Raw genomic sequence first — 57671 nt, 5'->3', positions numbered from 1 at the left:
ACATGCCCAATCACGCCCCCATCTGGACTGAGCTGGGAGTAGAAGCCCTGGGGCTGCCGGCAATGCGCATTGAAATCCGCGTGACAGCGATTATTGCCTGACGCCGAACCGCTCGATCACCCAGTCGATAAACACCTTCAGCCGGGCGTTCTGATGGCGATTGGGTGGATAGATGACGTGCAACGGCGTGGCGGGCCGGGTCCAGTCTTCGAGTACCGGGACTAACTGGCCTGCCTCGACGTAGTAGTCAACGATGGTCTTGAAATGCTGCCCGACGCCCAGGCCGGCGAGCAGCATTTCCTTGAGGCCGTTGCCTTCGTTGGTGGAAAACGCGCAGTTGCCTACCTCATACCGAGTCGCGCCCTTCTCGAAAATCAACGGCTCCGGCTTACCCGACCCGGCAAAGAAATACCCCGCCTTGAGGTGGTTCTTCTCGAGGTCTTCGGGAGACACGGGCGTACCCATGCGCTCCAGGTAGCCGGGGGCCGCACAAGTGACGTACTCGAGGTCGACAACCTTGCGGGCGATCATTGCCATGTCATCGAGCTTGCCAGCGCGCAGCACGCAATCCACACCCTCCCCCACGATATTCACGGCGCGGTCGCTGATGCCCAGGGCGATGGTGATCTCAGGGTACTCACGATGAAAATCCACCAGCGCCGGGATCAGCAGGCAATTGGCAAAGGACGCCGGCGCATCCACTTTCAGGTGGCCGCCGGGCTTGAGCTTCTGCCCGCGCAGGGCATTGTCCAGTTCATCGAGTTCCGCCACCAGGCACAGCGCGTGGCTGTAGTACTCCAACCCCTCCGGCGTCGCCGCCAGCGCACGGGTGGTGCGATGCATCAACTTGACGCCAAGGTGCTTCTCCAGGTCCGTGATGAGTTTACTGACGGTGGAACGCGGCAGTGCCAGTTGGTCGGATGCGCGACTGAAGGAGCCGGTTTCGACGACACGGACGAAGGCACGCATGGCGAGGAGTTGGTTCACGTTGATGTCCGATAGGGCGAGAATAGCGAGTATTGTCCATTAAGCTGCACAATGACGACAGGCATTCAGCGAACAGAAAACCCGGCGCATGGCCGGGCTTTGACGGAGCGGATGACTCAGTGGGCAAAGTTCTCGATCTTTACCTGGCCATCAGGAAACGTAGCGACAATCTCCAGTTCTCCTCCCATGGCGCGGATATAGTTACGCAGCGTGCTGATATACATGTCGGTACGCCGCTCCATTTTGGACACTGCCGCCTGATTGATATTCAGCGCCTTGGCCAGCGTATCCTGGCTCATCTGTTGCGCCTTGCGCAGTTCATGCAGGGGCATTTCTTTCAGGTGTTGCTGGAAGATGCGCTCTGCATCGGCCCGGGCTTGCGGTGTCATGCGAGCCTGCAGCTCACTGAATTTTTTAGCCATGGTGACGGCCCTCTTTAAGCAGTGTTTCCAAATGTTCGTCATACAACTTCTCAGCCAGCGGGACGTATTCGTCATACCAACGGCCTCGACCGGTTTTATCCCCGCCAATCAGCAACAAGGCACACCGGCGCGGATCAAATGCATACAGGACGCGGTAAGGCCGCCCGGCATGCTGCACCCGCAACTCTCGCAGGCAGCCATGCCTGGAGCCCTTGATATCGCTGCTGCGGGGGGAAGCCAAGGCCTGGCCCCAGAAGGCTCAGTAAATCCACACTGACCGATACTGAGGATTGCTCCTTTGCATCCAGACCGCCCCACCAGATTCCAAACTCGTCCGTGTATTCAATGTCCCAACTCATGCAAATATTCCATCCATGGAATATAAACTCAAGGGCATAATTGTAGGAGTTCCTGGCGTGTACAGGCTTCCGTCTGTCCCGGAAAAGTGTTTGTAGATTATTCCCGCACAATGCTCAGACCATAAAAAACCACCCTTTCGCGCGGCTGAAGACACGACCATAGCGCCGGCACCACGGATGATCCCGACCGCCACGTGCATAAAACTCATTGAAATAAATGGTATTAATAGTTTGGAGAGTGCCGCGAAAGAACCGGACGACATCCAATGAACCCGGAGGCGAAGGCCTTGGGACCTGCAAAGCAAGCTCGCTCCTACAGTAAAACCTGTTGATTCAGCAAAACGATCCCGGAGTCCCCAATGCCCCATGAAGGCAACCTGTTACAAGCGGCCGTTGTATTCCTGCTCGCTGCCGTCCTGACCGTGCCCCTGGCCAAGCGCCTGCAACTGGGTGCCGTGCTGGGTTACTTGCTGGCCGGAGTGATCATCGGCCCATCGGTGCTGGGCCTGGTGGGCAACCCGCAAAGCGTCAGCCAGTTTTCCGAACTTGGGGTGGTATTGCTGCTGTTCATCATTGGCCTGGAGTTGTCACCGAAGCGTCTGTGGGTGATGCGCAAGGCAGTGTTCGGTGTAGGCCTGGCACAGGTGTTACTGACGGGCACCGTGATCGGCGTGGTCGCGCTGTTCGTGTTTGGCCAATCATGGAACAGCGCGATTGTGCTGGGCCTTGGCCTGGCGCTCTCCTCCACCGCGTTTGGCCTGCAAAGCCTCGCCGAGCGCAAGGAACTCAACCAGCCCCACGGGCGACTGGCCTTTGCGATTCTGTTGTTCCAGGACATCGCCGCCATCCCGTTGATCGCCATGGTGCCGCTGCTCGCGGGCAGCGATCATCCCGCCACCACCTCCCAGGGCCTGCGACACGGCCTGGAAGTACTGGGCAGCATCGCCGTGGTGATCATCGGCGGGCGCTATCTGTTGCGGCCGGTGTTTCGCATCGTCGCCAAGACCGGCCTGCGGGAGGTCTCCACCGCCACCGCGTTGCTGGTGGTGATCGGCACCGCATGGCTGATGGAGCTGGTGGGCGTGTCCATGGCCCTCGGCGCCTTCCTCGCCGGGTTGCTGCTGGCAGACTCCGAATACCGGCATGAGCTGGAATCGCAGATCGAACCGTTCAAGGGCCTGCTGCTGGGTCTGTTTTTTATCAGCGTGGGCATGGGCGCCAATATCAGCCTGCTGTTCAGCGCGCCGGTGATCGTGCTGGGGCTGACCCTGCTGCTGATCGCCATCAAGTTGCCGCTGCTGTTTTGCGTGGGTCGCCTGGCAGGCGGCCTGAACCCTGAAAGCGCGCTGCGCCTGGGCGTGGTGCTGGCAGCCGGTGGTGAGTTCGCATTCGTGGTGTTCAAGATCGGCCGCGACCAGGGCCTGTTCGAGCCGCACCTCTACGACATCCTGGTGCTGACCATCACCCTGTCCATGGCCGTGACGCCATTGCTGCTGTTGCTCTGCCCGAAGCTGTTCAAGCCCAAGGCCAAGCCGGTGGAAGTGCCCGAGGAATACCGTGCCATCGAAAGCGATGCGCCACGGGTGGTGATCGCCGGGATGGGCCGCATGGGGCAGATCGTGGCGCGGATCCTGCGGGCACAGAACATCTCGTTCATTGCCCTCGACACCTCGGTGGAAACCATCGAACTGACCCGCAGTTTCGGCGGCATGCCGGTGTTCTACGGCGACCCGCAGCGCCCGGAAATCCTTCACGCAGCGAAAGTCGACCAGGCCGAGTTTTTCGTGATCGCCATGGACGACCCCGAGATCAACATCAAGACCGCCGCGCTGGTGCGCAGCCTCTACCCGCACATGAAGATCATCGCCCGCGCCCGTAACCGCCAGCATGTGCACCGCCTGGTGGACCTCGACGCGTCACCGGTGCGCGAGACGTTTTACTCCAGCCTGGAAATGAGCCGCCGCACCCTGGTGGGCCTTGGCTTGACCCAGGCCCAGGCCGACGCGCGCATCAGCCGCTTCAAAAACCATGACCTGCAATTGCTGGCGGCCCAACACGCCGTGTATGACGACGCGGCCAAGGTGATGCAGTCTGCCCAGGAAGCCCGGACGGAACTGGCACGGCTGTTTGAGATGGACCGGATCGAGGAAGAGTCCGACAAGGTGTAGGGATGGAGATGAACGATCTTGCGAATTTTCTGACAGAATACGGCGCAATTTCGTTCATCCCTGGAGAGCTTCATGGCCACCCTCAGCAAGACCGCAGCCCTCTTGGCCCTCGCGCTGGCCGCCGGGTTCGGCGCCAGCCAAGTCCTCGCCGCCAGCAAGCCAGCGGCGCAGAAGACCGCCACCCAGACCATCTCCACCCTGGATGGCAAGTTCAGCTTCAACCTGCCCAAGTCCTACCTGGCCGACCCACTGCCGGCCGGTGATGCCGAGCACGGCACCGCAGGCGCCAGCGGCACGATGTACAGTGACCAGGCCACCAAAAGCGTGATCTTCGTCGTCGAAAAACCGAGTGTCGCCGGCCTGATCAAGGACAACGACCCGCAGTTCCTCGACGGTGCCGTGGCGGATTTCGTCAAGGAACAAAGCGCCGCCCTGCCGGACTTCAAGAAAGGCGCCGAGAAGAAACTCACCGTGAAAGGCCTGGCCCTGCGCCAGGTCGACAGCACCGCGACCATGGGCGGTGGCAAGACACTGAGTTCCACCTTCCTGACGGGCTCCGGCAGCCACCAATTGGTGGTGCAGGCCATTTCCCGGGCGGATGACGAGAAAGGCCATGCACTGTTGGTGAAACAGATTATTGGCGGTAAATAACCGGTTTTAATCTGGCAATGAAAATCCAATGTGGGAGCGGGCTTGCTCGCGAAAGCGGTGTTTCAGTCAACACAGGTATTAACTGACCCACCGCTTTCGCGAGCAAGCCCGCTCCCACATTTTTGATCGCGCTCACATCGCAGGATTCAACGCAGGCTCTTTTCCAGCCACTGCTTCAAGTCCAGCAACTCCGCCTCACCGACGGTATGAATCATCCCCGGGTAGCCGTGGAATTCCGGCGTGAGGCCAATCCCCTGCAATACCTCGTTGGCCCGCGTTGCCGAGTAGTACGGCAGCGCCTGGTCCAGCGTCCCGTGACCGATGAAAATCGCCAGCTTGCCCAGTGGCGCATCCGGCTTGAGTTCGGCCTTGAGTACCGGCAGCAGGCTGCCGCTCAACGCCGCAATCCCGCGCAGGGTTTCGGGATGTCTTAACCCGACTTCATACGACATGATCGCACCCTGGCTGAAACCCACCAGAAACACCCACTCAGGTTGGGTGTGGTACTTGGTGGTGGCCTGGGCGACGAAGGCTTCGATCAGCTTGGCGCTGCTCTGCAGGTCGGCGGTCTCGCCATCAAAATCGCCATCGCCCGGCTTCTTGCGAAACCAGCGATAACCACCGCCCTCCACCGGCATCGGTGCCCGTGCAGACAGGTAGGTCCAGGTCGACGGCAAGCGGTCCTTGAGCCCGAACAGGTCGGCCTCGTCACTGCCATAACCGTGCAGGAAGATCACCAGCGGCTCGTTGCGCGCATCGCTTTGGGTCTGTTCCATGTAAGGCAGCGGCAGGTCGGTGTGCAATACGTCTTCGGCCTGTGCGGCGCCGGTAAACAGCGCCACCGTCAGGGCAATCAGTTTGAGCATGAGCATCAACCTCTAGGGTTTGCGCAACAAATAGGTATCCATGATCCAGCCATTGGCCTGGCGCGCCGCCTTGCGCACACGTTCAATCTCTTCGGCAACCTCGGCCACTTTGCCGCTGATCAGGATTTCATCCGGTGTGCCCAGGTAGGCGCCCCAGTAGATATCCAGGTCCTGATCGGCCACGGTGTGGTAGGAATCTTCGGCATCGAGCATGACAACCAGGGTGTCGGCATCACTCGCCTGCCCCGCCGCCAACCGGCGCCCGGTGGTGATTTCGATGGAGCGACCGATGCGGTTCAGCGGCACTTTGTGCTGCGCCGCCAACGCCTGGACGCTGGTGATCCCGGGGATCACTTCAAATTCGAATTCGCAGCTGCCGCTGGCGAGGATCGCCTGCAGGATACGAATGGTGCTGTCGTACAGTGCAGGGTCGCCCCAGGCCAGGAATGCGCCCACTTCACCGTCGGCCATTTCTTCATTGATCATCCGTTCGAAGGTCTGCTGCTTGTCGCGGTTCAGGTCCTTCACGGCGGTGGTGTAGTCGATATCACCGCGCACCCGCTCGGGGCAATCGGCCTCGACAAAGCGGTAGGCGTGATCGGTGATGTAGGTCTCGCAGATTTCCCGGCGCAGGTCGATCAGCTTGTCCTTGCTCTGGCCCTTGTCCATCAGGAAAAACACGTCGGTGCGGTTGAGCGCCTTGACCGCCTGCATCGTGATGTAGTCAGGGTTGCCGGCGCCAATGCCGATGATCAGGATGCGTTTCATGGGAAAGTCTTCATGGGGGGTCTCGGTGCGGGGAACGGATTTTGCCATGTTCGGGACGTCAGGCGTGAGTTTCCAGGCGCAGGCGCCAACGCCCATTGAAGCGCAACTCGGTGGATGACAGCGGCTCCACGTCGATCAGGTTGAACATCGCGGGTGGGCATTGCATGACATGCAGCAGCGCTGCGCGGATCACAAATGGATGCGTCACCGCCACGACATGCCCCGGGGATTGCTCGAGGGACTGCAACCACTGCCCTATCCGCTCACACAGTTGCACTACCGACTCGCCGCCGTGGGGCGCCGAGGTGCTGTCGGTCAACCAGGCCTGAAGCGCTTCGGGTTCGGCCTGCTGAACCTCCTCGATCGCCAACCCTTGCCAGCGGCCAAAATCACAATCGCGCAGGGCTGTTTCAACCAAAGCATCGTCGGCAAACAGCGCCGCCGTCTGCCGGGTCCGCGCCTCCGGGCCGCACAGCACACGGGGTGCACGCTTGAAGCGTTGCCCCTGGGAAAGCGCCGCCTGCTGCCAGTCCATCTCCACCGACTCATCCAGCGCAAAGCGTGCCTGTTTCTGGGCACGGGTGCTGGCGTGGGCAACAAGGGTCAAACGGGTGGCCTGCATGACAAATCGCTCTGGTTTTAAGGTGCAGTCAGCGTAGACTTGCGAAGTTGTTTCAACATGTTTCAACTATTCTGCAACAGGAAGCCGGTTCAATGCCGGCGCGGTCGCGCCACTGTATTCGGCCTTTTAGCCGTAAGCCAGACCCTGTTTCAGCCAACTCGCTATCCATTTCGGGACGCGTCATCCCTGGAGGTTCTCATGGCTTATACCGCTGCAACTGGCTCCGACGTTTCAATACCGTCCATTCCCCTGGGCGAAATCCTGCCCTGGGCGATCTTCGGCGGCCTGCTGCTGTTGCTCGCGATTTACTTCGTCGGCGCCGAGCAAGGCGCGACGGCCGTGTTCAAAGGCATGTACGTGCATGAGTTTGTGCATGACGGTCGCCACCTGCTGGGTTTCCCCTGCCATTGATTGGAGCGTGACGACATGACAGGGCATTTACTCGTTCGCGGGATGCTGGTGGGCCTGCTCGCCGGCATCTTGGCCTTCGGCTTCGCCAAGACTTTTGGTGAGCCGCAGATCGACAAGGCCATCGCCTTCGAAGATCAGATGGCACAGATGCACGGCGACGCGCCGGAAGAAGAACTGGTGAGCCGCGAAGTACAAAGTACCTTCGGCCTGTTCACCGGCGTGGTGGTGTACAGCGTCTCCCTGGGTGGCATTTTCGCCTTGGTGTTCGCCTACTCCCTGGGCCGCATCGGCAAGGTCGGCCCCCGTGGCTTGGCAGCGCTGCTGGCATTGGCGGCGTTTGTGACGATCATCGTGGTGCCGGGGCTGAAGTATCCGGCCAACCCGCCATCGGTGGGCGACCCGGCCACCATCGCGCAACGCACCAAGCTGTTCTTCCTGATGCTGCTGGTGTCGGTGGCGGCTGCGGTGATTGCGATCAACGCGGCGCGCAAGCTGATTGCCAGCCGTGGCCTATGGGCAGGCGCGATTCTCGGTGTGGCGCTGTACATCGTGATCGTGTCGGTGGCCGGCAGCTTGTTCCCGACCATCAACGAAGTGCCGGAACAGTTCTCGGCAGTGTTGCTGTGGAAATTCCGCGTGGCTTCCCTGGGGATTCAACTGGTGCTGTGGACCACCCTGGGCCTGGTGTTCGGCGCCGTGGCCGAGCGCAAGCTGAGCCAGCCTCAGGCGCGTCTCAATTCCTGACGGTACAGGTAGCCGCCGACGCATCGGCGGCTACCGGCATTCACACCCCGGGCCGCGCCAGGTAGAACACCTCGTAGCCATTGCCCGGATGGTTCACATCCAGCACCTTGGCCGACAAGGTAATTCGCACCAGCTTCCACGCCTGCACATCCAGCGCCAGAAACACCGCGAAGTTATCGCTGTTGTCCGCGAGCTGCTGGTTGCGGGCCTTTTCTGCGGCGAGGATTTGCTCGCGGTCCGCCCCCGGCGCCAGCGCCCACTCCTCCCGATACAGGCTCAAGGCGTCTTGCGCCGGACCTCGCTGCACGTCCAGCGGTAACCAGGACTCAATGTGCGGCTGGCCAAAACTGTCGAGGACCTTCTGGAAGCGCTCGCCGAGCAAGAAATCCGCAGCCTGCAAAGGATCCGACCACAGATAAACCGACGAATACAGGTTACCCACCCCCGGCCCCTGCCCTCGCTCCTGGGCGATAAACGCCTTGAACAGCAAACCCTCGGCATGATCCCACAACGGCCCCAGGCGAGCGGCCCGCTCACGGATGACACCCATGTCGTAATCGGCTGGCAAGCGGTGTGAATACTGTTTGGCAAACATCATGGCGCTCCTGTTCAGATGAGTGCCCAGCTTGCGCAGTGCCCATGATTTCAGCAAGATATCACCGGATATAGGTGTGATAAGGAATTGAAATGACCGACGCGCTCAAGCCGCTGGATATCGACACCGTGCACGCCTTTGTCCTGGTCGCCGATTTCGCCAGCTTCACCCGCGCGGCCCAGGCACTGGACACCTCGCAGGCAGCCATCAGCCTCAAGCTCAAGCGCCTGGAAGAACGCCTCGGTTATCGCCTGCTGGTGCGCACACCGCGGCATGTACGTCTGTCGCCCCAGGGCGAGCAGTTCATCGTCGCCGCCCGCGCATTGCTCAATGCCCACGAACGGGCGTTGGGTGACATGGGCAATGGCGCCCCCCGACGGTTGGTGATCGGCATCAGCGACCACGTGGCCGGGCCGGACCTGCCACTGTGGCTCAGCCGCCTGGCCGCCTATGACCCGCTGGTGATCCTGGAGGTGCGGATTGCTTCCTCCCGCGACCTGGTGGCGGCGTTCGACCGCAACGAACTGGACGCGGTGATCGTGCGCAACGAAGGCGATCGCCAGGACGGTGAGGTATTGGTGGTGGAGCGCTTTGGCTGGTTCGCCGCGCCTATCTGGCAGCACACGCCCGGCACGCCCCTGCGCATGGCAACCATGGCCTCGCCCTGCGGCGTGCGACACCTGGCGGTGCGCGCGCTGGATGAGGCGCGGATTGACTGGACCGAAGTGTTTGTAGGCGGCGGCGTAATGGCGGTGGGTGCAGCAGTCAGCGCCGGCCTGGGTGTAGCGGCGCTGGCCCGGCGAGTGGCGCCGGCGGGCGCCGTGGACGTCAGCGAACAGTACGGATTACCGGCGTTGCCCGTCAGTGAAATCGTGCTGCACAGCCGCATCAGCGACGGCCGCTCCCGCGAGACATTGCGGGCGTTGAGCGCAACCTTCAGAGGGGTTCTGGAGCGTTAGATTGCATCTGGGTATACCGCCCGCGCACGAACCGCTCCAGTTCATCGCCCGGCAGCGCCTTGCTGAAATACCAGCCCTGGATGATCAGCTCCGAGCCCGACTGCAAAAACGCCAGTTGCTCGGCGGTTTCCACGCCCTCCACCACCACCCCGAGGTTCAACGCCTCACAGAACCGCAGCATCCCGGTCAACACCTGGGCGCCCTTTGGATCATGCTGGGCGACCACGAAACTGCGATCGATCTTGATGAAATCCACGGGGAACTGGTGCAGGTAACTCAGCGCTGAAAATCCGGTGCCGAAGTCGTCGATATACACCTTGGCACCAATCGCCTGGAGCTTCTCGATCATCTGCCGCGTGCCCTGGATATCGCCCACCAGCGCATCCTCGGTGATCTCCACCGAAACCTGCCCGTGGGCCTGGGCCAGTATCTCCACCAGCCGATCACCATACGCCGGGGTAGTCAGCGTGGCGCTGGAGATATTGATCGTCATCGGCAACGTAAACCCGACCTTCTGCCACTTCTGGTACTGGCGCACAGCCTGGGATGCCACCCACACATCCACGTCGGGCATCAACCTGGCATGGGCCAGCCATTGCAGGAACTCCCAGGGTGAATGCACCGTACCTTCGGCGTCCCGGGCCCGCATCAACGCTTCGCAACCGGTGCATAGCCCGGTCCGGGTGGAAATCTGCGGCTGGAATTCGAGGTAGAACTCGTAGTCGCTGATCTGCTGGATATGGCTCAACTCGCTGACCTGTCGCGCCTGGGCCTTGTGGGACGCCATCACCGGGTCCAACTCCAGCAAGCGGCCTTTTTCTTCCAGGCCGCGAAAGGTCATGTCCAGCGACTTCAAATACACCGTGCCGCCCTCCGTGGCCTGGCGGTTGATCGCGCGCACATAGGGCGCATAGATCAGCGTGCCAACCCCCAGCAACACCACCTGCAGCAACACTGCCGCGAGATCGCCGTGGGTGCTCAGGTAGGCGTTGAGCAACACCGGCGCGGTAAATGGCACGCTCACCACCGCAGGCGACACCCAGCCAATCTGCACCACCATCAACGCCAGTATCACGTTGAACGCCGGGACCACCAGAAAGGGAATGAACAGCCGCGGGTTAAGAATGATCGGCAAGCCAAACAACAGCACTTCACTGACATTGAACAATGACAACGGCAGGCTCGCCATCGCCACCAATCGCATGGACCGGCTTTTGGAAAACAGCAGGATCGCCAGCAGCAGGCACAGGGCACCACCCGAACCGCCGATAAACGCGAAACTGCCCAGCAAGCCGCCATTCAGTAGATATTTGACCGGCTCGCCCGCGGCCACCGCCGCATTATTGAGCCCGACCGCCTGGTCCAGCACATCAAAAAACGGCTGCATGGCGTAGACCCCATGGATCCCGAAAAACCACAGCAGCGAATTCATCAGGGTCACAAACAGGCCGCTGCCATAGGGCGTCTCCAGTGCATCGAGCACCTGCGGCCCCTGAAGCTGTGCCACCTGCGGAATCTGCAACAGCAACGATAGCACGAGCACCAGCCCGAGCGCCGTGATTGCCCCCGGCACCACCATATTGAGGGTGCCCTTGAGGTTGTGCCCCACCAGGTCTTCGTTGATCAACCGCGTCCAGCGACGCCGATGCAGCCAGGCGATGGCGGGCACATTGATCAGCGGTGAGGCGATGGCGATGAACAACACGAAGGTCGCCGAGGCTCGGGGAAAATCCCGCAGCACAAACGTGGCGATCACTACATGGGCCAGGCACAGGAACGCTACCGGGAGTTGCGGCAGGCGGTGCTGGATCGCGAGCATGTAACCGATGGAGGCTGCCACCAGCAGCGGGATTACCGAGCTGATCTGGTTGTGCAACCCCGCCAGGAAGGCCACCACCTGAGGGTCGAAACCCAGCACTCGGGCGCATTCGGACAGGATCAGGAAACCGGCCGATACCAGCAGGCACGGCAGGATCCACAACAGCCCCTCGCGTATGGCCCGCAACGACTCGGTACTGGCGAGGGCCGCCAGCCGCTGGGTGAAGAAAAGCTTGAACAGCGTTTGCGCCATCACCTGTCCCTCGGTCCCTGATGCCAGGGTCGCAAAATAACACCTGGCTGTCGCCTTATCACCGGGTAACGCTACACGCCCTGACACCGCAAGCGAAAGGCTTTTGCCGCCCCTGGCGCATTTATTCAGAATCACCGCAGGGGCTTGCTGCTTGTCGATTGGCTCGGGTTGGCCCATCCTTTGGCGCACTGGTTGTCGTAAAAAACGACGCCCCCCTCGAACGGACTCGACTGATGCTGCGATTCACTCCCCTCATGGCCTGTGCGCTGCTTGGGCTGACCAGCCCGTTGGCCGGCGCCGCCACCCCGACCTTCGCCGATGTCCAGGCCAGCGACCCGGCCAGGCTGCAATGGATGGTCGGCGCACCGCCGCCGGCCGACCGCACCGTACGCTTTGAAGACGGCAGCTATTTCCGCTTCCCGGCGATGCGCTGGAGTGTCGCCAACTTTCGCCAATTGATGCCCACGGTGAATGTCTCCCGCGGGCTTGGCACGCCGCTGGCATTGCCACGCAAACTCGATCCGGCACTCGATGCAATCCCCCTGCAGCCAGTGGATGCGACCCAGCCGCTGACCTGGCGCCAGGCCCTGGACGCCACCTACACCGATGGCATCGTGGTGATGCATCGCGGCACGGTGGTTTATGAGCGTTATTTCGGGGTGCTCAAGGAGGATGGGCAACACGCGGCCATGTCGGTCACCAAATCGGTGATCGGTACCCTGGGCGCGATGCTGGTGGCCGATGGCACCCTGGACCCACAGAAAAAGATCGTCGACTACGTGCCCGAACTCGGCCGTTCGGCCTTTGGCAGCGCCACCTTGCGCCAGGTGCTGGACATGACCACCGCCCTGGACTACAGCGAAGACTATGCCGACCCCAACGCCGAAGTCTGGGCCCACGCCCAGGCCGGCAACCCGCTGCCCAAACCCAAGGACTACACCGGGCCGCGCAGCTACTACGAGTTCCTGCAAACGGTTAAGCAGCGTGGCGAACACGGGCGTGCCTTCGGCTACAAGACCGTCAATACCGACGTACTCGGCTGGGTGATTGCCCGCGCGACCGGACGCAATGTCGCGCAACTGCTCAGCGAACGCATCTGGAGTCGGCTTGGCGCCGAACAGGACGCCTACTTCACCGTCGACTCCATCGGCACACCCTTCGCCGGTGGCGGCCTGAACACCGGGCTGCGGGACCTGGCCCGGTTTGCCGAGATGCTGCGCAACGGCGGGCGCTTCAATGGCCAGCAGATCGTGCCCGAAAGCGTGGTGACGGATATTCGCCAGGGCGGCGACAAGCAGGCGTTCGCCCAGGCCGGCTACGCTCAATTGAAGGGCTGGAGCTATCGCAACATGTGGTGGGTAACCCACAATCCCGACGGGGCGTTCATGGCGCGTGGGGTGCATGGCCAGAGCATCTACATCGACCCCAAGGCTGAAATGGTGATTGTTCGCTATGCCTCCCACCCGGTGGCCGGCAACGCCGCCAATGATGGGGTGACCTTGCCCGCCTATGCAGCCATGGCGGCTTTTTTAATGTCCAAGCCAGACTGACCGTCTCTCTTACCGTGGAGTAAACCTTTGTCCCAACCCGGCGAAAACCACCAGCTAGCCCTGGACCGATTCTTGAGTGAACACCCGGCCCTGGCCGCGGAACTGAATACGTTGAACCCCCTGGCGGCCCAGGCCAAAGGGGAAACCATGGAGCAGTACCGCGCCGAGCGCCTGCATGAAGCCTTCGAGGCAGAAGCCGAGCAACAGGGCTTGTTCGCCTGGGAACTGACGCTGAAATTGACGGCGCATTCCCCGGCGGAGTTCGAGGCGCAACGCCTTGAGGTGCACAAGGAGGTGGCGCAAATGGCAGGCCTGAGTTGGTTCGAGTATTGCCAGTTGCACGACTTGCCCGTCTAGAACCAGCGGCCCAGGCCCTTCCTGCGATCAGCGAGCACCGCGCGTAATTCATCAAGAGTAACGGCCCTGCGTTCAGGGTCAGCCGTCAACGCCATACGCAATACAGGCCAGCAATGGCGAGGCAGTTGCCTGGGCCGGGCCGGCCTGTCACTGGCGTGGCGCCGGCCTTGTGCCAATTCGTACAACACACAGGCCACTGCATACAGGTCGGCGCTGGCCGACAGTGCTCCGCCAGCCAGCAACTCCGGCGCGGCGTACGCGGGCGTCCAGGCATTGAAGCGGCTGCGACTCAAGCCTGGAGAACCCGCCGGGGCCTGTCCGCAAGCCTCGCCCAGGCCGAAATCGAACAAGCGCAAGCCGCCGTCTCCCACCATGACATTGGCGGGTTTCACATCCCCGTGCAACACACCCTGCTGATGGCTATGGCGCAACGCGTCGAGCAATTGCAAGGCGATGCCTTGCAGCGCTTGCCAGGGTAAACCGCCGGGGCACTCCAGCAGCAACCGGTCCAGGGTCATGCCCTGGAGCAGTTCCATGGTAAAGAATGCGATCTGGCCGGGAGCATCCACTTCAAATGAATACACACGCACCACCTGCTCATGCCGCAGGCTGCGGGTCAGGGCAAACTCGTTGTACAGCAACACGTGGGCATCCGCAGATTCGCGAATGGCTTCGCCCAACACCTTGATCGCGACACTGGAACAGGGCTCGCCAAACTGTTCGTGCAGCAGGTCCCGCGCACGATAGACCACGCCCATGCCGCCTGCGCCCAACACGCGCTCGATCAGGTACCGCCCGGCCAGCAACTCGGGGGCTCCGTCGCGCGGTGGGTTTATCGGGGCCTTGGCAAAGGCAAAGTGGGTCAGGTCGCGCATGACTGCACCACCACAGCGGTCAGGTTGTCGCCGGCCGTGCCGCGCAAGACACCTGCAAACAGCTGGTCCAGGACACGTTGCGGATTTCCCTGGCTCAAGGCCTGGCCCAACTCAGAGTGGCTAAGCGCCTGGTACAGGCCGTCGCTGCACAACAGAAACACATCCCCTGCCAAGGTACCGAGTTCCAGGACCTGCGGGCTCAGTGGTGCCCGCGAGCCGATGGCCCGGGTCAAGGCCCGTGCGTCTGGATGGGCCCTGGCCTGTTCCGGGCTCACCTGCTGGTCAATCAATTGCTCACACAGCGAATGGTCTCGCGACAGCTGGTACAGCGTCTGCCCGCGCCACAGATAGCAACGACTGTCACCGGCCCAGACACACGCAGCGCGATCGCCCTGAAGCAACAACGCCACGACCGTGCTTCCCATGATGGCCTCGGCGCCATGGGAGGCCAGCGTCAATTCATCGCCCAGCCGCCGGTTGAGCCATTGCAGGCAACGACGGGTCGCCTCGACGCGTTCATCCAGGCTGCCCTGGCCGGGCAATGACGCCAGGCCATCGACCACCAACTGGCTGGCGATATCCCCCGCCTGATGCCCGCCCATCCCGTCCGCCACGGCCCAGCAGCCCGTCCCGGGGCAATCGAGAAAGGCATCCTCGTTGCGTAAACGGACCTTTCCACGGTCTGTGCGACCGGCGCTGTGCCAGCGGTCGCGAGGTTGGCTCACAACTGCTCCGGCAGGCGAAAAGTTCGCCACTGCGCCATCTGGAATGGATTGGGGGTGCGTCGGCTGGTCAGCAGGTAGTTGGCGCGCAAGCCTGCCAGGTCAGCCTTGAGGATCAGCTCATCCTGCCCGCTGGAGGGTTCGCTCTGCATCAAGTCGAACAAGCGAAACAGGGACCAGGCCCCGGTATTTTTTTCGAGCCCCAGCGCCCGCTCGCTGCCACGCTCCAGTACCAGGCTGCTGCGACCATTCTCAGCCTCGGCTGGCCATTGCATCGCCATGGGGACAATCGGCCCGTGCCGGTACTCCATCTGCTGGCCACCCAAACGCAAGACCGCGCGACTCACCGACGGGTCCAGGCTATAGGGTGCGAGCGTGAAACGAACCTGCAAGTCCCCCGGCTCATCCGCAAAAAAACCGCGCCTGATCACCTGCACCTTCGCCTGCTGGTCGAGCAACGCCCGAGACATCGGCAAGCTGCGCCCATCCAGGCTACGCAGCCTGTAGCGCCCGGAATCACCGCTGACGAAAGGCTTCAGATAGCTGTCAAAGAATCGCGCCATGATCCCCTCAGGCTTGAAAAACTCCTGGAAGTCGTTGAGGGAAACGTCGCTGCTGGCGTGGGCATTGAACGGGAAACGCAGCTTGATCGCCCTGCTGTAGAAACCATATACCTCGCTCTGATAACGCTGGTTCACATGCCGATAGGCTTGGTCGAGCAGGCGGCGCCAATGCTCGTCGGCCAGGCTTTCGAACCAGCCCGCCAGCGGCAGCGGCAAACGAGCGGCCACGTTGCGCAGGTTACTCAGCGCATCCTGTTGCCCCTGGATCCGCCGCTTGACCATCTCGAACGCGACCGGCTCCGGCGCGCCTTCGCGATTCAAGCTCGCCAACTGCAGGTGCAAGTCGTTGAGCGCCTGTAACACGCCGGTCAACTCGGCCCCCGGGTTCTCATGGTTGTCCAGCAACTGGTGCAAGGGCTCGAAGCGGCGCTGCATGGCTCGCCGTGCGCTGTCGGGCAAGGCATTGACCAGCCCGGCGGCGGTCGGCAACCGCTCTGCCGCAGGTCCAGGCAGCTTGGCAGCCAGCTCGTCGAGGCGCTCACTGGCCGACGGCAGGCGCGTGTGGTCACGAACCTGCTGCAACAACTGCAACAACGGCGACTGGGCCGACGTCAAGCTGGCGAGCTGTTCGGCGCCTTGCCTGGAGTTTTCAGTTTCACGCAGGCCAACCTGCCCAAGCGCCTCGCTCCAGGCATCGGCATACTCGCTGAAGTAGCGTTGTTCAAGCTCCACCATCAACCGTTGCAAATCCATGGCGCTCAGGTCGGCGCCCTCTCCCAGCACCCAGTTGTCCTGGACGATGGTGTTCACCAGCCGCGCGCCCTGCGCTTCAAAATGCCGCTGGTACGTGCGGGTATAAAACCCCGGAATGGAACGCTCGCCCCCCTCAAACACCCGCCCGTGTGCAAGGCGCAACGGTTCAAGGCCGCGAGCTTGTTCGCGCAGCACCCGGTACACCACGTCAACCAGCGATTCGCCGCGCAACACGTGGCGCGCGCGGGCCACCAGCTCGTCATCGAGCGGCTGCACGAACGGCTGCTCAAGCAAGCGCGCGAAATGTTCATTCAACCGGTTTTGCACGGAGGGCTCACCGGCAAACCGTACAGACCAATGCCCCGCCACCCGCTCACGCAGCCAGCCGACATCCCGCCGCTCCCGCAGGTTGAGCATCAGGTACGCCCGGAGGTTATCCAGCAGCCGCTCACGATCTTCCAGGCTGCCGCGAACTTGTTCCTGCAGCATCTCGCTGACCTGGGACAGCAACAGCCGCCCCAAGGCACGCTCGTAGGCCTGCTCCAGCACCGGACGGCTGATACTGCCCTGATACAACCCCATCCGCTCAACCAGCCGGGCTTCACCCGGCAAGGGGAAAATCCGCGTGGCCGCCAGGCGGCTGTCCAGCAGCGGCAGGAGTGCCTGGGTAGCGTCTGACCCAGGCTGCACGGGTGCGGGCTGTCGTGCCAGCGCCTGCAGTTGCTCCAGACGTTGATGATTGGAGGAGTAACTGTGGGTCCACAGCAAGCCCGCCGCCACGACGACCACTAGCGCGCCCAGGGCCAGCCCCCCCTGGTGCCGGCGGATTCGACGGCGCTCCTGGCTATCGAGGTCCGCCAGGTCGGCTTGCGCCAGAATCACCCGGCTGAACAAGCCCTGGATAAAGTACGCACGTGGTTCAAGTGCCTGTGGGCCACCGTCGGCGCTGGTCAAGTAGAAACCACGAAAGCCGTTGGTGTGCTGATAACGCGGGCCGCAAAAAGCAACGTCGATATAGAGGCTCAGGCGCTCGCCAATCCGGGCCGCCTGATGGGGGAAGTCGAGCATCCGTCCGCGCAGATCACTGTTGCGTTCCTGGTGCAGGCGCTGCACAAGCTCACCGCTCAAGCGCTGCAGCAGTGCTTCAAACGCCTGTCGTACCTGGGCAATGCCAATACCCGCTTTGCCTGGGACGATAGATTCGCCCAACACCGCATCACTGCCTTCGCCCAACGGCCGCTCGAAGAACTCCGCAAACCCCGGCAGGTGGTCGGCCTGGGTCACCACCAGGTAGACCGGCACCTCCACATGCAACGTCCGGCGGATCTCCAGCAACCGACTCTGGACTGCCCGCGCCTCATTCTCCAACTGACGCTCGCTGCCATGGAGCAATGTGTCCGTGGACAGCGCCACCACCACACCGTTGAGCGGGCGTGTCCGGCGCCGCACCTTGAGCATCTCCAGCAGCGTCGACCAACCCGCGCCATCCACCTGGCTGTCAGGCTGGGTAAGGTAGCGGCCGGCGACGTCGAGCAACACGCCGTCCTCGGCGAAATGCCAGTCACAGTCCCGCGTGGCACCGCCCTGCGTCGCTACCGACGCGCCCTGATCCTGGAGCAACTGCAAGCCACTGGCGGCCAACATCCGGGACTTGCCACTGCCTTCCTTGCCGATCAGCAAATACCAGGGCAATGCATTACGCCAACGCGGGCTGCGTTCACCATAAATCCGGGAGTGTTTCAGGGTGTACAAAGCGTCCTTGAAGCGACCGCGCAGGTGCCGCTGCTCGTTTTCAATCTGGCTTTTGCGCGGGCGTGGCTCGCCGTCACCGACGGTTGATTGCCGGGCCATACTGCGCCAATTGGCATACACCATCGCCAGGCCCCACAACAAAAACAGCCCGCTGATTGTCAGCAAGCGCGATGCCGCCGCTTGCCAGAATCGATAGTCGTCGACAGCCAGCAGTGGCCCGAAGAACCACACGGTCATTGCGACCGCGAGCACCAGCAGCAGGCTCCAGACCCAAACCCTGCCCAGCATGGCGCCCGCGCTCCTGAAGAATGCGTTCATGCGTTGCTCCCTGCGTTAGAGCGGCGCCCGGAACATATCCGGCGCCACGAGTTGATACGGTTGCAACATCGCTTCACGCTGCTGGCCCAGCACCCAGGCAAATCCTGCATACAGGCTCAACAGGCTGGCGGCGACAAACACTGCAATCCAGGTGAGCGACACGACCCTCAGCCGTTTCCGGCGCGGCTGTTCCGGCCTGGGCGACGGCGCGCACGCCGCAGGCGTATCACCCCGCACATGCCGGATCTGCCGATACAGCGCGTCCCGAACCTGTTCAAGCTGCAACAACCCACGCTCCATGACCCGGTACTTGCCCTCAAACCCGAGGGACAGGCACAGGTACATCAACTCCAACATCGCCAGGTGCTTGAAGGGGTCCCTCGACATGCGCTCAAGCAACTGGAAAAACTTCTCGCCGCCGAAGGTTTCGTTGTGAAAACTGCTCAGCAGGCTCATCTTCGACCAATCGCTCTGGCTGCCCCATGAGGTGGTGACCACTGCCTCGTCGATCACGCTGCACAGCACATACCGCGCCGCCATGACCTCGCTGGCCTGGGCCCCATCATGCCGGGCCCGCGTCTCGAACAGCGTGACTGCAGCCGAGAGTCGTTCATTCAGGGCGCGCAGGCTTTCCTCGGCGGTACTGCGCTTGAGGCGGACCACCTCGGACAACAGCTCCCAGGCAGGCGCCACCAAACTGTTCAGGCCAATGTCGAAATGCTCCGCGCCCTGCAAGCGGGCCGCGTAGATCATCCGGTCTTCCAGTTGTTCGAAACGCGGCGGCGATGCGAAGTTGGTCATCGGTCCCTGCGCCGGTCCGCGTCCCTGTCGATCAAGCAGGACGGTTTTCTCGTCCTGCGGGTATTCCCTGTCCATGGTCTCAGTTCCTGATGGCCCAGAATTTCAGTTCCAGTTCGGCAAATTCACCGCTGACGTGGAAGGCAAATCCTCCCGACTGCTTCAACTGCTCAATGTCCCGGGCACCGAGTTCAAGCATGAAATAGGTGTTGGCGGCATGAAACGGTATCTGCCGGGGAGCCACCGGCAGCGGCTTGACCTTGATGCCCGCCAACTGCAGGTTGACCAACTCGCGAATCCGCTCCACAGGGCCGACCTTGAGGTGCGCCGGCAGCCGGTGACGAAGCTCCTCGGCGTCACAATGGGCGCTGGCGGCCAGAATGAAGGTCGCCGAACCCAGCAGGTTGAGATCGCTCACCGGGCACACCAGCACCCCGTACTGGCGAAGCTGCAGCGCCAGCTCAATGGCATGCTGCTCAAGCACCATCGACAGCAGGCTGCGAATCGGCTCCATCAATCCACGAAAGCTGGCGCCCTGGTCGCTGTGCCGGTAATGCCCCTCGAAGTGCGCACGCTTGCTGTCGCTGGCAAACGTCGCGAGTTCACCCAGGATCGACAGCAATGTTCGATACAGCGTTTCAGGGCTGACCTGGCTCAGGCCCAGGTAGTGACGCAAGACCAGTTCGGTGCGATTGATCAATTGCAACATCAGGAAGTCGCCTACCTCCGCGCCGGCGGCGGTACCGTTGGCGCGAATCCGCTCGGCGATGGCATCCCCCCGGTAAGCGAGCAGGCTGATCACTTCCTTGAGGCAAGACAGCAGGTAGCCGGAGCCATGCAGGTGAATGAAGCTCGGGATAAAATCGGGGTCCAGGCTGACGCCCTCCTCGGTGCAACTGAGCACCTGGGCAACCTTGAGCTTCACGTAATGCGGGTCGCTGTGTTGCTCCCCCAGCAACAGGCGAAAATCCAGCTGCCCGCAATTGACCTGACGACGAGCTTCTTCCCCGGCGTTGGAGTCGCTGACGTCTACCGCAAGAGTCTTGTAGCGCGCCAACACATCAATCTGCTCGGGTCGACGGGCTTCAACACAGTTACCTGTGGCCAGCGGCAAGGCCAGGTAGATCGACTGCTTCCCGGTATTTACCGGAACGTCCAGCACCAGCGACTCCATCGCGCCGCCCAGTTCGAACAGGCTGCCATCCGGCAATATGCCGCTGGCCTGGCTGATAACGACCTTGCCCATATTGAGGTATTGCACATCGATTTCCAGGGCCAGGAAGCCCCAGGCGTGACGGCACAACAGTTGGGTGCGGCGCGTGAGTTGCTGATCGTGGTACCGATCGTTTTGCTGGAAATGCTGAGGGCGCAACAACATGCCTTCCTGCCAGATGACTTTTTGGCTGTACATGTCAGTCGCCCACCTTCGCGGGTTGCGGGTTGACCAACCGAATGCCGGCCTGATCAAGGATCAGTTCAGCGCCGGTCAATCGCTGCGCGGTCACCGGCAACACATAGCGCCATTGCGAGTGAGGCAAATCACGGTACGCCGCCAGCACGCCGACATAACGACTGCCGGGCTCAAGACTGAGTTTGAGCGTGGAGTGATCGCCGGGGCGCAACTCCAGCTCTTCGAGGTTCACCAGGTCCTTGGGCAACGTGTGCTCGGCATGAGCATAAAGGCTGAAAAAGTCCGCATTTTCAAAAGCCACGGGGTGTCGAAGCTCCATCAGGTGCACCACGATCGGCGACGGGCGACCATGGAGATCAGGGTTGACCCGTTCGCTGGCGGTCAGTGTCAGGTCCAGCTTGGTCAACTTCGAAAAGGGCGACAGGGAGCAACCACCCAGCAAACCCATTACAGCGCACAACAATGCAACGGTGACTCGGGACATGAAGATCATCCTGGATAACGGTGAAGGGTTGAGATCAGACGAATCTGTTCCTCGTACGCCTTGGCGAAGTCGCTGCCCAGCAGGCGCTCGCTCAAGTGCTCGTCCTCGATCAGTGCCTCGTAATGGCGCTGATACGCGCGCCAGCGGGCGCCACACCGGGGAATCAGCGGCGGCCTTGCCTGGCGTTCGAAGCACAGCAGCAAATGGCCGGGCGCAAAGGCTGCCAGAGCGCCGCGTACTGCCGCGCGGCAGGCCGCCAGCAAGGCCACCTCGTGAGCCTGCATGTCGCGGTACGCCCGCATGACAAGCATCTCGGCGGAAACCTGCCCCAGCTGCCCGACACCCAGCAGCGACCCCAAGGCCGCACTGGCGTCTGCGCTGTCTCTAAGTGGGTTGGGGCTTTGGAGCGGTGTCTGGGTGAGTGCCAGTTTCAGCTCTTGCCTGAGCTCGTTACGGGTGCCCAGGCTCTGTTGCAACCCTTCAGTCATTTGCCGGAGCAAGCTCGCGGCCTTGATCGCCAGGACTTCTCTTGCCGACTCATCGAGGTCGCCCAGATCAACACCGAGTGCCTGCGCAAACCCCAACCAGAATGGCCCTGAGCCGTGACCTGGAACGGGCGATTGCGGACTTGGGGCAACCTGGCGCGCAGGCTTCACAAGTTCGGGAACCGTCAGGTGATCCCGGTCCGCCGCCGCGTGGTCCGTCCAGCGCAATGTCTCGTAGGTGGTCATGTTCAGGGCCGCCAGCTCTTGCGACCCGTCCTCGCGCTGCAGTTCGCTGGCCAGTGCCCGCAGTGGGTCCAGCTCAAGGAATGCATCATCGGGAATCAGCCTGTGTAATCCGTCCTGGCCCTGTCCCAGCGGTGGGCTGACCAGTCGTGCGCGAATACTCAGCGGCCCCAGCTGAAATACCGCGCCGTCATCTATCGGTTGCTGCTGCCCCTCATGCAGACGCTCACTGCGGCCTGCCAGGCGGGTTCCATTGCTGCTGATATCCGTCAGGAAATACCGGCCGTCACGATAACTGATCACCGCGTGACGACCGGAAACCTGGCGACTGGTGTCAGGCAGGGTCCAGTCGCAACCGCCCCCCCGGCCGATGACGCCCCCCACACCGTCAAAGACTTTGCGCAGCGCCGGCGCGGACTCTGCTGGCCCCGCAGGGCACACCTCAAACACTAGCTGCATGGCAGGACTCCTCCGCGCTCACAGGCCACGACCGGTGGACCGCGGATCACCCAGCGGACGGTAGTCATCGTCGTCAAAGACATGATTGGTGTTACAGCCACTCAGCAAAAACAACACAAGCACCAGGGCTTGCCACTGACTAACAGGCATCAGGTATCTCCCGGAATTGAAAGGGTGTGCCATTCAGCACTCTCCCTGGACTTCGCCAAACGGAATGTCCAGGCGAGCAAGGCGGTACAACAACGTGCGCCGGGCGAGGCCCAGTTCACGGGCGGTGCGGGTTCGATTGCCACGGTTCTTGCGCAGGCAGTCGATCAGCACTACCCGCTCGACTCGCTCCATGCGCTGGCGCAGCGTTGCGTCGACGGCGGGCGCGGACAGGGTTGATGGCAGCGATAAATGCGCAGGCAGGATCACCTCGTCGTCGCACAGCAGCACCGCCCGCTCCACCATGCATTTGAGCTCACGAACGTTGCCGGGAAAGTGGTGGCTGGACAGTTGATCCAGGGCCGCACTCGACCAGCCCACCGTGGCTCGCCCCAACAGTGCACAGGCCTTGTCGGCGAAATGCCGGGCCAGTTGCAGCACGTCCCCGTCCCGCTGGCGCAGCGCCGGCAACTCGATAGGAAACTGCGCCAGCCGGTAATAAAGGTCCTCGCGAAAGCTTCCTTCAGCCACCATGCTGGTGAGGTCCCGGTGGGTCGCCGCGACGATTCGCACGTCGACCTTGTGGGACGTGTTGGCACCCAACGGCCGAATCTCGCCCTCCTGCAGGACCCGCAACAACTTGGCCTGCAGTGACAGCGGCATATCACCGATTTCGTCGAGCAGCAGCGTGCCGCCGTGGGCGGTGTCAAACAGGCCGGCATGGTCTCTTTCGGCCCCGGTGAACGCGCCTTTGCGGTAACCGAACAACTCACTTTCGAGCAAGCCTTCGGGAAACGCTGCGCAGTTTTGCACCACAAATGCCTTGCTGCTGCGCGGGCCGGCAGCATGAATGGCCCGGGCGACCACCTCTTTACCGGTGCCGGTCTCGCCCCGGAGCAGCACGGTGTAGGGGCTATGCACCACCTTGCCGATCAGGCGGCACGTCTCGTCCATGGCCGTGCTGTTTCCGATCAAGCCGTAGGCGCTGGTGCTGCGGGTGCTGCGAACCACCTTCAACGCACCGGGAGCCCGGCGCATTCGCCGCAACAGGGCCAACTGGCTCAAGACAAAACTGCCCAATTGGCCCAGGGACGCACCGTAGCCAGCCAGCTCCGTCGCTCGCAGGCTGGCACACAACACCATCCCGGATACCTGCTTGCTCGGCCCCGGTAACGGCACGCACAGGAGTGATTGCCAGGACGCCGCGACCGCTGGCAGAAACCCCGTGTCATACACACTGCTGCCTGCCTCGGTGAGGTTAAACACCCGGTTCTGTTGCAGCACGTACTGCAACAGTTGCTCGTTCCGCAAATCCGCGCCCGAGCTCACAACCGCCCCTGGCGGCGACAGGCCCGGCAAATACTGGGCAGCCAGTTCGAGGCGGCCGGTGGCCTGGTCGAGCAGGTACAACTGGCCAAGCTCGCAGCCGCTCAGTTGCGCGGCGCCTGCCGCAAAGTCATCGGCCAATGTCGATTCGTCACTATTGATGCCCAACCGGGTAAACCATCCCAGCAAGGCAGCGGCGTAGTCCAGCGGGCTTGGCAACTGGGTAAACGGATTGTCCGCCATCAGTTGAACTCACAGATTACGGTGCCGTTGGCATCCAGCCTGGCATGGACGAACTGCAGGGACTTGCCAGCGGCCATCGCATCCAGCAGGCGATCCACCACCTGCGGCAACAGGTTTTCCTCGATCCATTGGTCGACAAACCGCGCGCCACTCCCACTGTGGCTACAGTGCTCGGCCATGTGTGCGACAAGATCGCCTGCGTGAGTGAATGCGAGCTTGCGCTGAAGCAGACGCTGGCCCAGGCGCTGAAGTTTGTGTTCAATCAGTTGGTGCAGCACCGCGCCTGCCACCGGGTAATACGGCACGACTCGCATACGGGCCAGCAGCGCCGGCTTGAAATGAGCTGTCAGTACCGGCAGGATCGCGGCGTGCAGTACTTCGACAGCCGGTCGTTGACTGTCGGCGCACAGCCCGGTGACAAGATCGCTGCCCAGGTTGGAAGTCATCAGGATCAGGGTATTGCGAAAGTCGATTTCACGTCCTTCTCCATCATTGGCTACCCCTTTGTCGAACACCTGGTAAAACAGGTTCAGGATATCCGGATCGGCCTTTTCCACCTCATCGAGCAGCACCACTGAATAGGGCTTTTGCCGCACCGCCTCAGTCAGCACCCCGCCCTCCCCGTAACCGACATAACCCGGTGGTGCGCCGATCAGCCGGGACAGTGAGTGTTTCTCCTGGTATTCAGACATGTTGATCGTGGTGACAAAGCGCTCGCCGCCATACAACAGGTCGGCCAGGGCGTGGGCTGTTTCAGTTTTGCCGACACCACTGGGGCCCACCAACAGAAATACCCCCACGGGGGCATCAGGCTTGTTCACGCCGGCCGCGACAGCCCGCAGGCAACGGTCCAGGACCTGCACGGCACCTTCCTGGCCGAGGATGCGACCACGCAGATCATCCGCAAAGTTCAGGACCTTCGCGCTGTGTTCGCGGGCAAGCTGTTCCAGGGGAATACCCGTCCAGGCGCTGATAACCTGTGCCACCAACCGTGGGCATACTTCGAAGCTGACCAATCGCTGTTCGTGCTGTATGGCCTGCAACGCCTGATGGTTCTGGGCCAGGAGCGGAGCGAGAGCCTCAGTGCTTTCGCCAAGGTTACCGGCGTCGGCCAGTTGCTGGCGCAGCGAGAGTACCTTCTCGGCCAGTTCGCGCTGGTGGGTCCAGCGTTGTTCAAGCTGTAACTGTGCGACTTCTACTTCTTCCAGTCTCCGGGTGAGGTGCTGCAGCACCTGTTCATCGATGGCCAACCCCGCGTCGGCATCCCTGCGCACGGCACGTTGCTGGCGCGTGCCCTCGGCCAGTTCGGCGCGCAACTGCTGCAGTTCGTCCGGCGCCGTGACCAGGCTGATCCGCACCCGGGCACAAGCGGTGTCCAGCACGTCCACAGCCTTGTCCGGCAACTGGCGGCCGGCCAGGTAGCGGGCACTCAACTGCGCGGCGGCGACCACGGCGTCATCGCGCACGTAGACTCCGTGGCTGGCCTCATACACCGGGACCAACCCACGCAAAATCGTCACGGCATCGTCAACCGTCGGCTCGTGCACCTGCACCGGCTGAAAACGCCGCGCCAACGCCGGGTCTTTCTCGAAGTACTTCTTGTACTCCGACCAGGTCGTCGCGGCGATGGTACGCAACTCACCTCGTGCCAGCGCTGGCTTGAGCAGGTTGGCGGCATCGGAGCTGCCGGCCGAGCCGCCTGCGCCGACCAGGGTATGGGCCTCATCGATGAACAGGATGACCGGTTGCGGCGAGGCGTTGACCTCATCGATCAAGCCTTTGAGGCGGCGCTCGAACTCACCCTTGATACTGGCACCGGCTTGCAGCAGGCCCATGTCCAGGGTCAGCAGGCGCACCTTCCTGAGCACCTCTGGCACTTGCGCGCTGACGATCCGCAGGGCCAGGCCCTCGACTATCGCGGTTTTCCCGACACCCGCCTCGCCCACCAGAATGGGGTTGTTCTTGCGCCGCCGCGCGAGCGTATCGATCATTTGCCGGACTTCGTTATCGCGACAGAGCACGGGGTCGAGTTTCCCGTCCCGGGCCTGGCGAGTCAGGTCATGGGTAAAGCGCTCCAGCAAGGAACTCCCCGCCTCAGCGGGAGCCGCCTGCGCGTTTTCACTCAAGAGAAATCCGAGCACACGCGGTGCATCAAGCGTGCTCATCACCGCCTGGTAACGGCTGCCAGCGTGCTGCATCGGGTTGCGCAACAAGGCAAGCAGCAAGGCGCCATGGTCCACTTCCCGTCGGCTCAGCTCCAGATGGGCAACCAGCAACGCCTGCTGCAGCCATTGCACCAGGGCGGGCGAAAACACCGGATTGCGGGAAGCGCTCTGGTCGACCCGAGGTTGCAGCACGGCCTGCAATTCCCCGGCATCCACGCCCGCATCCTGCAGCGCTCGCATCAGCACACCCTCGGGATGCTCCAGGAGCGTCAGCAGCAAGTCTTCCACCAGCACCTCGCCGCCGCCCCGGGTGACACAACGCTCGGCGCTGCGTTCCAGGTCGCGCCGTGTGGACGCCGTCAATGCCTGGATAAGTTGTTGCAGATCCACATTCATCATATCCATCAATCCCTAATGATTTTTACTGGCCAGGATGACCACGCCGTCTGCCCGCTCATGCCCCAGCCAACTGGTCCAGCCCAGGCGGCAGACGTTGTGCTCGCCAAGGTGCAACGGCCGGACCTCGCCCGCCGCCAACACCAGTCGCACGTCGTATTCCAAGGGGTCCCGGGCGGCAAAACGCACCAGCGCACACAGCGGCTCGTAACCCGCCCCGGTGGGCAAAAACTCGTGAAAACGCTGCCAGTCGAGTGCCAATACATGAACCCTGAACATGCCACTGCGGTCGATAAGGCACTCCCCCAGCACCAGGTCCGAACCCAACGAGCTATAGGCGCGACCAAGATCATTGCGCTGCTCCTGGTCGATCACTACCCTGCGCTCGACCCACTGCTCGATGACCAGCCGGTTGTGCTTGAAGTAATAACGCAGCACGGTCTCGATCAGCGCGGCGGAGTGCACGCGCAGGCTCAGCAGCCCCAGGTAGGGCAACAGGCGTTTCCAGTTCAGTTGAGCCGCGCTGCGAATCGCGCTGCCACCCAGGCCCACCCATGCAAACATCTGCTCGGAAAAGGGATCGCGGGCGCCCGTTTGAAAACTCGCCTGATAACGATATTTTCGCCAGATCGGCACTATCAGCCGGTGCAGGCGATGGTGAAAAAGATCAAGAAATTCCCGCGTCGGATTACCGCCCGCTACCTCGGCAAAGGCTTGCTCGCCATAGAACGCCGGCAGCGGTGACCCTGTACCAAACAGGCCCAGCACATTGAGGCGAAGCCGTGCCCGCAAATGGCCGTGCTCGACAAAAAACTCCACACGATCAATGTCGTTGCCGGGAAAGCCAAAGCCTGGGTTGGCCTGGAACTCCAATTGATCGTAGAGCGCATCCTCGTCCAGCGAGGGATGCGCCTCGCGCAGGCGCTCGATAATCTGCGCAACCGCCTGAAACACCGAGTACTCGCGAATCACTCGGGACAGTGCGGTTAAAGCAGGGGCTGCTGGCCCATCCGGGGTGGCCATAGGTACACGTCTCCTTGTGTGCTGATGACTCGCAGTTCGTGGTACGAGTTGAGGCTGGCGTAAAGCGCGAAGAACTCGTTGAGCACCGAGGCAAAGACGAACACGTCGCCCTCCCCCAGGTAGCCTTCAGGATCGATGGTGAGGTCAACCCGTAAGCCGCGAAATGGCAGGCCTCGGTGCAGCCGGTCTACGGGCTGGTGACTGATCGAACGGAGGGCGCCCAGCCTTCGCCTGCTGACCTTTTCCACCTGGCGGTCGTGATAACGCGGCAGGTCGTAGGTTTCGAGGATCACCCTCAAGGCGTTGATATCGGTCAATGACAGATAGTTGAGCGACATATTGCTGATCAGTCGCCACAGGAAGTCGCTGTCCAGGGGTGGCGCAAAGCTGGGGGTTGCCGCGGTGATGTTGCGAAACGAGAGAAACTCGGGCGTCTGTTCGCACGCCTGATTGATATCGCCCACCTGCAGCAGGCGTGGCAGGTTGTGGTTGGTGCAGGTCAGTTCAATCGACAGGGTTTCCTGTTCATGCACTGGACACCGGTCGAAACTCAGCCAGGTATCCAGGCCGGCATGTTGCAGGGATGGCCGCTGGCGAACGCCATAGCTGGGCGCGGCGCTGCCAAAATCGTGCTCAAACGATTCGAACGGAACATATTCCTGGTACCCGAGGCCTCCCGGCCGCCATCCCGTGACCTTGTCGACGGAAAATACACCGCAGTTCCCCCTGGCGTATTCGCCAGGCAACAACAGGTATTCGTCCTGCTTGCCGTCCAGGCGAATCGGTACGCCGTCGTGCTTGAACAGATTGACGATGGGCGTGCAGTACAGCTTCACGTTGTCCAGGGTAGGCGCCATTCGCTCAATACCGCGACCACGCATGTCGAAGCGTAACGTCACGCCATGTACCTGCTTGAGTACGTCAATAGGCAACCTGCTCAGCGCGCCAAGGCCACTCACATCGACAAACAGGTATTTGTCGGGAAAGGCGAAGTACTCCTGCAAATGGCGATAGCCACGAAAGGTATTCAACGGATAAGGGATCAGTGCCTCATCCTCGGAAAAGCCCACAGGACTGATATCGTTGCTGGACAGACGCAATGAAACAGGCTTGCCGTCGGCGCCGATGACCGGCAGCCCGTCGCGCCCGAAAGGCTGCAACTCGAACCCGTCCAGGTGACGCAAAAGCCCCAGGTAAAGCGCCTGGCTGACGGGCTGCTCCCCCGCGAGATGCAAACGCAGGCAGTTCAGTTCCAGCTCACTGAAGTTGCCCTCGGCCGTCATCTCCAGACGCAGGCAGAGCAAAGCGCCCTCGCCCTGTACCGAGTACTCCATGGCGGCCAGTTGCAGCGGCAAGACCTGCGTCGGGTAACAGGTACGAAAACGGCAGCGTTCACCGTCGATCGCAATGCTTTCCACCGGTGTATCCCGCTCGACCCTGATGGCCGGCCCTGTGCGCTTGAGCGGATCAAACTGTAGCATGCTGAACGACGGCAGCGGCCGCATATAGTTGGGCCACAGCAGATGCATCAACGAGTGACTCAACTCCGGCAATTGATCATCAAGCTTCTGCCGCAGGCGACCGGTGAGGAATGCAAAACCCTCAAGCAACCGTTCTACGTCCGGGTCCTGGCCAGCGTCCCCAAGAAACGGCGCGAGTGCCGGGTTGCGCTCGCAGAAGCGTCGCCCCAACTGTCGCAGTGCGCTCAGCTCGCCCTGGTAGTAGCGGTTAAACGACATCCGGTTTGACCTCGACCCGTGCGCCGTGAGCCAGGCTGGCGCAAAAGGCGACCGCTTGCGTCATGCCATTGACTTCCATGGCCCCCTCGATGGAAAAAGCCAGCACCATCGGGTCACGGTCCTGTGGCAATGCCTTGACACGGACATCCTTCAGACGGGGTTCGTAGGCCTGGATAAAGCGCTCAATCAGGAACCGAGCCTGGCTCAACGCGTCATGCAGGCTGAGGCGCATGTCATTCAGATCAGGTAACCCGTAATCAGGTAGCGTCTGGACACTGCCCGCACGGGTGCTGAGCATTTTCGCCAGATGACCCGCCACGGATTCCACGACGCAACCTTGCGGGCTGCGCCCCACGCCGGACTCCAGGCGCTCGAAAAGGCTGCGGTTTTGGGTAATCACGTGGCGGCGGCTCATTCTTTATCGAGCTTGCCGACAAGCGACAGAGTGAAGTCTGCCCCCATGTACTTGAAGTGCGGGCGAACGCTCAGGTTGACGCGATACCAGCCGGGCTCCCCGTCGACATCACTGACAACAATGCGCGCAGCCCGAAGCGGGCGCCGTCCACGCACTTCGGTGCTGGGGTTGTCCTGGTCGGCTACGTATTGGCGAATCCATTTGTTGAGTTCCAGCTCAAGGTCGGTGCGCTCCTTCCACGACCCCAGCTGTTCACGCTGCAGGACCTTGAGATAGTGGGCCAGGCGATTGACGATCATCATGTACGGCAATTGGGTACCGAGCCGGTAATTCAGCTCGGCAGCCTTGCCTTCGGCACTGATTCCAAAAGACTTGGGTTTTTGCACCGAACTGGCGGAAAAGAACGCTGCATTGTCACTGCCCTTGCGCATGGTCAGGGCAATGAAGCCCTCTTGCGCCAGCTCGTATTCGCGTCGGTCGGATACCAGCACCTCGGTAGGAATCTTGGTTTCGATCTCGCCCATGCTGTGAAAGTGATGCAGCGGCAAGTCCTCCACTGCACCACCACTCTGCGGGCCGATAATGTTCGGGCACCAGCGATACCGGGCGAAACTGTCCGTCAAGCGGGTAGCAAAGGCATAGGCCGTATTACCCCACAGATAGTGTTCGTGGCTGCTGGCCACATGTTCCTGGTAGGCGAACGTCTTGACCGGACAATCAACGGGATCGTACGGCGTACGCAATAGAAAGCGCGGTACGGTGAGGCCGATGTAGCGGGCATCTTCGCTCTGGCGAAAACTCTGCCATTTGGCAAACTGCGGCCCTTCAAAATGGTCCTTCAGGTCCTTGAGGTCAGGCAGGTCGGTAAAGCTCTCCAGGCCGAAGAAGCCAGGGCCGGCCGCCGCAATGAACGGTGCATGGGCCATGCAGGCCACGCTGGAAACATACTGCATCAGCCTGACATCGGGAGCACTGGGGGAAAGGAAATAATTGGCGATGATTGCCCCTACGGGCTGGCCGCCGAACTGACCGTATTCGGCACTGTAGATGTGCTTGTAGAGTCCGGACTGAGTCACCTCCGGTGAGTCCTCGAAGTCATCCAGCAGATCCTGGCGGGAGACGCTGAGCAGTTCGATCTTGATGTTTTCACGAAAATTGGTGCGATCAACCAGCAACTGCAGGCCACGCCAGGAAGACTCCAGTGCCTGGAAGTCGGGATGGTGCAGGATTTCATCCATTTGCTGGCTGAGCCTTGCGTCAATCTCGGCAATCATCCGGTCAACCAGGCGCTTCTTGACCGGCTCGCCCTTGTTTTGCGGCTTGATCAGCTCCTCGATAAATGCCGAGACTCCGCGCTTTGCAATACTGTAGGCCTCGTCGTCGGCACTGAGGCGGGTCTGGGCAATGATGTTGTCGAGAATGCTGTACTCATCCGTGATGGGCGCATGCGACGGGCTTTGGCTGGTAGTCATGGTGTCAGTGTCCTTTTAACTGAGAGAGTCATACGGCGGAGCTGTCCAGCCCCAATTCAGCCAATACCCGCTTGCGCGAATCGTCATCGGCGAGGGCATTTTCAATGGCCTTTCGAAAGCTCGGCGTGTTGCCCAGCGGCCCCTTGAGCGCCACAAGTGCATCGCGCAGGTCCATGAGCGTTTTCAGCTCGGGTATCTGCTCAACCAGCTGTGCAGGATTGAAGTCCTTCATCGAATTGATCCTGACCCGGATCGCCAACTCGTCAGGTTCGGCTGAATCCTGCAGCCGGTTGGGGACGCTCAAGGCCAGGCCCAAGGCCTGCTTGGCCAGCACCTCGTCGAGGCTGTTCTTGTCGATGCCGACGGGCTTGCGGTCTTCGAGCTTGCGCAGGTCTTCACGCTGGGTGAAGTCACCAAGCACCAGCAATTTCAACGGCAGCTCGACCTCTTCCTGCGCAGTGCCGACGGCGGGTTTGAACGTGATATTGATGCGTTCCCTGGGGGCTACCGAACCTTCTTTCGCCATGGTGTTTCTCCTTTTTCGGGGGGCTCGAAAGCCTATTCAAGTACCGCTTCGAGATCGAAGTGGCACAGCCTGCGATGGACATCTTCCTTGCGCTCACGCACGGAATGGCTCTGGGGCAATACGTCACAGCAGCCATGCAAGAGCTGCAGCACTTCAACCGCCAACTCGGGCTCCCAGCGCTGCAGGCCTGAGTGCTGCAGCTCGTGGTCCAGGTGATCGAGCTGGACTTTGGCCAGGTCATGCTTGCCTGCCAGCAAACACAACCTGGCCAGGCCAAGCCGCCAATGAAACCGGGCTCGATCACCTGTTGCGGTTTGCATGCCCTGCTTGAGGGACCGCACAGCCACCTTGAACCCGTCCTTGCGCAGCACGGGCATGACGTCGTGCAACGCTTTGTCCCAAGGCGCAGCCGGGGCATCAGGTGCCGACCTGAGTGGAACCGGGGCTTGCAAATGGCGGGCAACCTGGGTGTTGATCCAGCCACGGGTGACGTCGTCGGCGAAGGGTGTTCCGTCGTGGAAGCGCAGCTGTGCAAGCCCCGGCAAACGCTGGAGCAACAGCGCGAAGTGCACTTCCAGCTCGGTCATGGCCAGGTCGGCCTGGAGTGCCTGCAGGCACTCCCACACCCGGTACAAGCCGTCGAACCAGAAAGGTGCTCCGGCCAGGCTGCCCTCAAGCTCCAGCAGCAGGTCGGTATGCTGCCCTTGGGCAAAGCGCTCCTGGTACCGCTTGAGCTTGTCGGGCGCCGGCCCGCGCAAAGGCGTTACCTGTTCGCTGTCACAGTCCGGAAGACTGGTGATCGTCATCCAGGTCAACGTTCGGTTCAGACGCAGTGCGCGCAGGTCAGTGGCATTCTGGCGCTGCCACCAGGCCGACAAGGGCCGGGCATGTTCCTGCAGCGTGCGCAGCAGCTTGTGGGCGTCCTTTTCGTTTTCCACAGTGGGCTCGGGCGCCATCAACTGAGTCGCGACCTGCCTGATATGGGCGATCACCCCTGTGCTACCGCCTGCTGGAGGTTCGCTTTCGGTGGACTGTTGCAATCGGTCCGACAGCTGCCTGCGAACCGGCAGTAACAGTGGCGCATCTTCGAGAAGGTGTTCGGTCCACAACTCGTCCAGCCGCGCCAGGTGTTCGAGCATGCAGTGGAACAAGGGCCGCTGATCCTTGAGCGAAACAGGTTGTGCAAGCACCTGCTCGAGGCGCGGGACCAGCCAGCCAAAGGCGGCACTGCGGGTACGCAGCTTGCCCGGATAAACGACCGCCCAATGATGCTCACAGAGGTAGCGCAGCAATCCGAGGCCTGCGAGTAGCCCGGGGAAGGACTCGCGCTGATGCAAGGCCCAGGTCAACCAGACAGCGACCCGCAAGTCCTTGGACTGGTGGCGTAACAGCGCCTCGCTTTTTTCCACAACCCATTGCCAGTCAGGCTGACTGTTTCCGTGAATGGAGTGCGCCTTGCCCAGTTCAGTTTCAAGCGCCTCATACTCGGTCGAAAAACGCATATCGGCCCCCGCATAACTCGTTTTCGAGTTGGGTGCCTGCGCAAGTTCGAGGTAATAATCGGAAAGCCTGTCTGAGTAAACCATTATGGGCCGCACTTTACTTTCCTGAACATGTTCAGTGAACTAATGGCCATTCAAGCGCACATCAGGACATTGATTAAAGTTTGCCTTCCCTACGAGAAGAGCACGAACCTTATCCATGCAAAAAGCATTGTTCAAGCCACCAAATAGCAGTTAAGGAGTTTCCTACAAGAATAGAAAAATCGCCGACGCGCAAGAATTTGCGCAGCCAAGGCGCCAGGCATCATCATGAATGACGTGAACTCTGCGAATAACACCGCCCATCAACATGAGCAACTAACTGCACACCCCTGCGCAAACAAATACAACTAAATCGAATTAGAACCTTTAATGCAGCTCAAAATAAAAACCGATAAAACCTTAACCCCCTGCTTTCATTGACGCTCGAACTTTCCGGCACGCTTCTTGATATCGAGCATTACCCGGCTGGCAAGTCCGTCGGCCGGGACGACCTCATTTATCAGGCAAGGAAAACCGTCATGCCAACACCCGCGTATCTATCCATCACCGGCACCAAGCAAGGCTTGATCACGGCAGGCACGTTCACCCAGGACTCGGTCGGCAACATTTACCAGGAAGGCCATGAAGACCAGATCCTGGTGGAGGCATTCCAGCATCAGGTGATCATTCCCCGTGACCCGCAATCCGGCCAGCCCACCGGCCAGCGTGTGCACAAGCCCCTGATGATCAGCAAGGTATTCGATAAATCGTCGCCATTGCTGTTCAGCGCATTGACCTCCGGGGAAATGGTCAAGTGCCGCCTTGAGTGGTACCGAACCTCTTCAGCCGGAACCCAGGAACACTACTTCACCATCGAGTTGGAAGACGCGATCCTGGTGGACATCCAGTCACGGATGCCCAATTGCCAGGACCCGAACAACGCACACTTCACGCACCTGGAGGATGTGTATTTCACTTACCGGAAAATCGTCTGGACCCATGAGGTCTCCGGTACCTCTGGCTCTGATGACTGGCGCAGCCCGGTAGCCGGCTAAGCAGCCACCGAAACAGAAACGGCATCGCCATGGACGGCACCGTTTCTGTCGGCCACTAGACCATCGCCAGCGGATGCTTGCGCTTCGGTGCCCCAAAAACCCGGTCAATCGCGTCCAGGTCGTGTTCATCCAGCACCAGCTTCGCCGCTGCGGCATTGAGCCGGACATGCTCTGGCGTAACAGCCTTGGGAATCGCGATCACCCCGTCCTGGCGCAAGACCCAGGCCAGGGAAACCTGGGCGGGTGTGACCTCGTGGCGACGGGCAATTTGCTTGAGGGTCGGGCTGGCCAACAGCTCGCCACCCTGGGCGATGGGACAGTAGGCCATCAACGGTAAATTGTGTTGCTGCCACCATGGCAGCAGGTCGAACTCGATGCCGCGCTCCTCGATGTTGTAGAGCACCTGATTGGTGGCACAGGCCGGGGAAGCCAGCTCCTGCAGGTCTGCCACATCAAAGTTGGACACACCCCAACGACCGATCTTGCCTGCCTCACGCAAGCGCTCGAAGGCTTCTACCGTTTCTTCAAGGGGGTATTGCCCACGCCAATGCAACAGATACAGATCAATGTAGTCGGTGCCCAGGCGCTGGAGGCTGGCCTCACATGCACGTGGAATGCCCTTGTGGCTGGCATTGTGCGGGTACACCTTGCTGACCAGGAACACCTGGTCGCGCTTGCCGCGAATCGCCTCGCCGACGACTTCTTCGGCACCGCCTTCGCCATACATTTCAGCGGTATCGATCAGGGTCATGCCCTCATCGATACCCAGTTGCAACGCGGCCACTTCGGCGCTGCGCTTGCCGGGATCCTCGCCCATGCGCCAGGTCCCCTGGCCGATGACAGGGACGGGTACGCCGGCCAGATCAATGGTGCGCATGACAACCTCCTGATGAATTTGCGAATTAACAGTGTGGCACCGACTGGACAAAAGGGTTCAATCGAAGGAAGGTGGCCCTTTCCATCCCAGCCATAGAAAGGGCCTGCAATGCTGTTTGTGGTCATGTTGGGGGGTAAGCACCCCCGGGCGAAAATCGAAGTGCATGATGTGGTGTTCGCCGTCGCCGACACCCTGGAAGCCGCCTACCCGCAACTGCGCGAGGGCTGGTTTGGCAGCCAGAAAGGTGTGCATATCGACTCCTGGATGACGGTGGATGGCGTTGACGGCTGGAAAGTCCAGCTCAGCCACCTGGCGCCGAACGCCGGGGCGCCGCGCCTGTACTTCATCAACCTGGGCGGGTATGAATCGAACGTCTTTGGCGAGGCACACCACTACCTGCTGGTGGTTGCGCGCACGGCCAGGGAGGCGGCAGCCCAAGGCAAACAGCAGATGCTCACGCACTGGACGCAATCCCACACCGACGGCGTACTGGATATCGACGACTGCCTGCCCATCGACCTGGTAGACGGGCGCTACATCCACCTGGAACCCGGCGTACACCGCCCGGTCATCACGCGAAACGACTACATCGTACTGCCCTGACCGCCTCCTACCCGAACGGGGTATGGCGCCCCACCCGCCACCTGCCTGAAAGTGCAATCAGCCCCTCGGCCTGACAACAAGCACAACATCAAGGTGGGTTCGCCATGCATAAAGCCGTTATCGCCCTGTTCAGCGCTGTCTTGCTTGCATCAACGTCCGTCAGCCAGGCCGCTGACGACCCGGGCAACACCTTGCGCATCTACAACTGGGCCGATTACATCGGGGAATACACCCTCGCCGACTTCGAGAAAGCCACCGGCATCAAGGTGATCTACGACACCTACGACTCCTACGAAACCGTGCAGGGCAAGCTGCTGTCCGGGCGCTCGGGTTATGACCTGGTGGTGCTCAACGCGTCCCTGGTGCCGCTGCTGATCAAGGCCAAGGCCTTCCAGCCCCTCAACAAAGCGCTGCTGCCGGACTGGAACAACCTCGACCCGCAAGTGCTGAAAAGCCTGGAAACCCATGATCCGGGCGTTACCTATTCCGCGCCTTACACCTGGGGCAGCAATGGCGTGACCTACAACATCGACAAGATCAAGGAACGCATGCCGGATGCGCCCATCGGCTCCCTGGCGATGATCTTCGATCCCAAGATCGTTTCGCGCTTCGCCGACTGTGGCATCACCTTCATGGACTCCCCTACCGACATGATCCCGCTGGCCCTGACCTACCTCGGCCTGGACCCCAACAGCGTGGCGCCCAAAGACCTCAAGGCCGCTCAGGACGTGCTGATGGCCGTGCGCCCGTACATCCGCAAATTCGACTCCAGCGGCTTTATCAACGGCCTGGCCAATGGCGAGCTGTGCATGGCCACCACCTGGTCCGGCGACTACGCCACGTCCCAGGCCCGGGCGGCGGAAGCCGGGGCCAAGGTCAACCTGGGTTACTTCATCCCCAGGGAAGGCTCGCTGATCTGGTTCGATAACTTCTACATCCCGGCCGACGCACCCCATGTGGCGAATGCCCACAAGTTCATCGAGTTCCTCCTGCAACCCGAGGTTATCGCCGGCGTCAGCAACACCATTCACTACGCCAACAGCAACCTGGCCTCCAAGCCCTTCGTAAATGCCGATATACGCGACAACCCGGCCATCTACCCGGACTCGGCGACGATGCAACGCTTGTTCACCCAGAAAAGCCAGTCCCAAGCCGCCGTGCGCCTGATCACCCGTACCTGGAATGCCGTGAAGACCGGCAAGTGAAACCCAGCCATTGAAGGTAAACGCCATGACCCTGCCAAATCCTGACTTTTTCGCCCAGTTCGACCACGACCAACTGGACGCCGCCGACAAGGCCCATTACATGCACGGTTTTCATATGTTCGACGAACACCGTGAACAAGGCTCACTGAATATCGCGGCGGGTGACGGCGCCTACATCTACGACACCGCCGGCAACCGCTACCTGGATGCGGTCGGCGGCATGTGGTGTACGAATATCGGCCTGGGCCGCGAGGAAATGGCAGACGCCATCGCCAACCAGGTTCGCCAGCTGGCGTACTCCAACCCGTTCTGCGACATGGCCAACGTCACCGCCATCGAACTGTGCGCCAAGCTTGCCAGCCTGGCTCCCGGCGATCTTGATCATGTGTTCCTGACCACCGGCGGCTCCACGGCTGTCGATACCGCCTATCGTCTGGTGCAGTTCTATCAGAACAGTCGCGGCAAGCATGAGAAGAAACACATCATCTCGCGCTTCAGTGCGTATCACGGCTCGACGTTCCTCACGATGTCCATCGGCAACAAGGCCGCCGACCGCGCGCCGGAATTCGATTTCATGAGCGACTTGTTCCACCACATTTCGTGCCCCAACTACTACCGGGCGCCGCAGGGCATGAGCGAGGCGCAGTTCCTCGATTTCCTGGTGGATGAGTTCGAAGACAAGATCCTGACCATCGGCGCCGACAAAGTGGCCGCGTTCTTTGCCGAACCGATCATGGGCTCGGGCGGCGTGATCATTCCGCCCAAGGGTTACCACCGGCGCATGTGGGAAGTCTGCCAACGTTATGACCTGCTCTACGTGGCGGATGAAGTGGTGACGTCCTTCGGCCGGCTGGGAAAATTCTTTGCCTCCCAGGAAGTGTTCGACATGCAACCGGACATCATCACCACCGCCAAGGGCCTGACGTCCGGCTACCTGCCGTTGGGCGCGTGTATTTTCTCGGAGCGCATCTGGCAAGTGATCGGCGAGCCGGGCAAGGGCCGCTGCTTTACCCACGGCTTCACCTACAGCGGCCACCCGGTGAGTTGTGTGGCGGCGCTGAAGAACATCGAGATCATCGAGCGGGAAAACCTGCTAGCCCACGTCGAAGACGTCGGCGTGTACCTCGAACAGCGCCTGCAAACCCTGGCCAACCTGCCGCTGGTGGGCGATGTGCGCTGCCAGCGGCTGATGGCCTGCATTGAGTTCGTCGCCGACAAGCACACCAAGGCGCTGCTGCCGGACGCGGTGAACATCGGCGAGAAGATCCACCTGCGGGCCCAGGCCAAAGGCTTGCTGGTACGGCCCATTGGCCACCTGAATGTGATGTCGCCGCCGCTGATCATCACCCATGCCCAGGTGGATCAAGTGGTGGAAATCCTGCGCCAGTGCATCCTCGACACCGCCGAAGAGCTGCGCCAGAGCGGCGAGTATCAAGGCCGATGAGCCTGGGCGCCCCGGTGCTTTTGCCGGGGCCCTGGCCGGCGGGTAGACTGGCCGGCATGAACGAGCATGCCGATCACTGCCCTGCCCCGTCCTTCCAGGTGCTTGACGCCTGGAATGGTGCGTTGGCCCACGCCTTCGCCAGCGTCGACGAAGCGTCATTCCTTGAACACCTGGCCTGCGCCCTCAGTGCGCTGACCCCTATCGAATCGATGATGATCAGCCTGGAGCGCCAGGGTCAGGCGCCACACTTGCTCTACCAGCAAGGCATCCCCCGGCCGCACTACGAAGAGATCATCAACCGTTACTTCTCCCGGGGCTACCTGCTGGACCCGTTCTGCCTCGCGGTAGACAAGGGCCTGGCCGAAGGTTTCTACCACCTGGCGCAGATCGCCCCGGACGATTTCTTCAACAGCGAGTACTACAAAACCTACTACCTGCGCAGCGGCGGCGCCCAGGAGAGCTACTACATCGTCGACCTGTGCCCCAACAGCAAGATTTCGTTGTGCATGTTCCAGGGACTGAGTGCCGGCCAGTTCAGCGACGAACAACTGGCACTGCAACGAACCGCCCAACCCATCGTGCGCGAACTGCTGCGCCGCTTCGGCACCACGGGCGGGCTGTGCAAGGTGATCAGCGACGAGGCCTTCACCCAGACCCAGGTGCATCAGCAGATTGAAGCGGCGTTCATGCATTTTGGCAGCGGCGTATTGACCGTGCGCGAACGGGAAATCGCCCACCTGATATTACGCGGGCACTCGGTGAAATCCACCGCGCAGGTGCTCGGCATTTCCCCGGAAACCGTGCGCATGCACCGCAAGCATTTGTATACCAAGCTTGAAATCAACTCCCAGGCGGAGCTGTTTGCGCTGTTTATCGATTGGCTGACCCACAGCGGCGTAATGGCCCGATCCTGACCGTCCAGGCAACCCAGGGGAACTTTGCCAGGAAATAACCACCTGAATCCGGTACGCTCAGCATTTTTACCCAAGGAGATACCCCTCATGGCCAAAGCCACCGCCCGTCACATCCTCGTTGCCACCGAAGACAAGTGCAACGAACTGAAAGCGCAAATCGAAGGCGGCGCCGACTTCGCCGAAGTTGCCAAAGCCAACTCGTCCTGCCCGTCCAGCCGTCAAGGCGGCGACCTCGGTTCGTTCGGCCCGGGCCAAATGGTCAAGGAATTCGACACCGTCGTATTCAGCGCCCCGGTCAACACCGTGCAAGGCCCAGTGAAAACCCAGTTCGGTTATCACCTGCTGGAAGTAACCAGCCGTCAGGACTGATCAGTCCGCGCTAATGTTTAAACAACGGCCCACCCTTTGGTGGGCCGTTGTGCATCTGTGACAGTGTGATGACTGGCGAGGCGTACGCGCATAGCGTACAAATCCCTTTACCTCTTCACCCGGCGCCCAAGGCTGATAATGCGAGTCGCTTTTTCTACCCTGTTTTGCTCCACCCTGGCCCTGTTGCTGGCCAGCACCGCCGTGATCGCCGCGCCGCAATCGGCATTGACCGTGTACGGCGAGCCGGCCAAATACCAACCCGGCTTCACCCATTTCGACTACGCCAACCCCAATGCCCCCAAGGGCGGCAGCCTGCGGCGTTCGGCGATCGAAATCGGGCGCTACGACCATGTACTGCCTTATGGCGACAAAGGCATCGGGGTCAGCCAGGTCGACGGCTGGCTGTATTCGCCCCTGGCCCTGCGTTCGCTGGACGAACCCTATACGGTCTACGGCCTGGTGGCGGAAAAGATGGAGCGGTCAGACGACGGTCTGTCCCTGCGTTTCTACCTGAACCCCAAGGCGCGTTTCGCCGATGGCCAACCGATCACCGCCGAAGACGTGCGTTACTCCTTTGACCTGCTGATGACCCAGGGCAGCCTGCGCTACCGCACGCTGTTCGCCGACGTCAAACACGTCGAAGTCGAAGGCCCGCGCCAGGTGCGCTTCGATTTCGCAAGCAATGAAAACCGCACCCTGCCCCTGGATGTCGCGACCCTGCCGGTGTTCCCCGAGCATTGGTGGAAGACCCGCAACTTTGCCGACGGCGGCGGCTACGAGATTCCCCTCGGCAGCGGCCCTTACACCATCAGCAAGGTGGATGCCGGCAACACCATCACCTTCAAGCGTGACCCGAACTGGTGGGGCAAGGACCTGCCCATCAGCCGTGGCTTGTACAACTTCGATCACTTGAGCCTGGAATACTTCGGCGACACCGAAGTGGCGCGCCAGGTCCTGCGGGGCGGTGCCTACGACTTCAACCGCGAATTCTCAGCCACCGGCTACTCCATCGGCTACAACGGCCCGGCCCTGGACGATGGTCGCCTGCAGCGCGCGCACCTGGCCAAGGAGGCACCGCAGCCGGCCCAGGGCTACGTGTTCAACGTGCAAAAACCGATGTTCAAGGACCGCCGCGTGCGCCAGGCCCTGGCCATGCTGTGGGACTTCGAGTGGGCCAACCGGCAGATGATGCGCAACATGTACATCCGCCAGCAGAGCTTCTTCTCCAACAGCCCGCTGGCAGCGACCCAACTGCCGGACGCCCAGGAGCTGGCGATCCTGGAACCCCTGCGCGGGCAGATTCCCGACGAAGTCTTCACCCAGGTGTTCAAGGCCCCCACCACCGACGGTACCGGGATGATCCGCGACAAGCAGCTGCAAGCCCTGGCCCTGCTGGAACAGGCCGGCTGGAAGCCCGACGGTGACAAGCTGGTGAATGCCGAGGGCGAGCCGCTGGAGTTCACCTTCCTCAACGCCCAGAACGGCCTTGAGCGCCTGTTGTTGCCGTACAAGCGCAACCTGGCGCAGATCGGCATCACCCTCAACATCCGCCGCATTGACTCCTCGCAATACGTCAACCGCCTGATGGCCCGGGACTACGACATGATCGTCACCGGCTTCCCGGTTACCACTTCGCCGGGGATGGAGCTGTACAACTACTTCGGTTCGGCCGCCGCGTTTGATACCGGCGCCAACAACTACATGGTGCTGAAAGACCCGGCCGTCGACAGCCTGATCAACGGCCTGGTCAAGGCTGATACCCAGTCGCTGATGCTCAGTTACGCCCACGCCCTGGACCGCGTGCTGCAATGGAATTACCTGTGGATCCCCAACTACTACCCGCCGGGCACCTCCGCCGCGTGGTGGAACCGTTTCGGCCGCCCGGCCGTGGAAGCCAAGACCGATGAGGCCCTGGAAACCTGGTGGGAAATCAGCCCCACGCCGCTGACCAATGAACAGATGAAAGCCGAACTGACCAAACGCCCGGGAGCCCGCTGATGTTTGCCTATATCGTGCGGCGCCTGCTGCTGATCATTCCCACCCTGGTGATTATCCTGCTGGTGAATTTCGTTATCGTGCAGGCCGCGCCCGGCGGGCCGGTGGAACAGGCCATCGCCCACCTCCAAGGCATCGGTGGCGGTGGCGTCGGCGGCTCGTCTGCCGAAAGCCTCAGCAGCGGCTCCCGGGCCAGCCGTGGCCTGGACCCGAAACTGATCAAGGACATCGAAAAACAATACGGCTTCGACAAGCCCGCGCCGGAACGCCTGTGGCTGATGCTCAAGAGCTACGCCCAGCTGGACTTCGGCAACAGCTTCTTCCGTGGCAAAAGCGTGACCGACCTGATCCTCGAAAAGATGCCGGTGACCATTTCCCTCGGCCTGTGGGCCACCTTGATCACCTACCTGGTGTCGATCCCGCTGGGCATTCGCAAGGCGGTGCGCCATGGCAGCAGTTTTGATGTGTGGAGCAGCACCGCGATCGTGATTGGCTATGCGATGCCGGCGTTCCTGTTTGCGATGTTCCTGATCGTGGTGTTCGCCGGCGGCACTTCGTTGAACTGGTTCCCGGTGCGCGGGCTGGTCTCGGAAAACTTCGACCAGTTGAGCACCGTCGGCAAGATCGCCGATTACTTCTGGCACCTGGTACTGCCGGTCAGCGCCCTGGTGATCGGCGGCTTCGCCACCTTGACCATCCTCACGAAAAACTCGTTCCTCAATGAAATCACCCGCCAGTACGTGGTCACCGCCCGGGCCAAAGGCTTGAGTGAACGCCGGGTGCTTTACGGGCATGTGTTCCGCAATGCCATGCTGCTGGTGATCTCGGGGATTCCCCAGGCATTTATCGCGGTGTTCTTTGCCGGTTCGCTGCTGATCGAGGTGATCTTCTCCCTCGACGGCCTCGGTCGCATGAGCTACGAAGCTGCGGTTTCACGGGATTATCCGGTGGTGTTCGGTTCGTTGTTTATCTTCACGCTGTTTGGCCTTTTGATAAAACTCATCGGTGACCTCTGCTACACCCTGGTGGACCCGCGTATCGACTTCGCCGCGAGGAACGCCTGATGCTCAAGCTCTCTCCCGTGGCCCGTCGGCGCTTTGAACGCTTCAAGAAAAACCGCCGCGGCTGGTGGTCGCTGTGGCTGTTTATCGGCCTGTTTATCCTGACCCTCGGCGGCGAGTTGATCGCCAATGACAAACCCCTGGTGCTCAGCTACCAGAACGAACTGTATTTCCCGGTGTTCAAGCGCTACACCGAGCAGGAGTTCGGCGGGCAACTGCCGTTCCAGGCGGATTACCGCAGTGAATACGTGCAGAACCTGATCAAGAAGGACGGCGGCTGGATGCTGTTCCCGCCAATCCCGTTCAGCGACGACACCCCCAACTATGAGCTGACCCGCCCTGCCCCCAGCCCGCCATCGAGCGTGAACTGGCTGGGCACCGATGACCAATCCCGCGACGTGCTGGCGCGGGTGATCTTCGGCGCCCGGGTGTCGATCCTATTTGCCCTGGCCCTCACCGCCATCAGCGCCGCCATCGGCATCGCCGCCGGTGCCTTGCAGGGATATTACGGCGGCTGGGTCGACTTGCTCGGGCAACGAATATTGGAAGTGTGGTCCGGGCTGCCGGTGCTGTATCTGTTGATCATCCTGTCAGGCTTTGTCGAACCGAATTTCTGGTGGCTGCTGGGGATCATGGCGCTGTTTTCCTGGCTGGCCCTGGTGGACGTGGTGCGCGCCGAGTTCCTGCGGGGGCGCAACCTGGAGTACGTCAAGGCCGCGCGGGCGTTGGGCCTGGGGGACGGCAAGATCATCCGCCGGCATATCCTGCCGAATGCGATGACCGCCACCCTGAGCTACTTGCCGTTCATTTTGACCGGGGCGATTTCTACCCTGAGCGCCCTGGATTTCCTCGGTTTCGGCATGCCCGCCGGCAGCGCGTCATTGGGTGAGCTGATCGCCCAGGGCAAGCAGAACCTGCAAGCACCATGGCTGGGGCTGACCGCGTTTTTCACCCTGGCGCTGATCCTGTCGTTGCTGGTGTTTATCGGCGAGGCGTTGCGTGACGCCTTCGACCCACGCTCATGAAGGCCGTTGAGATGACTGAAAACCTGATCGAGATTCGCGACCTGAGTGTCGCCTTCAACGGCCAGACCGTGGTGCGCAAGCTGTGCCTGGACGTGCGCCCCGGCGAGTGCCTGGCGCTGGTGGGCGAGTCGGGTTCGGGCAAATCGGTGACCGCCCATTCGATCCTGCAACTGCTGCCCGAAGCCGGCACCGAAACCACCGGCTCGGTGCGCTATCGCGGCCAGGAACTGCTCGGCGCCACGCCCGCCACCCTGCAAAAACTGCGGGGCAACCGGATTGCGATGATCTTCCAGGAGCCGATGACGTCCCTGAATCCGCTGCACAGCATCGAGAAGCAGATCGGCGAAACCCTGCTGTTGCACAAGGGCCTGGGCGGCAAACAGGCCCAGGCGCGGATCCTCGAATTGCTCGAATTGGTGGGCATCCAGAAGCCCCGGGAACGCCTCAAGGCCTACCCCCACCAACTCTCCGGCGGCCAGCGCCAGCGGGTAATGATCGCCATGGCCCTGGCCTGTGAACCGGAACTGCTGATTGCCGATGAGCCGACGACTGCACTGGATGTGACGGTGCAGCGCAAGATCCTGCTGCTGCTCAAGTCCCTGCAACAACGCCTGGGCATGTCGCTGCTGCTGATCAGCCACGACCTCAACCTGGTGCGCAGCATTGCCCAGCGGGTGTGCGTGATGAAGGCCGGGGAGATTGTCGAACAGGCGGATTGCGAAACCCTGTTCTGCGCCCCGCAGCACCCTTACAGCCGCCTGCTGCTGGATGCTGAACCGGCAGGCATCGTCTTGAATCACGAGGCGCGGGAGACGGTGTTGCAGGTGGATAACCTGAGTGTGCAGTTCCCGCTGGGCGGCGGACTGTTCCGGCGCAAGCAGTACCTGCAAGCGGTGGATGGCATCAGCCTGGAGGTACAGCGCGGCAAGACACTGGGGATTGTCGGCGAGTCCGGCTCGGGCAAATCCACCCTGGGCCAGGCGATTCTGCGGCTGCTGGATTCCAGCGGCGCGATTCGCTTCCAGGGCGAGGCCCTCGACGGCCTGACGCAAAAGCAGATGCAACCGTGGCGCAAGCAGATGCAGGTGGTGTTCCAGGACCCGTTCGGCAGCCTCAGCCCGCGGATGTCGGTGGCGCAGATCATCAGCGAAGGCCTGGAAGTGCATGCGCCGTGCAGCCTCAAGGACCGCGAAGCCCAAGTGATTCGCGTGCTGGAAGACGTGGGCCTGGACCCTGCCAGCCGCCATCGCTACCCCCATGAATTCTCCGGCGGCCAGCGCCAGCGCATCGCCATCGCCCGTGCGCTGGTGCTCAAGCCGGCGCTGATCCTGCTGGACGAACCCACTTCTGCACTAGACCGTACCGTGCAGAAACAGGTGGTCGCCCTGCTGCTTGAGCTGCAGGAAAAGTACGGCCTGACGTACCTGTTTATCAGCCATGACCTGGCGGTGGTGCGGGCCCTGGCCCACGACATGATCGTGATCAAGGACGGCAAGGTGGTGGAACGCGGGCCCAGCGATGAAGTGTTTGCCGCGCCTCAACACCCTTACACCCGGGAACTCCTCGCGGCGGCGCACCCATGAGCACCACTGGCAGCCTCAAGGATTACCAATACGTTCGCGGCCTGGCGATCCAGTCGCTGTTCGAGATCATCGAGCAGTCCAGCGAAGGCACGGTGATTGTCGACGGTGACGCGAACATCGTCTGGATGAACGAGCGCTACGCCAAGCGCTTCGGCCTGAAAAGCGCCGACGAAGCCATCGGGCAACCCTGCGAGCAGGTGATTTCCAACAGCCTGTTGCGCCAGGTGGTGCGTAACGACCAGCCGATATTGCTGGATATTCAGGACACGCCCAAAGGCCCGCTGGTGGTGATGCGCCTGCCGATCCATGACGACGCTGGCAAGGTGATCGGCGCCATCGGGTTTGCGTTGTTTGATGAGCTGCGCAACCTGTCGCCGCTGATCGAGCGTTACCTGAGCATGCAGCAGGAACTGGCTTCCACTCGGTCGCTGCTGAGGTCGCGGCAGAGTAAATACAACTTCGCGCACTTTATCGGCACCAGCGCGGCCAGCCTGGAAGTCAAACGTCGGGCGCGGCGCAGTGCGAGCGCGGAGTCGCCAGTGTTGCTGCTGGGGGAAACCGGGACCGGCAAGGAGCTGCTGGCCCAGGCGATTCATGGTGCATCGCCTCGCGCCCATAAAGCTTTCGTCAGCATCAACAGCGCAGCCATCCCGCATGATTTGCTGGAGGCGGAATTCTTCGGCACCGCGCCCGGCGCATTTACCGGTGCCGACCGCAAGGGCCGCCCCGGCAAGTTGCAGATTGCCCAGGGCGGCACGCTGTTTCTGGATGAGATCGGCGACATGCCGCTACCACTGCAAAGCAAATTGCTGCGGGTGTTGCAGGAGAAGGAGTTCGAGCCGGTGGGCTCCAACGAGATGATCCACAGCGATGTGCGGGTGATTGCAGCCACGTCCATGGACCTGGAAGCGGCAATCAAGCGCGGCGAGTTTCGGGCGGACCTGTATTACCGCCTGAACGTGCTGCCGATCCAGGTGCCGCCGTTGCGCGCGCGGCTGGATGATTTGCCGGCGTTGAGCGAGGCGATTCTGGAGGAGTTGCGCAGCCAGCATGAGCTGGACCGCGAGGCCTTGGCGTTATTGGCGCAGCATGCGTGGCCGGGGAATATCCGCGAGCTGCGCAATGTGCTGGAGCGGGCGGCGCTGTTGAGTGATGACCTGGTGCTGGACGCCAGTGAAATTCGCGCGGCAATTGGTACATTCAGCCCGGTTGAGCAGAGTTCGGTAGAGACCGTTGAGGGCGAGAGTTTCAGCGCGGCCCGGGAGCGGTTTGATCGGCAGGTGATTGGGGCGGCGTTGAAGCACTGTGAGGGGAATGTGGTGGAGGCGGCGAAGCGGCTGGGGCTGGGTCGGTCGACCTTGTACAAGAAAATGGTTGCCTTGGGCATCGCCTAGTCTCCAAAAAGAGACACAATTCCAAATACAGAGAAAATCCAATGTGGGAGCGGGCTTGCTCGCGAATGCAGTGTGTCAGTGCCTGAATTACTGCCTGATACACCGCATTCGCGAGCAAGCCCGCTCCCACATTTGATCTCCAACAGTCTCAAATTCGGGACAAAACTTGAGAACACTCTCACAGATCAAGAATTTCTGTATATATTTCAACAGGTTAATAACTTGGCACACATCTCGCTAAAGCCCCTCCCCACCGCCTCACCCCCACAAAAATAACAATCAGATGGAGACACACCATGAGTGTGATCATTGCCCTCGCCGCTCTGGCGCTGCTGATGCTGGCCGCCTACCGTGGCTACAGCGTCATCCTGTTCGCCCCCATCGCCGCCCTCGGCGCCGTGCTGCTCACCGACCCTTCCGCCGTCGCTCCCGCGTTCACCGGGGTGTTCATGGAGAAAATGGTCGGCTTCCTCAAGCTGTATTTTCCGGTGTTCCTGCTCGGCGCGGTGTTCGGCAAGCTGATTGAAATCTCTGGCTTCTCGCGCTCCATCGTCGCCGCCGCGATTCAGTTGCTCGGCACCCGCCAGGCGATGCTGGTGATCGTGCTGGTGTGCGCCCTGCTGACCTACGGCGGCGTGTCGCTGTTCGTGGTGGTGTTCGCGGTGTACCCGTTTGCCGCCGAGATGTTCCGCCAGAGCAATATCCCCAAGCGCCTGCTGCCGGCGACCATCGCCCTCGGCGCGTTCTCGTTCACCATGGACGCCCTGCCCGGCACGCCGCAGATCCAGAACATCATCCCCAGCACCTTCTTCAACACCACCGCCTGGGCCGCGCCGTGGCTGGGGCTGATCGGCACGATCTTCGTGTTCTGCGCCGGCATGCTGTACCTGGCCCGCCAGCGCAACAAGGCCCAGCGCGCCGGTGAAGGCTATGGGACCGAGCTGCGCAACGAGCCGGAAACCGCCGAAGACATCAAGCTGCCCAATCCTTGGATCGCGCTGTCGCCGCTGTTGCTGGTGGGCATCATGAACCTGTTGTTCACCCACTGGATTCCGCTGTGGTACGGCAAGACCCACACCCTCAGCCTGCCGGGCATGAGCGCGCCGGTGCAGACCGAAGTCGCCAAGCTCACGGCAATCTGGGCGGTGCAGGCGGCGTTGCTGGTGGGGATTATCGTGGTGCTGGTGTTCGGCTTCTCGGCGATTCGCAGCAAGCTCGCCGAGGGCAGCAAGAGCGCGGTCAGCGGCGCGCTGCTGGCGGCGATGAACACCGCTTCGGAATACGGTTTTGGTGCGGTGATCGCCTCGCTGCCGGGCTTCCTGGTGCTGGCGGACTGGCTCAAGGGCATTCCCAACCCACTGGTCAACGAAGCGATTACCGTGACCCTGCTGGCCGGCATCACCGGTTCCGCCTCGGGCGGCATGAGCATCGCGCTGGCGGCCATGTCGGAGAGCTTTATTTCAGCGGCCCATGCGGCCAATATCCCCCTTGAAGTACTGCACCGGGTCGCGGCCATGGCCAGCGGCGGCATGGACACCCTGCCCCACAACGGCGCCGTGATCACGCTGCTGGCGGTCACCGGGCTGACCCACCGCGAAGCCTATAAAGATATTTTCGGCATCACGATCATCAAGACCCTCGCGGTGTTCGTGGTGATTGGTACTTTCTACGCCACCGGCATTGTGTGAGGTTGATATGACGACATTGAACGGCAAGACCGCCCTGGTCACCGGTTCCACCAGCGGCATCGGCCTGGGCATTGCCCTGAGCCTGGCCAAGGCCGGCGCCAACCTGATCCTCAACGGCTTCGGCGATGCCAGCGCGGTGATCGCCCAGGTGCAGGCCTTCGGCGGCAAGGTCGGGCATCATCCAGCCGACGTCAGCGACCCGGCGCAGATCGCCGAGATGATCGCCTACGCCGAGCGCGAGTTTGGCGGCATCGACATTCTGGTGAACAACGCCGGGATCCAGCATGTGGCGCCGGTGGACGAATTCCCGGTGGAGCGCTGGGATTCGATCATTGCGATCAACCTGTCGTCGGTGTTCCACAGCACGCGTTTGAGCCTGCCGGGCATGAAAGCCAAGGGTTGGGGGCGGATCGTCAATATCGCCTCGGTGCATGGGCTGGTGGGTTCGGTGGGCAAGGCGGCTTACGTCGCTGCCAAGCACGGGGTGATCGGGCTGACCAAGGTGGTGGGCCTGGAAACAGCCCAGAGTAATGTCACCTGCAATGCCATCTGCCCGGGCTGGGTGCTGACGCCGCTGGTGCAGAAGCAGATTGATGACCGCATTGCCAGCGGGGTTGACCCGCAGCAGGCGCAGCAGGATTTGCTGGCGGAGAAGCAGCCTTCGCTGGAGTTCGTGACACCGCCGCAATTGGGGGAGCTGGTGCTGTTCCTGTGCAGCGAAGCCGGCAGCCAGGTGCGGGGCGCGGCGTGGAATATCGACGGTGGCTGGCTGGCCCAGTAAACGACGATTCCCAAGACACCGCAGCTCAAATGTGGGAGCGGGCTTGCTCGCGAATGCGGTGTATCAGTTAACACATCTGGAACTGACCCACCGCATTCGCGAGCAAGCCCGCTCCCACATTTTGATCGGTGTCGTTAGATAGATCAGATAATAAAAAAGAGATTTCCTGATGTCCGAAATACTCTGGCAACCCTCCCCCGAACGCATCCACAACACCCGGATGGACCAGTTCCGGCGCTTCATCAATGATCGCCATGCCTTGCAGATCAGCGACTACCCGGCCCTGCACCAGTGGAGCATCGACCAGCGCCCGGACTTCTGGCAGTCGATTGTCGAGTTTTTTGAGGTGCAGTTCCGCACGCCGCCCAGCGCGGTGCTGATCGAAGACGCCGAGATGCCCAGCGCCCAGTGGTTTCCCGGCGCTACCCTGAACTTTGCCGAACACCTGCTGCGCCGCCGCGACGATCACCCCGCCGTGGTCGCGATCAGCGAAGACGGCCAGCGCGAGCAACTGACCTACGCCGAACTGGCCCACCATGTCGCCGGCCTGCAACGCAGCCTGCGGGCGGCCGGCGTGGGCGTAGGGGACCGGGTGGCCGCGTGCATGCCCAACACCTGGCAAACCCTGGTGGGCATGCTCGCCACCACCAGCCTCGGCGCCATCTGGTCGTGCTCCTCGCCGGACTTCGGCACCCAGGGCGTGATCGACCGCTTCGGCCAGATCGAACCCAAGGTGCTGATCACCTGCGCCGGTTACCGCTACGCCGGCAAGGTCATCGACCAAAGCAGCAAGCTCAATGAAATCCTCGAACGGCTGCCGTCCCTGCAACAATTGATCATCGTGCCGTATGCCCGCCCGCAAGCCCGGCCCGAGGATTATCAGACCCGGGCCCACGTCGCACTCTGGGACGACTTCTACACCCCCGGCGGCGAGCCCGATTTCGTCGCCGTGCCCTTCGATCAGCCGCTGTACATCCTCTATTCCAGCGGCACCACCGGCGTGCCCAAGTGCATCATCCACGGCACCGGCGGCGTATTGCTCACCCACCTCAAGGAACACGGCCTGCACGCCGACCTGTCGCGGGATGACTGCCTGTTCTACTACACCACCTGCGGCTGGATGATGTGGAACTGGCTGGTGTCGGTACTGGCCATCGGCGCCACGGCGGTGCTGTATGACGGCTCGCCGTTTCACCCCGGGCCGGAACGCCTGATGGACCTGATCGACCAGGAAAAAATCAGCGTGTTCGGCACCAGCCCCAAGTTCCTCGCCACCCTGGAGAAAGCCGGGCTGCAACCGCGGCTGAGCCATGACCTGGGCAGCCTCAAGGGCCTGATTTCTACCGGCTCGCCGCTGTCACCCCAGAGCTACGACTACGTGTACCGCGAGATCAAGCCCGAGCTATGCCTGTCGTCGATGTCGGGTGGCACCGATATCGTGTCCTGCTTCGTGATCGGCAACCCGGTGCTGCCGGTGCGCCGTGGCGAGATGCAGTGCAAGAGCCTGGCAATGGCTATCGAAGTGTGGGACGACCAGGGCCACCCGCTGGTGGGCGAAAAAGGCGAACTGGTGTGCACCCGGCACTTCCCGGCAATGCCCATCGGCCTGTGGAATGACCCGCACCAGGAAAAACTGCGGGCTTCGTATTTCAGCCAGTTCCCCGGCGTGTGGGCCCAGGGCGACTACGCCGAACAGCGACCCAATGGCAGCCTGCTGATCCATGGCCGCTCGGATGCGGTGCTCAACCCCGGAGGGGTGCGCATCGGCACCGCGGAGATCTACCGCCAGGTGGAAAAAGTGCCTCAGGTCCTGGAAAGCCTGGCCATCGGCCAACGCTGGCAGGATGACGTGCGGGTGGTGCTGTTTGTGCGCCTCAACGATGGCATCGAACTGGACGACGGCCTGGAGCAGCAGATCCGCCAGGTGATCCGCGCCAACACCACGCCGCGCCACGTGCCGGCGAAGATCCTCGCGGTGACGGATATCCCGCGCACCATCAGCGGCAAGATCGTCGAGCTGGCGGTGCGCAACGTGGTGCATGGCGAGGCGGTCAAGAACACCGACGCACTGGCCAACCCCGAGGCGCTGGAGCAATTTCGTGATCGCCCGGAGCTGGCAGAAAGATGAAACGTTTTAGCCTTTAAGCACTCATTTGAAGACAAACCCCTCAAGCATGCTATTTTTCGAGGGTGGAAAGCCGGCCCCGGGTCGCGGGATAATCGGCTTTTGTCATTCTTCAAGCGTTACGCGCAGGGCATTTACATGAACGTATCACCCACCGGCAGCGAGGCCGCAGCACTGATTGCGCGGCTGGACTGGGCACGAAGCCCCCTCGGTGACGCCATTGATTGGCCGCAAAGTCTCCGTACCGCCGTCGACATCGTGATCCATTCACCGATGCCGATGCTGTTGCTGTGGGGCGCCGAACTCACCCAGATCTACAACGATGGCTTCGCGATGCTGGCCGGCAACAAGCACCCGGCCGCCTTCGGCCAACCGGCTGACCTGATCTGGCCTGAGCTCAAGCCGTTTACCGACCCGATCTACAGCGCCGTCCTCATGGGCCAGGTGCGCACCTTCACCGAGCAGCGTTTCGTCCTGCAGCGCAACGACCGCGACACCGAGATCTGGCTCGACCTGACCTACAGCCCGATCCGCGACGAGCGTGGCGAGGTCGCCGGGATCCTGATCACCGCCATCGAAACCAACGAGCGCCGGCGCATCGCCCTGGAACTGCAGCAGCGCACCGAGAACAGCCTCAAGGCCCAGCGCAACACCGAGCAACGCCTGCAGCTGGCCCTGGCCGCCACCGATGCCGTGGGCACCTGGGACTGGGATATCGGCGAAGACCGCTTTATCGCCGACGCCCATTTCGCCCAACTGCACGGTGTTGACCCGTGCGACGCCGACCTGCTGCCCATCAGCGACTACCTGCAAGGCGTGCACCCCGAAGACCGTGGCATGGTGGCCCGCAGCATCAAGCACTGCATCACCCACGGCACCGAGTACGCCGAGGAATACCGCCTGCAGCGCGCGGACGGCGAAGTGCGCTGGGTGTTTGCCCGGGGCCGCTGCTACAAGGACCACCATGGCCGACCGGCGCGTTTTCTCGGCGCCGCCCTCGACCTGACCGAACGCAAGCACACCGAACAGGCCCTGCGCCAAAGCCAGACCGAGCTGCAACTGATCATCAACGCCATGCCGGTGTTGATCGGTTATGTCGACCACGAGCAGCGTTTTCGCCTGAACAACAGTGCCTATCTGGAATGGTACGGCATGACCCCGCAGGAGTTGTACGGCAAGAGCATCCGCGAAGTCGTGGGCGACGAAATCTATGCCGGGCGCGTCGACAAGATCGAGGCGGCGCTCAAGGGCAAGGCCTGCAGTTTCGTTACCGTCACCCCGCACCATGACGGGCGGCCACGCCACGCGCTGATGAAGTACCTGCCGCGTTTCAGCGCTGACGGTTCAGTCAACGGTTTCTATATTTTTGTGATCGACGAGACCGAGCGCAAACTGACCGAAGAGGCCCTGCGCCACCTCAACGAAAACCTCGAAGAGCGCGTCAGCCAGCGCACCCAGGCCCTGGCCGAAGCCAACCAGCGCCTGCAAAACGAGATGTTCGAGCGCGAGCGTGCCGAAGACGCCCTGCGCCATGCTCAGAAGATGGAAGCGGTCGGCCAGCTCACCGGCGGCATCGCCCATGACTTCAACAACATGCTCACCGGGATCATCGGCAGCCTGGACCTGATGCAACGCTATATCGCCGCCGGGCGCAGCGACGAGATCGGCCGTTTCACCGACGCCGCCGTATCCTCGGCTCATCGCGCCGCTGCGCTGACCCATCGCCTGCTGGCCTTCTCCCGCCGCCAATCCCTGGACCGCAAGCCGGTCGACCCGAATCAATTGGTGGCGTCCCTGGAAGACCTGTTCCGCCGCACCAAGGGCGCGCACATCGAACTCAAGGTGCAACTGGGCACCGACGTGTGGCCAGTGAACACCGACGCCAGCCAGCTGGAAAACGCCCTGCTCAACCTGGTGATCAACGCCCGCGATGCGATGCCCGACGGTGGGCAATTGTGCATCGAGACCGCCAACAGCTACCTCGACGGCACCGACATCACCACCCTGGAACCGGTCAAGGCCGGCGACTATGTGATGCTCGGCGTGAGCGACAACGGCGCCGGCATGACCGCGAAAATCCTCGCCAAGGCCTTCGACCCGTTCTTCACCACCAAGCCCATCGGCCAGGGTACCGGCCTTGGGCTGTCGATGATCTATGGGTTTGCACAGCAATCCGGCGGCCACGTGACCATCCAAAGCGAACCGGGCCAGGGCACCTGCGTGCGCCTGTACCTGCCGCGCCTGCATGGCACGGCACTGGAGCGGACCACGCCCGCTACCCAGGGCGAAGCCCCGGTAGCGCTGGAAGGCGAAGCCGTGGTGGTGGTCGAGGACGACCCGGCAGTGCGGATGCTGGTGGTGAATGTGCTGGATGAACTGGGCTACACCGCACACCAGGCGGCGGATGCACGGGCGGCGCTGCCGTTGCTGGAGTCCGACTTGCGCGTGGATTTGCTGGTGACTGATGTGGGCTTGCCGGGGATGAACGGCAGGCAACTGGCGGAAATCGCCCGGCAACACCGGCCGGACCTGAAGGTGCTGTTCATGACCGGTTACGCCGAGAAAGCCGCCGAGCGCCAGGGGTTCCTGGAGGAAGGCATGGACATGGTGGCCAAGCCGTTTTCGATTGACCTGCTGGCCAACAAAATCCGCAGCATGATCAGCTCAGAGGCCTGACTTCAGGCATAATCGCGCGCCGTTTCACATCAGGACCGATCAATGAAAGCCCAAGCCCGTCACATTCTGGTGAAAACCAGTGAGGAAGCCGAACAGCTCAAGCAGCGTATTGCCAAGGGCGAAGCGTTTGATGTGTTGGCCAAGAAGTACTCCACCTGCCCTTCCGCCAAGCGCGGCGGTGATTTGGGTGAAGTGCGGCCGGGGCAGATGGTGGGGGTGATTGATGCGGTGATCTTCAAGAAGCCCGTGAAGCTGGTTCATGGGCCGATCAAGAGCAAGTTCGGGTATCACCTGGTGCAAGTGTTTTATCGCGATTGATGGCTGATCGTTCCCACGCTCCGCGTGGGAATGCCTCACCTGACGCTCTGCGTCCGCTCTTGGGACGCAGAGCGTCCCTGGCTGCATTCCCACGCGGAGCGTGGGAACGATCAGCGTTAGTCTCGGGGAATAAGTGCACCCGGCACCTGAATCACCCGGCTCGCCAGCCGATGCCCGGCCAAGGCTGCTTCCTGCGGCGAACCGCCCTTGAGCCGACTGGCCAGGTACGCCGCACTGAACGAATCCCCCGCCGCCGTAGTGTCGACCACCTTCTCCACCACCAGCGCCGGCACCTCGAACCGCTCATCCTCCCAGCGAATCAAACACGCATCCGCCCCGCGCTTGAGCACCACCTCGGCAATCGTCGGGTACGCCGCAAACACCTGCTCGCTGTCTTCATAGCCGAACAACGCCCGCTCGTCATCCTCGGTCAGCAAGGCGATATCCACCTCGGCCAACACCGCGTGATACGCCGCGCGTGCGGCGTCCACGCTGGCCCACAGGCGTGGCCGGTAGTTGTTGTCGAACACCACCTTGCCGCCGCGCTTGCGGGTTTCGACCAGGGTTTCCAGCAGGCGCGCACGGCCCACTTCGCCCAGCACAGCCAGGGTGATGCCGCTGAAATACACCACGTCGTACGTCGGCAACGCTGCCAGGATCGGCTCGGCCGCCGGAGTGGTGAAGCAGTCGCGCACGGCCGCTTCATTGCGCCAGTAGAGGAATTTGCGTTCGCCGTTGGCATCGGTCTGGATGCAGTACAAACCCGGCAGGCGCCCGGGCAGGCGCTGGACCATGCCCAGGCCCAGGCCTTCTTCGGCCCAGTGCTTGCACATGGCATCGCTGAAGCTGTCATCGCCCAGGGCGGTGACGTAGTCGACGGTGCTCGGTTCACCCAGTTCGCGGCGCAGGTAGACGGCGGCGTTCAGGGTGTCGCCGCCGAAGCTTTGTTGCAGGCTGCCGTCGGCGCGGTGTTGCAGTTCGATCATGCATTCGCCGATGAGGGCGATGCGGGGTTTTGTGTTCATGCCTGGGGTCTCTCGATGTACTGGAGGGCCTCTTCGCGAGCAAGCCCGCTCCCACATTTGAATGCATTTCAACTGAAGGAACTCGGTCGAATGTGGGAGCGGGCTTGCTCGCGAAAGGCGCGACTCGGTCTAGAAGCAGGTATGCAGGCTTTCGATCACCTGCAACTGCTCATCCACCAGATTACCCACTTGCCACTTGTCGAAGGTCAGGCACGGGTGGGATGTGCCGAAGGAGATGATGTCGCCAATGCGCAACTCAACCCCCGGTGCGACGACCATGAACGCATGCTGGTCCATCACGGCGGTGACCTTGCACGCGGTCACGTCATCACCCTCGGCTGGCAGCACGCCAGCCTTGTAGCGCTTGAGCGGTACCGGCAGGCCGGCGTCGTAGGCGACGTCGCGCTTGCCCAGGGCGATCACCGCGAAGCCCGGCTCCGGCAGCGATTGCACGTGGGCCCAGACTTCCAGCGCCGGGCGCAGGCCTTCGTTGAGGTCGCTGCGACGGTCCAGTACGCAGCACTGCGCGTCTTTGTAGATGCCGTGGTCGTGAGCCACGTAGCTGCCCGGGCGCAATACGCTGAGGAAGCGGCCAGCGGCGTTCTGGGCTTCGAAGGATTCGGCAATCAGGTCGTACCAGGCCGAACCCGAGGCGGTAATGATGGGCTTGGCCAGGTCGAAGGCGCCGCTGTTTTGCAGGTCGACGGCCAGGCGTACCAGAGAGGCGGCGAATTCGCGGATGCCACTGATGGCGTGCTCGCCATGGATCACCCCTTCGTAGCCTTCGATGCCGGTGAGGGCCAGCGCAGGCTGGGCCTTGATCGCCTTGGCCAGGTCGAGCACCTGTTGTTCGGTGCGGCAACCGCAACGCCCGCCGACCACGCCGTATTCGATCATCACGTTCAAGCGCAGGCCACGGGCGGCGAAGAACAGGCCCAGGTCGGCGACGTTGTCCGGGTGGTCGACCATGCAGTGGAAGTCGAATTCGGGGTCGGCCAGCAGGTCGGCGATCAGCGCCATGTTCGGCGCGCCCACCAGTTGGTTGGCCATCAACACCCGGCGAACCCCACCGGCATACGCGGCGCGGGTCTGCACGGCGTTGGCCAGGGTGATGCCCCAGGCGCCCTGCTCGATCTGCCGCTGGAACAGCGCGGGCATCATGCTGGTCTTGCCGTGAGGCGCCAATTGCGCACCGCTGTTGCTGACGAAATCCTGCATCCAGCGGATGTTGTGTTCCAGGGCGTCGCGGTGCAACACCAGGGCTGGCAGGCTGACGTCACGGACCAGATGTGCACCGATGGCGGCAGCGCCTTTTTCAACGGCATTGAAGGCAGACATAAGGGTTTCCTATTCGTTGATGCGACGGGCCAGGTTGTTCGCACTGTCGATCAGCACCCGGCGGTAGTCGTTGTAGTTTTTGATCGCATCGGCCCGTGGGGCGACGATGCACAGGGTCGCAATGCTGATGCCTTGGGCGTCCCGGACCGGGGCGGCAAAGCAGTGGGTAAAGGTGTCGGCGACACTGTCGAAGGAGAAGAATCCGTCGAGGGTGGCCTGACGGATTTGCCCGAGGAAGGTTTCCAGAGGCAGGCGCTGACCGTCCGGGAGGATGAAGTCGTCGTAGTCGATCAGGTCGATGATTTGCTGGTCGCTCAGGTGGCCCAGCAGCAGGCGGCCGGAGGCGGTCCAGGGGATCGGCGCGTTCTCGCCGATGTCTGAGGAAATGCGGAAATGCCGCTCGCCTTCGCGCATCAGGGCCACGGTGTATTTGCGGCCATTGAGCAGGCACATCTGGGCGGTTTCGTGGGTTTGGCTGACGATTTCCTGCAGGGCGTGGTCGGCTTCGCGGGTCAGGTCGAAATGGCGCAGGTGGGCCTGGCCGAGGAAGTACAGCTGACGGCCGAGGTAGACATGACCGTCCTTGCCGACGGTTTCGAGGATGCGCCGTTCCAGCAGCGAAGCCACCAGTTCGTAGACCGTGGATTTGGGGCTGCCGATGCCGCTGGCGATGTCATTCGGGCGCAGGGGCTGGCCGATTTCCTTGAGGAAATCGAGGATATCGAACGCCCGGTCGAGGCCTTTGGCGCGGCGTTTGATGGTGTCTTCGGTCATGGCAGTCGTCGGTCCCGTTTGAAGATGTAGCTATCAACACAGATCCCCTGTGG

General features: G+C 61.9%; 51 protein-coding genes, 1 pseudogene and 1 riboswitch (1 of these 53 cut by a window edge). Of the genes and pseudogenes, 24 read left to right on the top strand and 28 right to left on the bottom strand.

Annotated features, from left to right (window positions below; all coding sequences use genetic code 11):
- Positions 1-101 carry the final stretch of a RidA family protein gene (locus tag HYE77_RS17210; protein ID WP_003208087.1) on the top strand. 301 nt of this gene lie to the left of the window's left edge, so 101 of the gene's 402 nt are visible here — the last part of the coding sequence; its start codon lies off the left edge, out of view; it ends in the stop codon at positions 99-101.
- On the opposite strand, the gene HYE77_RS17205 is transcribed toward HYE77_RS17210, so the two are convergent.
- From HYE77_RS17205 to HYE77_RS17195, 3 genes and pseudogenes are all read right to left on the bottom strand, one after another.
- Positions 91-987 carry a LysR family transcriptional regulator gene (locus tag HYE77_RS17205; protein ID WP_256579493.1) on the bottom strand — a complete coding sequence of 299 codons (897 nt, stop codon included), beginning with the start codon at positions 985-987 and terminating at the stop codon, positions 91-93. The two genes, HYE77_RS17210 and HYE77_RS17205, sit on opposite strands and share 11 nt — an antisense overlap.
- Positions 988-1103: 116 nt before the next feature.
- Complete coding sequence (locus tag HYE77_RS17200) at positions 1104-1409, bottom strand: XRE family transcriptional regulator (RefSeq protein ID WP_003208085.1); 306 nt, start codon at positions 1407-1409, stop codon at positions 1104-1106.
- Positions 1402-1768: pseudogene (locus HYE77_RS17195) on the bottom strand (type II toxin-antitoxin system RelE/ParE family toxin). The gene HYE77_RS17200 and the pseudogene HYE77_RS17195 overlap by 8 nt, the downstream one beginning before the upstream one ends.
- Positions 1769-2127: 359 nt before the next feature.
- On the opposite strand from HYE77_RS17195, the gene HYE77_RS17190 reads away from it, so the two are divergent.
- Both HYE77_RS17190 and HYE77_RS17185 read left to right on the top strand, forming a co-directional pair.
- Complete coding sequence (locus HYE77_RS17190) at positions 2128-3936, top strand: monovalent cation:proton antiporter-2 (CPA2) family protein (RefSeq protein WP_102604789.1); 1809 nt, start codon at positions 2128-2130, stop codon at positions 3934-3936.
- 72 nt (positions 3937-4008) lie between these two features.
- A complete protein-coding gene (locus HYE77_RS17185; RefSeq protein WP_177069037.1) occupies positions 4009-4587 on the top strand; it encodes a hypothetical protein in 579 nt (192 codons plus the stop codon).
- Positions 4588-4733: 146 nt separating this feature from the next.
- Here the strand turns inward: HYE77_RS17185 and HYE77_RS17180 are convergent, their stop codons facing one another.
- From HYE77_RS17180 to HYE77_RS17170, 3 genes are read right to left on the bottom strand one after another with little or no spacing between them, the layout of a single operon-like run.
- Positions 4734-5453, bottom strand: coding sequence for an alpha/beta hydrolase (locus HYE77_RS17180; RefSeq protein ID WP_177069036.1), 720 nt, complete (start codon positions 5451-5453; stop codon positions 4734-4736).
- A gap of 12 nt (positions 5454-5465) precedes the next feature.
- The gene (cobF, locus tag HYE77_RS17175; RefSeq protein ID WP_177069035.1) at positions 5466-6221 is read right to left on the bottom strand and encodes a precorrin-6A synthase (deacetylating); all 756 of its coding nucleotides are present in this window, start codon (positions 6219-6221) and stop codon (positions 5466-5468) included.
- 58 nt (positions 6222-6279) lie between these two features.
- Positions 6280-6843 carry a histidine phosphatase family protein gene (locus tag HYE77_RS17170; RefSeq protein WP_003208075.1) on the bottom strand — a complete coding sequence of 188 codons (564 nt, stop codon included), beginning with the start codon at positions 6841-6843 and terminating at the stop codon, positions 6280-6282.
- A gap of 27 nt (positions 6844-6870) precedes the next feature.
- Positions 6871-7010: riboswitch (cobalamin riboswitch) on the top strand.
- Between the two features lie 31 nt (positions 7011-7041).
- Here HYE77_RS17170 and HYE77_RS17165 point away from each other — a divergent pair.
- Positions 7042-7254 carry a CbtB domain-containing protein gene (locus HYE77_RS17165; protein ID WP_003208073.1) on the top strand — a complete coding sequence of 71 codons (213 nt, stop codon included), beginning with the start codon at positions 7042-7044 and terminating at the stop codon, positions 7252-7254.
- Between the two features lie 15 nt (positions 7255-7269).
- Positions 7270-7998, top strand: a complete 729-nt coding sequence (locus HYE77_RS17160) for a CbtA family protein (protein ID WP_032899583.1) — start codon at positions 7270-7272, stop codon at positions 7996-7998.
- A gap of 40 nt (positions 7999-8038) precedes the next feature.
- Here the strand turns inward: HYE77_RS17160 and HYE77_RS17155 are convergent, their stop codons facing one another.
- Positions 8039-8593, bottom strand: a complete 555-nt coding sequence (locus HYE77_RS17155; RefSeq protein ID WP_177069057.1) for a DUF4865 family protein — start codon at positions 8591-8593, stop codon at positions 8039-8041.
- 92 nt (positions 8594-8685) lie between these two features.
- On the opposite strand from HYE77_RS17155, the gene HYE77_RS17150 reads away from it, so the two are divergent.
- Positions 8686-9552: a LysR family transcriptional regulator gene (locus tag HYE77_RS17150; protein WP_177069034.1), complete on the top strand. Its 867-nt coding sequence runs from the start codon at positions 8686-8688 to the stop codon at positions 9550-9552.
- On the opposite strand, the gene HYE77_RS17145 is transcribed toward HYE77_RS17150, so the two are convergent.
- On the bottom strand, positions 9530-11623 hold the full coding sequence (locus HYE77_RS17145; RefSeq protein ID WP_087694168.1) for an EAL domain-containing protein: 2094 nt from the start codon (positions 11621-11623) through the stop codon (positions 9530-9532). The two genes, HYE77_RS17150 and HYE77_RS17145, sit on opposite strands and share 23 nt — an antisense overlap.
- A gap of 233 nt (positions 11624-11856) precedes the next feature.
- Here HYE77_RS17145 and HYE77_RS17140 point away from each other — a divergent pair, with 233 nt between their 5' ends.
- Together HYE77_RS17140 and HYE77_RS17135 are read left to right on the top strand one after the other, a co-directional pair.
- The gene (locus HYE77_RS17140) at positions 11857-13173 is read left to right on the top strand and encodes a serine hydrolase (RefSeq protein WP_177069033.1); all 1317 of its coding nucleotides are present in this window, start codon (positions 11857-11859) and stop codon (positions 13171-13173) included.
- Positions 13174-13200: 27 nt separating this feature from the next.
- The gene (locus HYE77_RS17135; protein ID WP_087694170.1) at positions 13201-13530 is read left to right on the top strand and encodes a DUF6388 family protein; all 330 of its coding nucleotides are present in this window, start codon (positions 13201-13203) and stop codon (positions 13528-13530) included.
- Here HYE77_RS17135 and HYE77_RS17130 read toward each other — a convergent pair.
- The 16 genes from HYE77_RS17130 to tssA are packed head-to-tail and all read right to left on the bottom strand — an operon-like array spanning position 13527 to position 33431.
- Positions 13527-14405 carry a serine/threonine-protein kinase gene (locus HYE77_RS17130; protein ID WP_177069032.1) on the bottom strand — a complete coding sequence of 293 codons (879 nt, stop codon included), beginning with the start codon at positions 14403-14405 and terminating at the stop codon, positions 13527-13529. The two genes, HYE77_RS17135 and HYE77_RS17130, sit on opposite strands and share 4 nt — an antisense overlap.
- The gene (locus tag HYE77_RS17125) at positions 14393-15130 is read right to left on the bottom strand and encodes a PP2C family serine/threonine-protein phosphatase (protein WP_087694172.1); all 738 of its coding nucleotides are present in this window, start codon (positions 15128-15130) and stop codon (positions 14393-14395) included. Before HYE77_RS17125 ends, HYE77_RS17130 begins: the two co-directional genes overlap by 13 nt.
- Positions 15127-18513 (bottom strand): type VI secretion system membrane subunit TssM, encoded by a 3387-nt coding sequence (gene tssM, locus HYE77_RS17120; protein ID WP_177069031.1) that lies wholly within the window; start codon positions 18511-18513, stop codon positions 15127-15129. Before tssM ends, HYE77_RS17125 begins: the two co-directional genes overlap by 4 nt.
- A 15-nt stretch (positions 18514-18528) precedes the next feature.
- Complete coding sequence (gene icmH, locus HYE77_RS17115; protein WP_177069030.1) at positions 18529-19389, bottom strand: type IVB secretion system protein IcmH/DotU; 861 nt, start codon at positions 19387-19389, stop codon at positions 18529-18531.
- 4 nt (positions 19390-19393) lie between these two features.
- A complete protein-coding gene (gene tssK / locus HYE77_RS17110; RefSeq protein WP_177069029.1) occupies positions 19394-20722 on the bottom strand; it encodes a type VI secretion system baseplate subunit TssK in 1329 nt (442 codons plus the stop codon).
- A 1-nt stretch (position 20723) separates the two neighbouring features.
- Positions 20724-21206 (bottom strand): type VI secretion system lipoprotein TssJ, encoded by a 483-nt coding sequence (gene tssJ / locus HYE77_RS17105; RefSeq protein WP_102604778.1) that lies wholly within the window; start codon positions 21204-21206, stop codon positions 20724-20726.
- Between the two features lie 5 nt (positions 21207-21211).
- Positions 21212-22393, bottom strand: a complete 1182-nt coding sequence (gene tagH / locus HYE77_RS17100) for a type VI secretion system-associated FHA domain protein TagH (RefSeq protein WP_177069028.1) — start codon at positions 22391-22393, stop codon at positions 21212-21214.
- 18 nt (positions 22394-22411) lie between these two features.
- Positions 22412-22543, bottom strand: coding sequence for a hypothetical protein (locus tag HYE77_RS17095; RefSeq protein ID WP_003208049.1), 132 nt, complete (start codon positions 22541-22543; stop codon positions 22412-22414).
- Between the two features lie 33 nt (positions 22544-22576).
- The gene (locus tag HYE77_RS17090; protein ID WP_177008251.1) at positions 22577-24109 is read right to left on the bottom strand and encodes a sigma-54-dependent Fis family transcriptional regulator; all 1533 of its coding nucleotides are present in this window, start codon (positions 24107-24109) and stop codon (positions 22577-22579) included.
- On the bottom strand, positions 24109-26673 hold the full coding sequence (gene tssH / locus HYE77_RS17085; RefSeq protein WP_177069027.1) for a type VI secretion system ATPase TssH: 2565 nt from the start codon (positions 26671-26673) through the stop codon (positions 24109-24111). Before tssH ends, HYE77_RS17090 begins: the two co-directional genes overlap by 1 nt.
- A gap of 12 nt (positions 26674-26685) precedes the next feature.
- The gene (gene tssG, locus HYE77_RS17080; RefSeq protein ID WP_177019437.1) at positions 26686-27693 is read right to left on the bottom strand and encodes a type VI secretion system baseplate subunit TssG; all 1008 of its coding nucleotides are present in this window, start codon (positions 27691-27693) and stop codon (positions 26686-26688) included.
- On the bottom strand, positions 27657-29432 hold the full coding sequence (tssF, locus tag HYE77_RS17075; protein ID WP_177069026.1) for a type VI secretion system baseplate subunit TssF: 1776 nt from the start codon (positions 29430-29432) through the stop codon (positions 27657-27659). The genes tssG and tssF overlap by 37 nt, the downstream gene beginning before the upstream one ends.
- Positions 29422-29847 carry a type VI secretion system baseplate subunit TssE gene (gene tssE / locus HYE77_RS17070; RefSeq protein WP_102604773.1) on the bottom strand — a complete coding sequence of 142 codons (426 nt, stop codon included), beginning with the start codon at positions 29845-29847 and terminating at the stop codon, positions 29422-29424. Before tssE ends, tssF begins: the two co-directional genes overlap by 11 nt.
- Positions 29844-31319, bottom strand: a complete 1476-nt coding sequence (gene tssC, locus HYE77_RS17065; protein WP_177069025.1) for a type VI secretion system contractile sheath large subunit — start codon at positions 31317-31319, stop codon at positions 29844-29846. The genes tssE and tssC overlap by 4 nt, the downstream gene beginning before the upstream one ends.
- A gap of 28 nt (positions 31320-31347) precedes the next feature.
- Positions 31348-31845, bottom strand: coding sequence for a type VI secretion system contractile sheath small subunit (gene tssB / locus HYE77_RS17060; RefSeq protein ID WP_177008256.1), 498 nt, complete (start codon positions 31843-31845; stop codon positions 31348-31350).
- 32 nt (positions 31846-31877) lie between these two features.
- Positions 31878-33431 (bottom strand): type VI secretion system protein TssA, encoded by a 1554-nt coding sequence (gene tssA, locus HYE77_RS17055; RefSeq protein ID WP_177069024.1) that lies wholly within the window; start codon positions 33429-33431, stop codon positions 31878-31880.
- A 476-nt stretch (positions 33432-33907) separates the two neighbouring features.
- On the opposite strand from tssA, the gene HYE77_RS17050 reads away from it, so the two are divergent.
- Positions 33908-34423, top strand: a complete 516-nt coding sequence (locus HYE77_RS17050; protein WP_003208034.1) for an Hcp family type VI secretion system effector — start codon at positions 33908-33910, stop codon at positions 34421-34423.
- A 55-nt stretch (positions 34424-34478) separates the two neighbouring features.
- Here the strand turns inward: HYE77_RS17050 and HYE77_RS17045 are convergent, their stop codons facing one another.
- Entirely contained in the window at positions 34479-35300 is an 822-nt protein-coding gene (locus HYE77_RS17045) for an aldo/keto reductase (protein WP_003208032.1), read from the bottom strand.
- 108 nt (positions 35301-35408) lie between these two features.
- Here HYE77_RS17045 and HYE77_RS17040 point away from each other — a divergent pair, with 108 nt between their 5' ends.
- The 15 genes from HYE77_RS17040 to HYE77_RS16970 all read left to right on the top strand — a co-directional run bounded on the left by HYE77_RS17040 (position 35409) and on the right by HYE77_RS16970 (position 54481).
- Positions 35409-35903 (top strand): DUF1543 domain-containing protein, encoded by a 495-nt coding sequence (locus HYE77_RS17040; RefSeq protein WP_003208031.1) that lies wholly within the window; start codon positions 35409-35411, stop codon positions 35901-35903.
- 104 nt (positions 35904-36007) lie between these two features.
- Positions 36008-37108: a polyamine ABC transporter substrate-binding protein gene (locus HYE77_RS17035; protein WP_177069023.1), complete on the top strand. Its 1101-nt coding sequence runs from the start codon at positions 36008-36010 to the stop codon at positions 37106-37108.
- A 25-nt stretch (positions 37109-37133) separates the two neighbouring features.
- Positions 37134-38552: an aminotransferase gene (locus tag HYE77_RS17030; RefSeq protein WP_003208028.1), complete on the top strand. Its 1419-nt coding sequence runs from the start codon at positions 37134-37136 to the stop codon at positions 38550-38552.
- Between the two features lie 56 nt (positions 38553-38608).
- Complete coding sequence (locus HYE77_RS17025) at positions 38609-39466, top strand: response regulator transcription factor (protein WP_102370284.1); 858 nt, start codon at positions 38609-38611, stop codon at positions 39464-39466.
- 87 nt (positions 39467-39553) lie between these two features.
- Positions 39554-39835, top strand: a complete 282-nt coding sequence (locus tag HYE77_RS17020) for a peptidylprolyl isomerase (protein WP_003208024.1) — start codon at positions 39554-39556, stop codon at positions 39833-39835.
- Positions 39836-39973: 138 nt separating this feature from the next.
- Entirely contained in the window at positions 39974-41833 is a 1860-nt protein-coding gene (locus HYE77_RS17015) for an extracellular solute-binding protein (protein ID WP_003208022.1), read from the top strand.
- Complete coding sequence (locus HYE77_RS17010; protein ID WP_003208021.1) at positions 41833-42894, top strand: microcin C ABC transporter permease YejB; 1062 nt, start codon at positions 41833-41835, stop codon at positions 42892-42894. The genes HYE77_RS17015 and HYE77_RS17010 overlap by 1 nt, the downstream gene beginning before the upstream one ends.
- The gene (locus HYE77_RS17005; RefSeq protein ID WP_003208019.1) at positions 42894-43916 is read left to right on the top strand and encodes an ABC transporter permease; all 1023 of its coding nucleotides are present in this window, start codon (positions 42894-42896) and stop codon (positions 43914-43916) included. Before HYE77_RS17010 ends, HYE77_RS17005 begins: the two co-directional genes overlap by 1 nt.
- An 11-nt stretch (positions 43917-43927) precedes the next feature.
- Positions 43928-45499 carry an ABC transporter ATP-binding protein gene (locus HYE77_RS17000; RefSeq protein WP_177022750.1) on the top strand — a complete coding sequence of 524 codons (1572 nt, stop codon included), beginning with the start codon at positions 43928-43930 and terminating at the stop codon, positions 45497-45499.
- Entirely contained in the window at positions 45496-46893 is a 1398-nt protein-coding gene (locus tag HYE77_RS16995; protein ID WP_003208015.1) for a sigma-54-dependent Fis family transcriptional regulator, read from the top strand. The genes HYE77_RS17000 and HYE77_RS16995 overlap by 4 nt, the downstream gene beginning before the upstream one ends.
- Before the next feature lie 296 nt (positions 46894-47189).
- Complete coding sequence (locus HYE77_RS16990) at positions 47190-48581, top strand: GntP family permease (RefSeq protein WP_102369337.1); 1392 nt, start codon at positions 47190-47192, stop codon at positions 48579-48581.
- Between the two features lie 7 nt (positions 48582-48588).
- A complete protein-coding gene (locus tag HYE77_RS16985; protein ID WP_008436986.1) occupies positions 48589-49362 on the top strand; it encodes a 3-hydroxybutyrate dehydrogenase in 774 nt (257 codons plus the stop codon).
- A gap of 169 nt (positions 49363-49531) precedes the next feature.
- Complete coding sequence (locus HYE77_RS16980) at positions 49532-51490, top strand: acetoacetate--CoA ligase (protein ID WP_177069022.1); 1959 nt, start codon at positions 49532-49534, stop codon at positions 51488-51490.
- Positions 51491-51625: 135 nt separating this feature from the next.
- Positions 51626-54163, top strand: a complete 2538-nt coding sequence (locus HYE77_RS16975; RefSeq protein WP_023658930.1) for a PAS domain-containing protein — start codon at positions 51626-51628, stop codon at positions 54161-54163.
- A gap of 42 nt (positions 54164-54205) precedes the next feature.
- The gene (locus HYE77_RS16970; protein WP_008436975.1) at positions 54206-54481 is read left to right on the top strand and encodes a peptidylprolyl isomerase; all 276 of its coding nucleotides are present in this window, start codon (positions 54206-54208) and stop codon (positions 54479-54481) included.
- A 116-nt stretch (positions 54482-54597) separates the two neighbouring features.
- On the opposite strand, the gene HYE77_RS16965 is transcribed toward HYE77_RS16970, so the two are convergent.
- The 3 genes from HYE77_RS16965 to HYE77_RS16955 all read right to left on the bottom strand — a co-directional run bounded on the left by HYE77_RS16965 (position 54598) and on the right by HYE77_RS16955 (position 57618).
- Positions 54598-55506, bottom strand: coding sequence for a sugar kinase (locus HYE77_RS16965; RefSeq protein WP_177022747.1), 909 nt, complete (start codon positions 55504-55506; stop codon positions 54598-54600).
- Between the two features lie 129 nt (positions 55507-55635).
- The gene (locus HYE77_RS16960; protein ID WP_003208003.1) at positions 55636-56844 is read right to left on the bottom strand and encodes an amino acid deaminase; all 1209 of its coding nucleotides are present in this window, start codon (positions 56842-56844) and stop codon (positions 55636-55638) included.
- 9 nt (positions 56845-56853) lie between these two features.
- Entirely contained in the window at positions 56854-57618 is a 765-nt protein-coding gene (locus HYE77_RS16955; RefSeq protein WP_003208002.1) for an IclR family transcriptional regulator, read from the bottom strand.
- Positions 57619-57671: the final 53 nt, after the last annotated feature.

It is taken from the genome of Pseudomonas sp. IPO3774, assembly GCF_013386835.1.
Classification (GTDB): Bacteria; Pseudomonadota; Gammaproteobacteria; order Pseudomonadales; family Pseudomonadaceae; genus Aquipseudomonas.
This window is presented reverse-complemented; position numbering and strand designations above follow the sequence as displayed.

Bases quoted from the DNA above. Each gene is read 5' to 3' on its own strand.
- HYE77_RS17200 (WP_003208085.1), bottom strand. From the start codon at position 1,409: ATGGCTAAAAAATTCAGTGAGCTGCAGGCTCGCATGACACCGCAAGCC.
- HYE77_RS17190 (WP_102604789.1), top strand. From the start codon at position 2,128: ATGCCCCATGAAGGCAACCTGTTACAAGCGGCCGTTGTATTCCTGCTC.
- HYE77_RS17185 (WP_177069037.1), top strand. From the start codon at position 4,009: ATGGCCACCCTCAGCAAGACCGCAGCCCTCTTGGCCCTCGCGCTGGCC.
- HYE77_RS17180 (WP_177069036.1), bottom strand. From the start codon at position 5,453: ATGCTCAAACTGATTGCCCTGACGGTGGCGCTGTTTACCGGCGCCGCA.
- cobF (WP_177069035.1), bottom strand. From the start codon at position 6,221: ATGAAACGCATCCTGATCATCGGCATTGGCGCCGGCAACCCTGACTAC.
- HYE77_RS17170 (WP_003208075.1), bottom strand. From the start codon at position 6,843: ATGCAGGCCACCCGTTTGACCCTTGTTGCCCACGCCAGCACCCGTGCC.
- HYE77_RS17165 (WP_003208073.1), top strand. From the start codon at position 7,042: ATGGCTTATACCGCTGCAACTGGCTCCGACGTTTCAATACCGTCCATT.
- HYE77_RS17160 (WP_032899583.1), top strand. From the start codon at position 7,270: ATGACAGGGCATTTACTCGTTCGCGGGATGCTGGTGGGCCTGCTCGCC.
- HYE77_RS17155 (WP_177069057.1), bottom strand. From the start codon at position 8,593: ATGTTTGCCAAACAGTATTCACACCGCTTGCCAGCCGATTACGACATG.
- HYE77_RS17150 (WP_177069034.1), top strand. From the start codon at position 8,686: ATGACCGACGCGCTCAAGCCGCTGGATATCGACACCGTGCACGCCTTT.
- HYE77_RS17145 (WP_087694168.1), bottom strand. From the start codon at position 11,623: ATGGCGCAAACGCTGTTCAAGCTTTTCTTCACCCAGCGGCTGGCGGCC.
- HYE77_RS17140 (WP_177069033.1), top strand. From the start codon at position 11,857: ATGCTGCGATTCACTCCCCTCATGGCCTGTGCGCTGCTTGGGCTGACC.
- HYE77_RS17130 (WP_177069032.1), bottom strand. From the start codon at position 14,405: ATGCGCGACCTGACCCACTTTGCCTTTGCCAAGGCCCCGATAAACCCA.
- tssM (WP_177069031.1), bottom strand. From the start codon at position 18,513: ATGAACGCATTCTTCAGGAGCGCGGGCGCCATGCTGGGCAGGGTTTGG.
- icmH (WP_177069030.1), bottom strand. From the start codon at position 19,389: ATGGACAGGGAATACCCGCAGGACGAGAAAACCGTCCTGCTTGATCGA.
- tssK (WP_177069029.1), bottom strand. From the start codon at position 20,722: ATGTACAGCCAAAAAGTCATCTGGCAGGAAGGCATGTTGTTGCGCCCT.
- tssJ (WP_102604778.1), bottom strand. From the start codon at position 21,206: ATGTCCCGAGTCACCGTTGCATTGTTGTGCGCTGTAATGGGTTTGCTG.
- tagH (WP_177069028.1), bottom strand. From the start codon at position 22,393: ATGCAGCTAGTGTTTGAGGTGTGCCCTGCGGGGCCAGCAGAGTCCGCG.
- HYE77_RS17095 (WP_003208049.1), bottom strand. From the start codon at position 22,543: ATGCCTGTTAGTCAGTGGCAAGCCCTGGTGCTTGTGTTGTTTTTGCTG.
- HYE77_RS17090 (WP_177008251.1), bottom strand. From the start codon at position 24,109: ATGGCGGACAATCCGTTTACCCAGTTGCCAAGCCCGCTGGACTACGCC.
- tssH (WP_177069027.1), bottom strand. From the start codon at position 26,673: ATGATGAATGTGGATCTGCAACAACTTATCCAGGCATTGACGGCGTCC.
- tssG (WP_177019437.1), bottom strand. From the start codon at position 27,693: ATGGCCACCCCGGATGGGCCAGCAGCCCCTGCTTTAACCGCACTGTCC.
- tssF (WP_177069026.1), bottom strand. From the start codon at position 29,432: ATGTCGTTTAACCGCTACTACCAGGGCGAGCTGAGCGCACTGCGACAG.
- tssE (WP_102604773.1), bottom strand. From the start codon at position 29,847: ATGAGCCGCCGCCACGTGATTACCCAAAACCGCAGCCTTTTCGAGCGC.
- tssC (WP_177069025.1), bottom strand. From the start codon at position 31,319: ATGACTACCAGCCAAAGCCCGTCGCATGCGCCCATCACGGATGAGTAC.
- tssB (WP_177008256.1), bottom strand. From the start codon at position 31,845: ATGGCGAAAGAAGGTTCGGTAGCCCCCAGGGAACGCATCAATATCACG.
- tssA (WP_177069024.1), bottom strand. From the start codon at position 33,431: ATGGTTTACTCAGACAGGCTTTCCGATTATTACCTCGAACTTGCGCAG.
- HYE77_RS17050 (WP_003208034.1), top strand. From the start codon at position 33,908: ATGCCAACACCCGCGTATCTATCCATCACCGGCACCAAGCAAGGCTTG.
- HYE77_RS17045 (WP_003208032.1), bottom strand. From the start codon at position 35,300: ATGCGCACCATTGATCTGGCCGGCGTACCCGTCCCTGTCATCGGCCAG.
- HYE77_RS17040 (WP_003208031.1), top strand. From the start codon at position 35,409: ATGCTGTTTGTGGTCATGTTGGGGGGTAAGCACCCCCGGGCGAAAATC.
- HYE77_RS17035 (WP_177069023.1), top strand. From the start codon at position 36,008: ATGCATAAAGCCGTTATCGCCCTGTTCAGCGCTGTCTTGCTTGCATCA.
- HYE77_RS17030 (WP_003208028.1), top strand. From the start codon at position 37,134: ATGACCCTGCCAAATCCTGACTTTTTCGCCCAGTTCGACCACGACCAA.
- HYE77_RS17025 (WP_102370284.1), top strand. From the start codon at position 38,609: ATGAACGAGCATGCCGATCACTGCCCTGCCCCGTCCTTCCAGGTGCTT.
- HYE77_RS17020 (WP_003208024.1), top strand. From the start codon at position 39,554: ATGGCCAAAGCCACCGCCCGTCACATCCTCGTTGCCACCGAAGACAAG.
- HYE77_RS17015 (WP_003208022.1), top strand. From the start codon at position 39,974: ATGCGAGTCGCTTTTTCTACCCTGTTTTGCTCCACCCTGGCCCTGTTG.
- HYE77_RS17010 (WP_003208021.1), top strand. From the start codon at position 41,833: ATGTTTGCCTATATCGTGCGGCGCCTGCTGCTGATCATTCCCACCCTG.
- HYE77_RS17005 (WP_003208019.1), top strand. From the start codon at position 42,894: ATGCTCAAGCTCTCTCCCGTGGCCCGTCGGCGCTTTGAACGCTTCAAG.
- HYE77_RS17000 (WP_177022750.1), top strand. From the start codon at position 43,928: ATGACTGAAAACCTGATCGAGATTCGCGACCTGAGTGTCGCCTTCAAC.
- HYE77_RS16995 (WP_003208015.1), top strand. From the start codon at position 45,496: ATGAGCACCACTGGCAGCCTCAAGGATTACCAATACGTTCGCGGCCTG.
- HYE77_RS16990 (WP_102369337.1), top strand. From the start codon at position 47,190: ATGAGTGTGATCATTGCCCTCGCCGCTCTGGCGCTGCTGATGCTGGCC.
- HYE77_RS16985 (WP_008436986.1), top strand. From the start codon at position 48,589: ATGACGACATTGAACGGCAAGACCGCCCTGGTCACCGGTTCCACCAGC.
- HYE77_RS16980 (WP_177069022.1), top strand. From the start codon at position 49,532: ATGTCCGAAATACTCTGGCAACCCTCCCCCGAACGCATCCACAACACC.
- HYE77_RS16975 (WP_023658930.1), top strand. From the start codon at position 51,626: ATGAACGTATCACCCACCGGCAGCGAGGCCGCAGCACTGATTGCGCGG.
- HYE77_RS16970 (WP_008436975.1), top strand. From the start codon at position 54,206: ATGAAAGCCCAAGCCCGTCACATTCTGGTGAAAACCAGTGAGGAAGCC.
- HYE77_RS16965 (WP_177022747.1), bottom strand. From the start codon at position 55,506: ATGAACACAAAACCCCGCATCGCCCTCATCGGCGAATGCATGATCGAA.
- HYE77_RS16960 (WP_003208003.1), bottom strand. From the start codon at position 56,844: ATGTCTGCCTTCAATGCCGTTGAAAAAGGCGCTGCCGCCATCGGTGCA.
- HYE77_RS16955 (WP_003208002.1), bottom strand. From the start codon at position 57,618: ATGACCGAAGACACCATCAAACGCCGCGCCAAAGGCCTCGACCGGGCG.